Source organism: Treponema primitia, assembly GCF_046533075.1.
GTDB classification, from domain to species: domain Bacteria; phylum Spirochaetota; class Spirochaetia; order Treponematales; family Breznakiellaceae; genus Termitinema; species Termitinema primitia_B.
The window spans coordinates 1-48,708 of sequence record NZ_JAJQRB010000066.1 but is presented as its reverse complement, the minus strand read 5'-3'; the positions used below and the strand labels follow the sequence as shown (position 1 = coordinate 48,708).

Annotated in this window: 40 protein-coding genes and 1 CRISPR repeat array; of the genes, 22 read left to right on the top strand and 18 right to left on the bottom strand. The window is 50.6% G+C overall.

The features are described 5' to 3' along the window. Window positions 1-49: 49 nt before the first annotated feature. Window positions 50-334 carry an addiction module antidote protein gene (locus tag LQZ19_RS13735; RefSeq protein WP_411048246.1) on the top strand — a complete coding sequence of 95 codons (285 nt, stop codon included), beginning with the start codon at window positions 50-52 and terminating at the stop codon, window positions 332-334. Between the two features lie 128 nt (window positions 335-462). Further along, window positions 463-2,503: direct repeats of the CRISPR family, unit length 28 nt; unit sequence GAAACACCCCCACGTGTGTGGGGAAAAC. 14 nt (window positions 2,504-2,517) lie between these two features. Here LQZ19_RS13735 and cas2e read toward each other — a convergent pair. From cas2e to cas3, 8 genes are read right to left on the bottom strand one after another with little or no spacing between them, the layout of a single operon-like run. Beyond that, complete coding sequence (cas2e, locus tag LQZ19_RS13730) at window positions 2,518-2,844, bottom strand: type I-E CRISPR-associated endoribonuclease Cas2e (protein WP_411048245.1); 327 nt, start codon at window positions 2,842-2,844, stop codon at window positions 2,518-2,520. After that, window positions 2,822-3,748: a type I-E CRISPR-associated endonuclease Cas1e gene (gene cas1e / locus LQZ19_RS13725; protein WP_411048244.1), complete on the bottom strand. Its 927-nt coding sequence runs from the start codon at window positions 3,746-3,748 to the stop codon at window positions 2,822-2,824. The genes cas2e and cas1e overlap by 23 nt, the downstream gene beginning before the upstream one ends. Then, entirely contained in the window at window positions 3,741-4,490 is a 750-nt protein-coding gene (cas5e, locus tag LQZ19_RS13720) for a type I-E CRISPR-associated protein Cas5/CasD (protein ID WP_411048243.1), read from the bottom strand. Before cas5e ends, cas1e begins: the two co-directional genes overlap by 8 nt. Beyond that, a complete protein-coding gene (cas7e, locus tag LQZ19_RS13715; RefSeq protein ID WP_411048242.1) occupies window positions 4,487-5,647 on the bottom strand; it encodes a type I-E CRISPR-associated protein Cas7/Cse4/CasC in 1,161 nt (386 codons plus the stop codon). The genes cas5e and cas7e overlap by 4 nt, the downstream gene beginning before the upstream one ends. 32 nt (window positions 5,648-5,679) lie before the next feature. Continuing rightward, complete coding sequence (gene cas6e / locus LQZ19_RS13710) at window positions 5,680-6,267, bottom strand: type I-E CRISPR-associated protein Cas6/Cse3/CasE (RefSeq protein WP_411048241.1); 588 nt, start codon at window positions 6,265-6,267, stop codon at window positions 5,680-5,682. Next, window positions 6,264-6,818: a type I-E CRISPR-associated protein Cse2/CasB gene (casB, locus tag LQZ19_RS13705; RefSeq protein WP_411048240.1), complete on the bottom strand. Its 555-nt coding sequence runs from the start codon at window positions 6,816-6,818 to the stop codon at window positions 6,264-6,266. Before casB ends, cas6e begins: the two co-directional genes overlap by 4 nt. Before the next feature lie 28 nt (window positions 6,819-6,846). After that, window positions 6,847-8,433: a type I-E CRISPR-associated protein Cse1/CasA gene (casA, locus tag LQZ19_RS13700; RefSeq protein ID WP_411048239.1), complete on the bottom strand. Its 1,587-nt coding sequence runs from the start codon at window positions 8,431-8,433 to the stop codon at window positions 6,847-6,849. Window positions 8,434-8,438: 5 nt separating this feature from the next. Then, on the bottom strand, window positions 8,439-11,108 hold the full coding sequence (cas3, locus tag LQZ19_RS13695) for a CRISPR-associated helicase Cas3' (RefSeq protein WP_411048238.1): 2,670 nt from the start codon (window positions 11,106-11,108) through the stop codon (window positions 8,439-8,441). 183 nt (window positions 11,109-11,291) lie between these two features. Here cas3 and LQZ19_RS13690 point away from each other — a divergent pair, with 183 nt between their 5' ends. Continuing rightward, window positions 11,292-11,909, top strand: a complete 618-nt coding sequence (locus LQZ19_RS13690; protein WP_411048237.1) for a CdiA C-terminal domain-containing protein — start codon at window positions 11,292-11,294, stop codon at window positions 11,907-11,909. 162 nt (window positions 11,910-12,071) lie between these two features. Here LQZ19_RS13690 and LQZ19_RS13685 read toward each other — a convergent pair whose 3' ends face one another. From LQZ19_RS13685 to LQZ19_RS13670, 4 genes are read right to left on the bottom strand one after another with little or no spacing between them, the layout of a single operon-like run. Then, entirely contained in the window at window positions 12,072-13,055 is a 984-nt protein-coding gene (locus LQZ19_RS13685) for an oligopeptide/dipeptide ABC transporter ATP-binding protein (protein ID WP_411048236.1), read from the bottom strand. Continuing rightward, complete coding sequence (locus tag LQZ19_RS13680) at window positions 13,056-15,242, bottom strand: dipeptide/oligopeptide/nickel ABC transporter permease/ATP-binding protein (protein WP_411048235.1); 2,187 nt, start codon at window positions 15,240-15,242, stop codon at window positions 13,056-13,058. It lies immediately after the preceding gene. Window positions 15,243-15,249: 7 nt separating this feature from the next. Then, window positions 15,250-16,350 carry an ABC transporter permease gene (locus tag LQZ19_RS13675; RefSeq protein ID WP_411048247.1) on the bottom strand — a complete coding sequence of 367 codons (1,101 nt, stop codon included), beginning with the start codon at window positions 16,348-16,350 and terminating at the stop codon, window positions 15,250-15,252. Between the two features lie 5 nt (window positions 16,351-16,355). Next, window positions 16,356-18,179 carry an ABC transporter substrate-binding protein gene (locus tag LQZ19_RS13670; protein WP_411048234.1) on the bottom strand — a complete coding sequence of 608 codons (1,824 nt, stop codon included), beginning with the start codon at window positions 18,177-18,179 and terminating at the stop codon, window positions 16,356-16,358. Between the two features lie 147 nt (window positions 18,180-18,326). Between LQZ19_RS13670 and hisD the strand changes: the two genes are divergently transcribed. Next, on the top strand, window positions 18,327-19,610 hold the full coding sequence (gene hisD / locus LQZ19_RS13665) for a histidinol dehydrogenase (protein ID WP_411048233.1): 1,284 nt from the start codon (window positions 18,327-18,329) through the stop codon (window positions 19,608-19,610). Window positions 19,611-19,752: 142 nt separating this feature from the next. Continuing rightward, window positions 19,753-22,995: an ATP-binding protein gene (locus tag LQZ19_RS13660; protein WP_411048232.1), complete on the top strand. Its 3,243-nt coding sequence runs from the start codon at window positions 19,753-19,755 to the stop codon at window positions 22,993-22,995. A 15-nt stretch (window positions 22,996-23,010) separates the two neighbouring features. On the opposite strand, the gene LQZ19_RS13655 is transcribed toward LQZ19_RS13660, so the two are convergent. From LQZ19_RS13655 to LQZ19_RS13645, 3 genes are read right to left on the bottom strand one after another with little or no spacing between them, the layout of a single operon-like run. Continuing rightward, a complete protein-coding gene (locus tag LQZ19_RS13655) occupies window positions 23,011-23,898 on the bottom strand; it encodes a polymerase (protein WP_411048231.1) in 888 nt (295 codons plus the stop codon). 10 nt (window positions 23,899-23,908) lie between these two features. Then, window positions 23,909-25,264: a lytic transglycosylase domain-containing protein gene (locus LQZ19_RS13650; protein ID WP_411048230.1), complete on the bottom strand. Its 1,356-nt coding sequence runs from the start codon at window positions 25,262-25,264 to the stop codon at window positions 23,909-23,911. Next, window positions 25,225-26,244 carry a tetratricopeptide repeat protein gene (locus LQZ19_RS13645; protein ID WP_411048229.1) on the bottom strand — a complete coding sequence of 340 codons (1,020 nt, stop codon included), beginning with the start codon at window positions 26,242-26,244 and terminating at the stop codon, window positions 25,225-25,227. Before LQZ19_RS13645 ends, LQZ19_RS13650 begins: the two co-directional genes overlap by 40 nt. Before the next feature lie 146 nt (window positions 26,245-26,390). Between LQZ19_RS13645 and LQZ19_RS13640 the strand changes: the two genes are divergently transcribed. From LQZ19_RS13640 to LQZ19_RS13605, 8 genes are all read left to right on the top strand, one after another. Then, complete coding sequence (locus LQZ19_RS13640; protein WP_411048228.1) at window positions 26,391-26,960, top strand: LiaI-LiaF-like domain-containing protein; 570 nt, start codon at window positions 26,391-26,393, stop codon at window positions 26,958-26,960. A 10-nt stretch (window positions 26,961-26,970) separates the two neighbouring features. Further along, window positions 26,971-28,701, top strand: a complete 1,731-nt coding sequence (locus LQZ19_RS13635) for a tetratricopeptide repeat protein (protein WP_411048227.1) — start codon at window positions 26,971-26,973, stop codon at window positions 28,699-28,701. A gap of 86 nt (window positions 28,702-28,787) precedes the next feature. Further along, window positions 28,788-29,363 carry a rubrerythrin gene (gene rbr / locus LQZ19_RS13630; RefSeq protein ID WP_411048226.1) on the top strand — a complete coding sequence of 192 codons (576 nt, stop codon included), beginning with the start codon at window positions 28,788-28,790 and terminating at the stop codon, window positions 29,361-29,363. An 11-nt stretch (window positions 29,364-29,374) separates the two neighbouring features. Then, window positions 29,375-29,536, top strand: a complete 162-nt coding sequence (gene rd / locus LQZ19_RS13625) for a rubredoxin (RefSeq protein ID WP_411048225.1) — start codon at window positions 29,375-29,377, stop codon at window positions 29,534-29,536. A gap of 12 nt (window positions 29,537-29,548) precedes the next feature. Beyond that, entirely contained in the window at window positions 29,549-29,839 is a 291-nt protein-coding gene (locus LQZ19_RS13620; RefSeq protein WP_411048224.1) for a hypothetical protein, read from the top strand. A 77-nt stretch (window positions 29,840-29,916) separates the two neighbouring features. Then, window positions 29,917-30,975 carry an ABC transporter substrate-binding protein gene (locus LQZ19_RS13615; RefSeq protein WP_411048223.1) on the top strand — a complete coding sequence of 353 codons (1,059 nt, stop codon included), beginning with the start codon at window positions 29,917-29,919 and terminating at the stop codon, window positions 30,973-30,975. A gap of 86 nt (window positions 30,976-31,061) precedes the next feature. After that, window positions 31,062-32,768, top strand: a complete 1,707-nt coding sequence (locus LQZ19_RS13610; RefSeq protein ID WP_411048222.1) for an ABC transporter permease — start codon at window positions 31,062-31,064, stop codon at window positions 32,766-32,768. A 2-nt stretch (window positions 32,769-32,770) separates the two neighbouring features. Continuing rightward, a complete protein-coding gene (locus LQZ19_RS13605) occupies window positions 32,771-33,856 on the top strand; it encodes an ABC transporter ATP-binding protein (protein ID WP_411048221.1) in 1,086 nt (361 codons plus the stop codon). A gap of 27 nt (window positions 33,857-33,883) precedes the next feature. On the opposite strand, the gene LQZ19_RS13600 is transcribed toward LQZ19_RS13605, so the two are convergent. Further along, a complete protein-coding gene (locus LQZ19_RS13600; protein ID WP_411048220.1) occupies window positions 33,884-34,726 on the bottom strand; it encodes a sugar phosphate isomerase/epimerase family protein in 843 nt (280 codons plus the stop codon). Between the two features lie 132 nt (window positions 34,727-34,858). Here LQZ19_RS13600 and LQZ19_RS13595 point away from each other — a divergent pair, with 132 nt between their 5' ends. Continuing rightward, complete coding sequence (locus LQZ19_RS13595; protein WP_411048219.1) at window positions 34,859-35,557, top strand: MgtC/SapB family protein; 699 nt, start codon at window positions 34,859-34,861, stop codon at window positions 35,555-35,557. Window positions 35,558-35,675: 118 nt separating this feature from the next. Here the strand turns inward: LQZ19_RS13595 and LQZ19_RS13590 are convergent, their stop codons facing one another. Both LQZ19_RS13590 and LQZ19_RS13585 read right to left on the bottom strand, forming a co-directional pair. Beyond that, complete coding sequence (locus tag LQZ19_RS13590) at window positions 35,676-37,583, bottom strand: TRAP transporter permease (protein WP_411048218.1); 1,908 nt, start codon at window positions 37,581-37,583, stop codon at window positions 35,676-35,678. 74 nt (window positions 37,584-37,657) lie between these two features. Next, entirely contained in the window at window positions 37,658-38,716 is a 1,059-nt protein-coding gene (locus LQZ19_RS13585) for a TAXI family TRAP transporter solute-binding subunit (RefSeq protein WP_411048217.1), read from the bottom strand. Between the two features lie 387 nt (window positions 38,717-39,103). Here LQZ19_RS13585 and LQZ19_RS13580 point away from each other — a divergent pair, with 387 nt between their 5' ends. The 9 genes from LQZ19_RS13580 to LQZ19_RS13540 all read left to right on the top strand — a co-directional run bounded on the left by LQZ19_RS13580 (window position 39,104) and on the right by LQZ19_RS13540 (window position 48,642). After that, window positions 39,104-39,835, top strand: coding sequence for a FadR/GntR family transcriptional regulator (locus LQZ19_RS13580; protein WP_411048216.1), 732 nt, complete (start codon window positions 39,104-39,106; stop codon window positions 39,833-39,835). A gap of 76 nt (window positions 39,836-39,911) precedes the next feature. Continuing rightward, window positions 39,912-40,757 carry a Cof-type HAD-IIB family hydrolase gene (locus LQZ19_RS13575; protein ID WP_411048215.1) on the top strand — a complete coding sequence of 282 codons (846 nt, stop codon included), beginning with the start codon at window positions 39,912-39,914 and terminating at the stop codon, window positions 40,755-40,757. 193 nt (window positions 40,758-40,950) lie between these two features. Continuing rightward, entirely contained in the window at window positions 40,951-41,334 is a 384-nt protein-coding gene (yajC, locus tag LQZ19_RS13570; RefSeq protein ID WP_010255719.1) for a preprotein translocase subunit YajC, read from the top strand. An 18-nt stretch (window positions 41,335-41,352) separates the two neighbouring features. Further along, the gene (secD, locus tag LQZ19_RS13565; RefSeq protein WP_411048214.1) at window positions 41,353-43,092 is read left to right on the top strand and encodes a protein translocase subunit SecD; all 1,740 of its coding nucleotides are present in this window, start codon (window positions 41,353-41,355) and stop codon (window positions 43,090-43,092) included. Continuing rightward, on the top strand, window positions 43,092-44,306 hold the full coding sequence (gene secF / locus LQZ19_RS13560) for a protein translocase subunit SecF (RefSeq protein ID WP_411048213.1): 1,215 nt from the start codon (window positions 43,092-43,094) through the stop codon (window positions 44,304-44,306). Before secD ends, secF begins: the two co-directional genes overlap by 1 nt. Next, window positions 44,243-45,247, top strand: coding sequence for a 4-hydroxy-3-methylbut-2-enyl diphosphate reductase (gene ispH, locus LQZ19_RS13555; RefSeq protein WP_411048212.1), 1,005 nt, complete (start codon window positions 44,243-44,245; stop codon window positions 45,245-45,247). Before secF ends, ispH begins: the two co-directional genes overlap by 64 nt. A 5-nt stretch (window positions 45,248-45,252) precedes the next feature. After that, window positions 45,253-45,861 carry a glycerol-3-phosphate responsive antiterminator gene (locus LQZ19_RS13550; protein ID WP_411048211.1) on the top strand — a complete coding sequence of 203 codons (609 nt, stop codon included), beginning with the start codon at window positions 45,253-45,255 and terminating at the stop codon, window positions 45,859-45,861. Between the two features lie 186 nt (window positions 45,862-46,047). Continuing rightward, window positions 46,048-47,157: an Ldh family oxidoreductase gene (locus LQZ19_RS13545; protein WP_411048210.1), complete on the top strand. Its 1,110-nt coding sequence runs from the start codon at window positions 46,048-46,050 to the stop codon at window positions 47,155-47,157. 30 nt (window positions 47,158-47,187) lie between these two features. Next, a complete protein-coding gene (locus LQZ19_RS13540) occupies window positions 47,188-48,642 on the top strand; it encodes an NAD(P)-dependent malic enzyme (protein ID WP_411048209.1) in 1,455 nt (484 codons plus the stop codon). Window positions 48,643-48,708: the final 66 nt, after the last annotated feature.

Below are 48,708 nucleotides of genomic sequence, written 5' to 3'. Positions count from 1 at the left end.
TTAACGCCGGCGCCGAAGTTGTCGCTAGGGCGTAGGGAAGAGAAAGACGGTGGCAACAACTAAGTGGGATTTGACAGATTTCATAGATTCCAAGAAGGATGTGATCGCAAACATTGAGGCAGCACTTGAGGAAAACGATCCGGAATATCTGTTTGAAGTCATTGGTGCTCTTGCCAGATCAAAAGACATGACTGAAATAGCCAAGGAACTTAATGTCACCCGTGAAAGTCTTTACAGATCAATATCTCCGGATGGCAACCCGTCATTTGCAACGGTTATAAAATTATTGGATGTGCTTGGGTTACAATTATCCGTTAAACAGAAAATCGCCTAAAGATACCACATCCATATGTGTGTGAGGAAAATGAGTTGTACCGGCCCCACAGGGGCACGATGTAGGAAATGCTCCCGTGGTGGGGGTGGGGAAAACCAAGCAAGAACGCACGCACGTGGTTTAAACGTGGAAACACCCCACGAGTGTGGGGAAAACAGCAAGGATATTACACTTGCCCGGATTGCGGAAGAAACACCCCCACGTGTGTGGGGAAAACACACCGATGTTTTGAGCGATACGGTCTTCGATAGAAACACCCCCACGTGTGTGGGGAAAACTTTTCCTCGGAATGAAGCCTGGTAGCTTCCGTAGAAACACCCCCACGTGTGTGGGGAAAACGCAAGCCCCCGGGCTTCCTGAACAGCCCCGGTGGAAACACCCCCACGTGTGTGGGGAAAACCCTTGGAGCCCAGCGAAAAAGACAAAAAACTTAGAAACACCCCCACGTGTGTGGGGAAAACCTTACTGTCTATTTCCAGTATTAAACGGCTTAAGAAACACCCCCACGTGTGTGGGGAAAACCTTACCCTGGATGATATAGGTACTCACAATAAAGAAACACCCCCACGTGTGTGGGGAAAACCTCGACCCTTAACGCCTGCGCCTTGATGTCGTAGAAACACCCCCACGTGTGTGGGGAAAACCCAGCTGATTCTGATCATGGATGGAAGGGGGTAGAAACACCCCCACGTGTGTGGGGAAAACCTTTTTACATGGTAAAACTTGTCAGCTCCAGTGGAAACACCCCCACGTGTGTGGGGAAAACATCAGCTCCATACAGAGCCGGGGGACTTACTGGGAAACACCCCCACGTGTGTGGGGAAAACGCAATCATCATGGAAAGTTTCTTGAGAAGCGTAGAAACACCCCCACGTGTGTGGGGAAAACAAACGAAAGCCCCGTCGAAATTGCCGTAGGGCAGAAACACCCCCACGTGTGTGGGGAAAACAAACAAAGTCCCGTCTTCCGTCAACAACCCAAAGAAACACCCCCACGTGTGTGGGGAAAACTCATCTAGGGGATTCATCTCCTCCCGGTTTACAGAAACACCCCCACGTGTGTGGGGAAAACCCGGAATGGTAGTCCAGTATGTCTAGCGATATGGAAACACCCCCACGTGTGTGGGGAAAACTTACCATCTTCGATTTCCACAACTGTAGGGTTAGAAACACCCCCACGTGTGTGGGGAAAACAATTACCAAAAACCAGTACCCCACAAGGAGGGAGAAACACCCCCACGTGTGTGGGGAAAACCCCGGATGGGCGCCCATATCGGGCCGGCCATAAGAAACACCCCCACGTGTGTGGGGAAAACCCCTTTATAGCAGAAGCCAGCATTACCTGCGTAGAAACACCCCCACGTGTGTGGGGAAAACGGACACACCGCAGCGCCATGAGGGCTTTGCGGGGAAACACCCCCACGTGTGTGGGGAAAACGAAAACCAGTATTGCCTAAAATTATTTCGGCTAGAAACACCCCCACGTGTGTGGGGAAAACCCTCCTTAACTCGCTAAAAATGTGAGATAGCCGGAAACACCCCCACGTGTGTGGGGAAAACTCTTTCTGGCCGCATCGACTACCACCTCTGATAGAAACACCCCCACGTGTGTGGGGAAAACGCCATGACCCGATATGGAACAATGACAAGCTGAGAAACACCCCCACGTGTGTGGGGAAAACAATCTCCCGCTTTATCGCTCCCAGGGTCTGGTAGAAACACCCCCACGTGTGTGGGGAAAACCCCACTACGGGGGTCCCGGCATGAAGCCGCTCAGAAACACCCCCACGTGTGTGGGGAAAACGCAACGGAATTCAGCGTCCCTTTGGCTTTGGGGGAAACACCCCCACGTGTGTGGGGAAAACTTGCTGTATCAACCGATGGGAAGCGGCTGCATAGAAACACCCCCACGTGTGTGGGGAAAACCTGCTCATTCACTCGCCGGGATTCGTGGATATAGAAACACCCCCACGTGTGTGGGGAAAACTTTAGTCTTTTTAGGCCGTCCGCCCTTGGATACGAAACACCCCCACGTGTGTGGGGAAAACTAAAATGAACAATAAGAATAAATTTCTTGGATAGAAACACCCCCACGTGTGTGGGGAAAACGTACCTGAACCAACTTCACCAATCGATGAGTTGGAAACACCCCCACGTGTGTGGGGAAAACCCCAGCATCTGGGGCTATTGAAGAGTTTGTTCCGCTGTATATAGTGTTTTTTCTCTGGAGGATAAATTTTTTTCAATAATTAGTTGAAGTCCGTCAATGTCGGTGATTTGCTTTGTATGATCGCCAATTCCCCATATTTTATATCCGGGGGAACGGTTGATCCTTTGAAAGATTAGAAGTCCTGATTCGGGAGGGCAGGATTTATTGAGATAGGTAACCACTGTATCAGCAACGGAATCCTTTATACCGGAAACAAAAATATTGGGACGAGGTTCGATAAACCAAAGCTTCATACGTCCCCGGACTGCGGGTGGTAAATCATTGGCTATCACTACCAGCATTTTTCCCTCCCACTATAAAGTCAGGGATATCATTCCCTATCTGCTCTAATAATTTCATTTCAATTATCCGCTTTCTGAATTCATCGGAAACCTTATGCCTATTATACAATCCGCCCATTTTTATGGTCAAGGAGAAAGCAAGATCGATGCAGAGCTTTTCCTTATAAATGTCAGCCATATCATAAACAAAGGGTAGAGGGCTTCCTGTATGAATAAACCCAATATGGGGAGAATAACCCATACCATATATTGCCGATGTAAGTAGTCCATATAAAGCAGCATTCATGGCGGTAAGGATTTTATTAGTTAAATCTCCCAGCTCAAATTTTCCGGGAATATAACTGCGGCCTTTCCAGCCGCAACCATATTCTTTTGCTTTTTGCTCATAGAGTCCCCGAACCCTGTATCCTTCCATGCCCATCATTTCTTTAAGGGATTTTCCTGATAAATCAGCAGTGGGAAATCGGCGGAAAAACATACGACGGGCAACTTCAGTCTGGGCTTTCTTATCCGAAGCCGCGATCATCTGGGTTCTGAAGTTTCTGGTGTTAGCTGTTGGACTCTGACCAACTGCGTAGAATAACAAGCTGTCTTCACCTACCCAGCATACGGTACAGTTTGCCGCGGCCATAACCTTTACCGCTTCATGGGTGATGCTGGTTCCTGGGCCAAGTAAGATCGTATTGATGGTAGCGATGGGAAGCCTGATAACATTACCTTCACTATCTATCCATTTAACACTGCTGTCATCAATTTCAAGCCTGCCTCGTTCAAGATAGATAAAGGGATATTTATCTTTTATTTGAGGTAAGCTTTCCCGGGTGATCTTAATAAACAGCCGCTGCCCTTCCTTTTTTTGTTCTTCCAGATGAACAGCGGTGTTGTCAGAAGTAGTGTCACTCATGGGGCGGTATCGTTACCCGGCGATCCCGATATTGTTTAACCGGACCGAACTGAATGGGTACATCATTGAGGGTAAGGATTTCCCCTTCGGCTTCCCCGGAAACTACCCGGAAATCTTCAACCAAATCAAAATCCTGATTTAATTTCTTCTTTTCGTCCAATAGCTTCGCTATTGCGGCAATAGCTTCTTCTTCGGTATTGAAGATATTTCCATCCCGAAAGACAAAATCAGTAGGGACGCAGTTCTTTCTGCCCAAATAAATATCAAATTCCGGATTCAACAGGGCTTCTGCAAAAGTATCCACCCGCTTTTCGGGAACCTCCAGGATAACCGCGAACCGGGCATCCTGCAGATAATACCGGTAGGTCATCTTTGTCCCTGGCCCATTAGGTTTTTTCCCCGCCGCTGTTTTTGGGATCATCAGGGACTGCCAGGGATCTGAATCGTCATACCCGCTGCCGACCATATGGAAATCCATCAGGGTGGTTTCCCGTTCTCTTTTTACATTTTCCCCATTTTTTTTATCCGATCTAACATAGGAGATGACGGTCTGCCTTAGGGGCGCCATTTCTGCAAGCAGCTCCCGTTGTTCGCCCGAGGCTCCCAGGGCGGCGCAGAGTAAACCCAGGACCCCTGACTTAGTCGGAAAGTCCATGGTATCCCGGCGTCCGAATTTTGAATCAGCCCCCCAGGATTGCAAAGGGGCTTCAAACCATAAAAGCAGCCAGCGGGTACGCATCATTTAACCTTTGCGGCTTTTTGGATTTCCGCACTAAGATGATCGATGGAAAAATCCTCATTTTCGCCAAAGTCAAATTCTACAATCTTGCCAAAGAGTGATCCGGCAAGTTTCTCCTGTTTACCAACATAAGCCTTAAGGTATTCAATACTCGGTTCAAGGAATCCTCCGCCCTGGTTTTTGACAGGGGCTTCAAAGGGAACCTGTAAGCGCTGTCCCTTGCGGACAAATACCTTGGCGTATTCCCAGGGGGAGGCCCCTGATTGCGTGGTTTGGCGAGCGGAAGGAACTGCTGTATAGAGGGCCTTGGTAAAAGCATCAATGGCCTGGGGGATAAACTCGCCACTTCCCAGGGTGCTATACAACTGCCCCAGATCCAAGGATATATAGCGGTAATAGGTGGCGGAGTTGAATTCCAGGCTACCCATGTGGGCGGACCCCTGCTCGGTGGAATTATCATCCAGGGCGGTGAAAAATTCCACTTCGTTTGTCACCTTATGGGTGGAAATAGCATGGGAAAAGGATGCGGCGGCTTCCACATTCAGTTCCGCCGCCTGGGCTACCATGCGTCCGAAAAGGGCAATGTCAAGGCCGTCAAGATTTTTGGCATTTTCCAATTTTTGTTTTCCGATAATTTCGGCTAGCTCTTTTGCTTGTTTTTTGGAGTCTGATTGAGTGATAAGTTCCCTGGGTTTAAATTTTTTTTCCTTGAACTTTTTTGCAATAAGCGAAACCTCGGCAGGAGCAAAAAATAACAGGGTATCGCTCTTTCCGACATCTTCCACAGCAGCATCTTCTTGATCGGCTTCTTTTTTGTCGGAACTTTTTTTTGCGGAATCGGCCTTTTTTATAAAAATATTTTCAATTAAATCACCGCATTCTTTGGCCTGCGCTTCACTTGCTCCTTCCGCTTTACAGGCGTTCCCGATAAGTGTGGAAATCAATTTGGTTCTGCTTCCCAGGGTGATACCGCAGTCACGCAAGGCAAGTCGTACCTGCCGTTTCCAGCATTGGCTGCTAACCCGCGCCCGGGTAACTCCGCCAACTTGTGCGGTTTTTGGCGAATTTACATCGTCCCGGTTAAGGCATGATACGGGGAATGACTGGAGGATATGGTATTCCACCCGCACATTCTTGAAGGGATTTTCATTGGTATTCATATTCTTGCTCCTTCTAAAAAATTATATTCTGGTTAATCCTGTAAAGGAATTATCTCTAATAACCCAAAACCGAAACTTTTCCCACGGCCTATGCCCTGTTCAAAACTTTTGATAAAAAGGGACCGGTCGTTTACCCGCAATTTACCGATAAAATTGACCACGTTCTGAGTTACCTGGCCGTTCTGTTTATCGAAGGTCTGAACCCCCGTAAACTGTATCTGTAAACTTTCCCGTTCCGTTACGAAGCCCCATCTTTCCGATTTTGAACAGAACCATTCAGCTAAATTCTCCTTTCCCATTATGGGAACTATTTTACCTCCGTTCTTTTCCCGTTTGGTGGGGTTAAGGCGAATTTCAAAACCGTAATGATCCTGATTGAGAAAAGGTTCAGGGATATTTTTCGATTCAATCGTTCCATAATCCGGTTTTTCCGGTGATCGTTTTGATAAAATTAAAATCTGCCTTTCATTAAAATTGCCCCCCTTATCAACGAATATAAAATCCCGGCCATCACCTGTTTTTGGAAAAAGGGAATAGACTGCCCTGTGTATGCCGTAGGGATCATTTATCCTGAGTTTTTCAAAATCTGATCGGCTGAGCTTAAGGAGCGATGCGATCATTCTTCGGCCTCCTTTATACCTTGATAGAAATTCTTTGCCCAGCGTGGTTTAATTTGTTCGTTGAATTTTTCATCATCCACTAACAGATCCTTTAAAAGATGTATATAATTAATGGGAATTGTGCCGCCGTCGGAATTAATAAGATTAAGCATGGGGCGTAGTATGGTGCAAGCCTCCTCAGTGGTGTCACAGGCGATCAGGCGGATAAATCTTGCCTTCGCAGCCTTGTCAATGCCATATTCATCATTATTATTCCTGCCCTTTGCAGAATAATAGACATTTAAAGCAGCGCCTATTTCAAGATGACCGTTAGCCTTGGGAGGATTCCCCGATTTTGCAAGTGCGGAGCCTATCAAGGCAAAGGCTTTTAGTTCTTTTTCATTAGTAATATCGCAATATCTGGTAAAATGTTGCCAGCTCTTGGATATGCCTTTAGTATCAGTATTGGCCATACGCATGGCTGGGCGAAAAGCGGTATCCCTACTCTTTTTTGTTTCATCATCTTGTAATTTATGGATCACCATGTTTACAAAACCATCCGGATTTGCCATATCATTCCTCCTATGTTTTTCCTTTTGCTTATAGTACCGCAGCTTTGTTTTCTTTTTTCTCGTAAAAGTTCTTCACCCTGGCGTAATTATGCGCCCATGCTTGTGTCTGCCTCGCTGTTTTATGAGGACAGCTTTTATCATAGGCGGTATAAACGCAGTGGATAAAATATTTTCCAATGCTTTCAGCATCCCCATCTTTGTCATGTAGAGAAATATCAACTAGTTTTTGGTATTTCCGTTCACAAAGCTGCCAGAATAATTCCTTGGCGCTTTTTGCATACGAAGCGGCATTGAGATTTAACTCATTGCAATACCTTGAAACTATTTTATAGAGATAGTCGGAGAGTTTTTCAAGCCGGTTAATATTTTGCTCCAATGTAAGGAAACCACCTTCCAGGTAGGAAGAAACTATGCGTGTTTCGGATTGCACAAAATCATCATCCTGTTTTATTGATTGATCTCCGGAGTTTGCCCGTACCTTAACACCTCCTGACCAGATGCCGATATTCATTTTCTTGTTCTTTATTCTTTTTAAGGTATACGCAAGCTGTTCACAGGTAAACTTATCATCCTTGGCGCTTAAAAACGAAAGCAAGGAGCTAATTTCCCGCCAAGGTTTCTTGTGGGGATCTACCCAGAGGAGTTTCCCGGTATTTTCATTAACACACATACTGGGTTCCCGCCATCCGTTTTTATGACTGAGGTACTGTATACCCTCCGCATAGTATATCCCGTCCCCTTCAAGTAAAACGAAACGACTCATGGCGACAAGACGACCCATGTAGGAATCCCTTAATTTTCGAGCCTGTTCACAGTCTTCCCCTAAGGGCATTCTTTCCCAGGGCGGCAAGACCTTTTTTTTATATTTAAACATGGAAGAATCTTCAATGTATTCCTGGGTAAACATATTTAACCAAAGGGTGTTTATAATATCTGAACCGGTAATAAAGGAATGGAGGTATCCCCAGTGGTTGCCTATGCTGGGGCCTGATTTAGCAGAAACAGTTTTGCCCGAATAACCCTGAGTGAAAGGTTCCAGGTCCTTTTCCACTCGTTTTCCCCCAAAGGCAAAATTCATCAGGGTAACAATAAAAAGAGCTTTTTCTGCATCGGAAAGTTTATGGGATATTTGCCCTTCTGTCAAAATAGTGTTGTTATCTGAAGGTAGATCCGGGTAATATCCCGGTCCAATATCCTTGGGTTGTGCATTTGATTCCGCAACTGCTTCTTTTGTCCCACTGGTCAATTCGGCGTTTTTTCTTGCCAGTATCTTTTTCTTTATGGCGGGCATTTGCAGAAAGGGTTTGTCGCCGTAAAGCCAGAAACAATCCCGGAGTTCTTCCAGATATGGGGGTACTTTCTTTGCAAGTCCATCAGGTCCCATTGCATCCCAGTCCTCATCATCCTCTGGGGTATAGGCGGATTGGCAAATCGCAAGGAGCAGTTTTAACAGGGCAGTTTTCTGTACCGGGTTTCCCCCCAGGGCTTGCGGATAGGGCTTTTTAAATATACCCCGCAAACTTACATACCCCTTGTTTTCAATAGGTATCCATGGCTCATCCACCAAATTGAAGGTGTTTTCTATCTTTGATTTTCCCCCCATATTTTTAAGCATCCTCCTTATTTGACCAAATACCCAATTTCATTTGTATATGATAAGGCAGAATCGGATATTTTGGTACCATTAATTCCCGTAAGTTCTCCGGTTTTCTTAACAATCGCAATCCGAAGCGTTTCTTCCCCATGATCCGGCGATCCGGTATAGATATACTCTCTGAACCGGTCAAGGGTTTTTTGATTCGCTGGCAGCGGCGCCTTGTAAACCGGTACGGTAACAATATGTTTGTGTAATTTCGCAGATTGTCTCCTCCATTCTTTTTGTTCTTCCTTGGTTCCCTGTTTTAGCCCTCGTTTGAGATTAAGTTTTATAATCTTTGAATCGTTGGGATCATCGGGAGATAGAACCAACGATATATCACCGTTATCATGATAATAAGGTTCTGAATAAAATAAAAGTACCTCAATGGTTTCTATTTCCGAATAACGGGTCTTATGATTTTCATTTGACGTGTCAAAAAAACTATAAGAATGTCCGTTTCGAACTTCCATACCCGTATCGGGCAAAGTTTTTATGTGTAAATCCGTTGTACGTAAGGCAAAAATTTCAAGGATGGAGCGTTTTTTCTGTAAATTTCCTTTGAGCCAGTCAAGGGGAGCTTTCTCGTTCCGTTCGGCGTAGGTTGCTTCAACCAAAGGGCGTATATCTTCGGGGAGGGTCAAGCTGGTCAGGTCCCGCCATATTTCGATGGTTCTTAATAACACATAGGGATCATAAACATAGGATGTTTTACCTAATTCCTGGTTAAAGACGTTTTCTGTCTTTTTATTGTATCCCGCCAGAACCTTCTCGTATTCCGGCATGAGTATCCACGCTTCACAATGGGCCTCTGCCGGACGGACCGTATCATTGTGACGCCAGAGCCGTCCTATGCGCTGCAGGAGCATATCCGTAGGACAGATCCGGGTAACTAGAAAATCTGCGTCAATGTCCAGGGATTGTTCCAGTACCTGGGTTCCCACGAGAATACGTCCGCATTCCTGCCGCCGTTCCTTTCCCTTTTCTCCGAAAAGATCTACCCACTTATCTTCGTTTTCTTTTCGATCATGTTTTGTAAACCGGGAATGAAGCAATCCGAATTCAACCGTAATAGTTAAATTGCCTATCCGCCCAGTAAAATCAGAGTACCGTTTTTGGGCCTCATCAACGGTGTTTTCTATCCATAATATTTGTTGGCCCTGTTCCGCCCGTTTAAGAGCTTCCTCGAAAGCTGCATCATCGGAAACATTTTTTATAGACACATGAGGACTGCCGGTACTTTCCACCGTACTTTTTGCCGGGATTTCCTGCATACCCTTTTCCCGGTCAGTTAATACGCTAATGAGAGGGTAGGGAGAACTAGCGCCGAAATTTTGCTCATCTAAATTGAGGATCTTATTTTTTCTTTCCCCGGTTAAGGTGGCGCTTAAAATGATTACCGTACAGCCCATTTTTTCAAGCCATTTTACCAGGGTATCAAGCAGGGTTCCGGTATAGCTGTCGTAGGAATGGACTTCATCAAGGATCACTACTTTTCCCATAAGGCCAAAGGTTCGGATAAACCCATATTTGACATTCATCACCGCCATCAGGGCCTGATCGATGGTCCCCACCCCGAATGGGGCGAGGATACGCCGTTTCCCGCTGTGGAACCAGTCCTTGCCGGGGGCGCCAGCTTTTCCCATTTCGGTCTCAGTTATCCAGGCGGAACTATGAACCAGTACTGATTTCGGGAGAGACGAATTTTCTTCCAACACCTTATCCAGAAACTCTTCGAACCTGGTGTATATCTTGTCTGAAGTAAGCTGGGTAGGCAGGGCAAAATATATCCCCGATGCTTTACCGGAAGCGTAGAGCCTGTAGGCCGCATAGAGGGCTGCTTCGGTCTTGCCCATGCCCATGGGCGCTTCAAGCACATAAACACCGGGAGTGCTGACGGTGTCTATAAAGGCGGATTGGGCGGGCCGTGGAGATTTATTGTTAAAAATATACTCAAAGCTAAGATCCTTTTTCATCCTGGGAAGAACAAACCCAGCTTGATCAAGTGCTTCCTGAACCCGGGCAGGTAAACCGCTGATCTGCCTAACATCAGTAATAGTATCAAAATTAGATCCCGATCCGATCCAATCGCTGACACTGGTAAGCCCTGAAAGGAGGGCAGCATGAACTTTGTCTTTTACCGTGGGCCAGCCAACGCCAAAATGCTCCATAAGCTTTTGAAGCAGTTTTTCCCGCTGTTTTTGCCATTCCGGCCCGCCAAAATGTTCATAATTTGATTTGAAGTACTCTGGTGAAAGATACCCATGGTGACGTCCTGCAATCTGGGGTATAAATTTAGGGCTTCCATCCAAAGCTGCCAAGCTGACCCCTGCGTGGCCTTTCCAGGGTTTATCCCTTTCGGGATTGGATGGATGCCCGCTTATAGCGTCTTGAAGCCTCGTCTGGAAAAGCGGGTAGACCTTGCCAATGTCATGGCTAGCTGCGATAAGTTCACTGCCGGACGGGAAAAATTGTTCACGAATTTCCGGAATAAAACGTTGAATCAAAGCTTTGGAGATCTCGCCGACTATAATACAGTGGCCAAGAACATCTATTCCAGGCTTAATTTGTCCGTTTTCAGAAGCGATAGTCTTGGCTAGACAATCTAATAAAGAAGGTATATTATTTAATATATCAAATAAACCATTCTTCATAAAAATATGGTAACTCAATACAGATAGATTTGTCAAGAATAAAATATCTGCATTTATACATTTCCTCATGCATTATGGGGGTGTTTCTGGTTTCTTTGAAATAGACCTGTTTAAAGGTAGCTTTTCCCCACCTCTGTGGGGGTGTTTCCGTGTAATGTCAAGCTCAGGGAGTGTTGGACTAAAATGGGAAAATTATCAATCAAATTAGATAATGAGCTTTTAAAGCAGCAGAAAGCGGCGGCGGAACAAGCCCAGAGAGAGAGAAATGCCAAAGCAACCGCTGACAGGGCAAAAAAGGATTTTCCCAATGAAACATGGTTGGGTACCAATGATGTAAAACTCAATCACGTAAATCTGCCTAAGAATTTGGATGGGATCAGTATAGCCAAATCGAAATTCCCCATGAATAAGGACGATGAGAAAACTCTTTTGAAGGAAGTCAAACAGGCCAAGATTTTGGCTGATAAGGGAGGAATCATCAATCTCATTCAGAAAGTCAGGGATAGTCTGGGTAATTATGTCCATGGCCCGGATGCTATTGTTAATGGCTGGTATGCAGAATTTAAAACCGTAACCGGAAGTCTTGGTAAAGTCGAAAGACGGTTCCGTGAATCAAGAGTCCAGAGCGAAAATATATTCCTCAAAATCGACAATAAAAAGCTTTCAAAGCATGATGTGATAAACAAGATTCGACACGTTCTTAAAGATCCGGAATACACAGGCGGCACTAAGGGGAATTTGATTATCAACCTTTCCCAAACAAAAAAGACATATTTTATAAGGATTACGGATTTAAAGTAAAAAAATCGGGGAGTCTTTCGACCCCCCGCAAGCTCCCGAGGCTACAATGCCGCCTCGAGAAGTGGCATCTTAAATATACGCCTTTTTAGGCCGTCCTGTCAAGGCATCACGGGCGTGCGGCGATCAGGCTTGCAAAATAGCAGGTGTTCCCTACCTGGGTTTTTACGCCCTAAAACACCGCACCCTGTGTCCCGCCCCTCCGCTTTCCCGCATATCCGGGTGTTCCCGGCGGCAGTGTTCATCCGCCAGGGGACAGCGCTCGGCAAAGGCGCAGCCTGAAAGTTCGGTGACCGGGGTACGTACTTCACCCTTCAGCAGCGCTGAGGGCTGTGCAGGACCGCCGCTGGCAGCGGTGTCCGGCGTTCCGGCGACGGAGGAGAAGAGTAGCTTGGTGTAGGGGTGCAGACAGGTTTGGTAGAGATCCGCCGCTGCCGCTTCTTCCATGAGTTCACCCCGGTACATTACACCGATACGGTCGCAGAAATACGACGAGACTTTGAGATCGTGGGCAATGAACAGGAATGACAAATTACGCCGACGGCGTATATCCAGCAGGAGGTTGAGGATCTGGCCTTGGATGGATACGTCCAGGGCGGAAACTACTTCGTCGCAGATCAGCAGCTCCGGCTGCAGCAGGAGGCCGCGGGCTATGGAGATGCGCTGGCGCTGGCCGCCGGAAAATTCCGCTGGCCGCCGTTCCAGATCCGAGGCGGAAAGGCCTACCTCTTCCAATATGGCCGCCGCTTCTTCCCGGGCTTTCTTTTCCCCGGGCCAGTCGGAAGAGTAACGGTATCCGGCGATAAGCACTTCGTAGACGCTCATCCGGGGGTTAAGGGAACGGGCGGGGTCCTGGAAAACGTACTTAACCTTTTCCCGGTATTTTTTTAGTTCGCCTCCCTTAAGGCTCTTGACATCAACAGTATCCTTAAAGGTGATAGTTCCGCTGTCGCTTTCGTACATCCGCACCAGGAGCCGGGCGGTGGTGGTCTTGCCGCAGCCCGATTCCCCTACCAGGCCGTAGGATTCGTTTTGGCCTATGGAAAAGGAAACGTCATTTACCGCATAGACAAAGCGGCCGAAACGGGCGAAGAAACCCGCTTCCAGGTTAAAGCGTTTACGCAGATTTTCTACGGTGATCACAGGCATCTAAACATCCGCCTTTTGTAATACATTGTGTATGACACATCGTATTACACGGTCTTCGGTCTGAACCAGGGGCGGGATGCCTTGGGTACATTCCTGCCCGGCTTCGGCGCAGCGGGGGGCGAAGGGACAGCCTGGTTCCGGGTTTGCGGGGTCCGTTACCCTGCCGGGAATAGAAAGCAGCCTGGTCTGCACATAGTGGCTGCCGAAGCGCGGGGACGCGGCCAGCAATGCTTTGGTGTAGGGGTGGTAAACAGTGCCCGTTCCCTGCGTGACGCTCGCTCCTTGCGTGGCGCCGGCGCCGGTGAAGGCCGGTGCAGGGCCGCCTTCCATAATCAGCCCGCCGTACATTACCAGGATACGGTCTGAGATATCCGCCACTAAATCTATGTCGTGGCTGATAAATATAATCGATATTTGCCGGGTTTTCCGCAGGGTCTTCAGCAGATCTACTATCTGAGCCTGGATGGTTACGTCCAGGGCGGTGGTGGGCTCGTCGGCGATGAGGAGCTCGCAGGACTGGGCTAGGGCCAGGGCTATACCGATACGCTGGAGCTGGCCCCCGGAGAACTGGTGGGGAAAATTGGAGAGCCGCTCCCGGCCATTGGGAAGCCCGGTTTCGGCTAACAGGGCCGTTGCCTTTTCCATGGCCTCTTCTTTGGTAATAGCAGGATTGCTGTTGCGGAAGGTTTCGTAAAAAACGCTTCCTATATTTTGCAGGGGATCGTAGGACCGGCCCGGCTCCTGGAATATCATGCCTATCTTTTTCCCCCGGTATGTCCGCAGGGCTTCTACATCAAGTCCCTTCAGTTCCCGACCTTCGTACAAAATGGAACCCGATACTTTGGCGCTCTTGGGGTGCAGCCCCGGTATCGCCTGGGTGGTAACGCTCTTCCCGGACCCGCTTTCCCCAACAATGCCCAGTATTTCCCCCCGCTTGAGCGTAAAGGAAACTCCCCGTACCGCCTGTACCAAAATTGTTTCCTGCCCACGGAGCACAGAAAAACTAACCGATAGATCTTTCACGGAAAGTAAGGGGGACGATGAGGAATCATCCGGGAGGATTTTATCATTTCTCAATCCCTCTTGTGCGGCTTCGAACGGAAGCTTCGACTTTTTCTTATCCCTGTGCCGCCGGAAAACTGTGTGATAGGGGTCGTAGAAATCCCGCAGTACGTCCCCCAGGAAGTTAAAGGCCAGGGTAACCGTCAGGAGGAACCAGACCGGGGAGAGCAGCCAGGGAAAGTTGCGGAGATTGCTCAGGGTGGAAATGTCGCGGCGGATGAGGGAACCCCAGCTTACGGCGGGGTCCACGATACCCAGTCCCAGGTAGGAAAGGGTGGTCTCGGTCATGATAAAGCCCGGTACCGAGAGGGCTATGCTTACAATAAGGAGGCTGGCGATCTGGGGGATGATGTGCCCCAGGATTATTACCGGAGAAGGGATCATTTCAAGCTGGGCGTTCATTACGAATTCTTCACGCTTAATGGCATGGACCATACCGCGTATGGTACGGGCGGAACCGGGCCAGCCTACCAGGGAAAGTATCACGGTGATCATCATATAGGATTGGCCTGAATCCATGTTGCTTGATAAGAGGGATCGCAGGAAAAGTATCAGATAGAGCCCGGGGATGAGCATGAAAAATTCGGAGAAACGCATCACCGTCCAGTCGGTAAGGCCGCCAAAGAAGCCGGAGACGCCGCCCAGGATCATAGCCAGGAACAGGGATATGGCGGTGGCGATGAAGCCGATGGTGAGGGATATCCTCGAACCGTAGACGATGCGGGAGAAAATATCCCGGCCCAGGTGGTCCGCCCCCATAAGGAAGATGGGGTAGACGCCGCCTGACCCCACGGGACCGGTGGTGAAGAGGTGCCGTTCCGCGGGGATGAGGCCAAAGAGCTTGTAGGGCTCGCCCTTACCGAAGACGTGTACCTTTTCGTAGGCGGCCTTGACCCGGGCGTATTTCCAGTTTACCGAGTTGATCACCCGGGCTTCCTGGGCCATGGGACCGGCGCTTGAGAAACGCAGGTTCGGCGGATGGTAGATCCTATTTTCCATTACGGTGGTCGGTTTATAGGGAGCGATGAATTCAGCGAAAATCATTATCAGATAGAGGAGCAGTATTACTATCAGGGAGACCAAACCCAGGGGGCGGGCCTTCAGGTAGTTTAAGAAGCGTTTCATATTGCCCTTACTCCCTTCCGTACCGTATGCGGGGGTCCACCACCGCAAGAAGTATGTCCGCCAGAACCATCCCCAGGAGGACCAGGAAGGATACGAACATAATATTGGCAAGCACCAGATTAATATCTTCCTGGAGCACCGCTTCGTACATGAGCCGCCCGATGCCGGGGTAAGCGAAGATGATCTCCAATATCAGGGAACCGGAAAAGAGATCGGCCAGGAGATTGGCGCTCCCGGTGATGTAGGGGTTCAGGGTGTTCCGGAATGCGTGGTTAAAGTAGACCCGCCATTCTCCGATGCCCCGGGCCCGGAGGCTTGTGATGTATGGCTGCCCAAGCTGGTCCAGCATGGTGGCCCGGATCATCCGCAGGGTTCCTCCGATGCCGCCGAGGAAGGAGGCCAGGAGGGGGAGGAAGATATGGTGGGCATAGGAGAAGACAAAGCCGCCGGGGTTTGAGGCAAAGGGGAAGGGCGGATAGGCGGTGACCGGAAAGAGCCCGGTTACGGAGGCGAAGAGCTGCAGTAATATTAACATGAGCATCCCCGGGAATGAGTGAAGCATCAGGGCAAAGAAGCTTATGGCCAGATCCGCATGGGTACCCGCTTTGGTAGAAAAGTAGACACCCAGAAAAAATGAGAAGAAGGTGATTAATACCAGGGATATGAGGTTTAGTAAAATTGAGTTCGGCAGCCGGGAGGCGATGAGGAAGGATACCGGCGCGCGGCTGATAAGGCTCTGTCCAAGGTCGCCGTGGAAGATCACCCGTTCGATCCAGCGGAAATACTGGACGTAGAAGGGCTGGTCCAGACCGAGCGCCGTCCGCCGGGCTTCCAATTGTTCCATCGACATGGCCTGCTGGTTCTGTCCAATACTGCCCCCCCGGGACTTGGTCTCGGAGAAAAGCTGCTGCATCATAATCTGATCCACAATGTCCCCGGGCGCCAGCTCCATGAGGCCGAAGATGGCCAGGCCTAAGATAAAGAGCATCACCGCCATGGTAATAAATCTATTCAGAATATAGGAAACCAGGGGCGCCTTTTGTTTAAAAAGGTAGAAGGGTTTTACTATCCGTTCCCCAATCCGCCGAAAAAAGCCCAACAGGTTCATGGTGTTCACGGCCTTAGGAATATATGGTTTGTTTCAAAACCATTCAGACTATCAAAGTAGACATTCGATTGATCCCAGCGGTTCCGCAGGGCTGTAAAACTTCTGGGCCGTACCAGATAAATTAACGGGCATTGTTCCAGGAGTATGCCCTGGAACTCATCCCAATAGATCTTTGCCCGTACCGGATCCACCGTAAAGGCCCCTTCGTTGTAAAGGTAATCGATCCGGGCCTCCCAGTCCGTGGCGGGGCTTTCCTGCTGGGGATACCACATATGCAGATTTCCGTTGGAAGCCCAGACATTACTCCCCTGGCTGGGGAAAATTTGGGACCCGCTCAGTCCCATGATTAGAGATTCCCAGTCAAAGGTATTGAACATTTGTTCTACTATCTTCTGAAAATCCAGGACCCGGATATTTATTTTAATACCAACTTTGCTGAGCTCATCCGTAATTATTGATGCAATGTCGTTCATTATCGTACTTTCCGAGCGGATGGTCAGATTAAATTCAATTGCCCGGTTTTTTTCATCCCGCATTATCCCTGCGCTATCCCGCTTGATGCCGATAGAGGCAAGCAGTTTTTCTGCACCCTCCGGGCTATAGGTATACTGAAGGATAATCGCCGGGTCATAATAGCGGTTTGGTTCAGGGAAGAGGCCGAGTTTCGGCAGGGCAAGCCCCCGGTACACTTGGGAAATAATCCGGTCCCGGTTTAAAAGGCGGCTCATGGCCTGGCGGAATTCTTTTTTGGTAAACCATTCATACTGGGGGCTGTCCTTATTTTTAGGATTTTGGTTAAAGGTCCAGAAACTCGCCCCCAGGGCGCCTTCGTCGTGGTACATCGTATAATCGGCGTTTGCCTTGTTTACCAGTTCATCCAGATCCTCCGGGCGGGGGGAATAGGTTTCGGTTTCGCCCTCCTTAAAGAGCAGGAACTGGGTATTTTCATCCGGGATGATACGGACAATTTCTTCTTCGTAATAGGGTATGGCGTTTCCGTTAGTATCCCTGTCCCAATAATCGGGGTTGCGCTTATACACCAGCCGTTGTCCCGCGGTATATTCGGTCAGAAACCACTTTCCCATGGAGGGTATATTTTTAGGATCAGTGTTTACGCCGAAAAGGTCCATCACCCCCTGGACGCCCCGTTCCCGTTTGGCCTCCTGGTAAGCGGCGCGGGGGGCAATCTCCCCGTTGGTTGCCAGCAGCGGTTCCGCCACTATCCGGGGAAAATGAAACGCAAAGCGCCGGTCATCAATTTTTTCGATATCGATATGGGCTTCACTGCCGTCCGTCATGGTGAGAAACTGCTGGTAATAGCCGGAACTCTGGAAGGCGGGATCACCGTCTATCTCGTTGTACCAGAAGATCACATCATCACTGGTAACCTTAATTTTTCTGTCCGAGCCATAGTAGCTCCAGTACAAATCATCCCGGAGGGTATAGATCACATCCAGTGTATCCGCCGCCTCATCGGTGATTATCTCAAAGGACACGCAGCGGGGCTTCCATTCCCGAGTAAGGGGATCGTAATCCAGGAGATAATCCTGCATGGCCGTTACCACCCCTGCGGTTACCGAATCCTGCTGGGCAATGAGGATATTAAAACTTTTCGGGTCCTGATTCATATCGCTGTTCCAGGTTCCTGCGACCCTGCCGGGAACAAAATCCTCCCCCCGCCATGGCTTGGAAACGGTTTTTTCCAGGATCTCCTTAACCCCCGCCGGGGTAAGGGCATTAATATCCTCCAGGGAAAGCTCGTCATTCCGGGAGCAGGAAGGAATCGCCAGTAAGGCGAGTAAACCGATAAGGGGGATGTATTTCTTCATGGGTTAATAATAGCCGGGAGGGGAGGGGGGTGTCAACGGACCACACGGACTAATACGGCCTTTGTGTGGTTATTCATAATTTGGAATAGCCGGCTACCTTGACAACATGCTTTTAGTAGTTTAGTTTTGTACAGCATTGGGGGAAAAATGGGTATACGAACGATCAAAGAGGCGGAGAAAAAAACCTACCGGCGGGATCAGGAATTAACCAGAACCGTGATGAACATCATTGATGATGTGCGGACCCACGGAGAAGCGGCCCTTATTTCTTATGCGGAAAAATTTGATCATATTAAAATCCCCGGCGTCAAGGTTGACAGCAGCGCTATTACGAATGCCTACAAACAGATTCCCGAAGAAACGGTAAAGCACATTAGTTTTGCCGCAGGCCGTATCCGCGACTTTGCAAAAAAACAACTCGATTGCATCAAGCCCCTCCATTATACAAGTGATATTCCCGGGGTCGAACTGGGGCACCGGCTGGTTCCGGTGGAGAGATGCGGCTGCTATATTCCCAGCGGACGCTACCCCCTGCCGAGTACCGCACTCATGAGCGTGGCGGTGGCGAAGGTCGCCGGGGTTAAGTACGTAGCCGCCTGTTCCCCCCCGGTGGCGGGACACGGCGCCATACATCCGGCGGTGCTGGTTGCCATGGATATCGCCGGGGCGGATGAGATTTTCTGTATGGGCGGAGCCCAGGCCATTGCCGCCTATGCCTACGGCGCGGGGGCGGTGTCAAAGATGGACCTTATCGTGGGGCCGGGTAACCGTTTTGTAACCGAGGCGAAACGGCAGGTGCTTGGAGACGTGGGGATAGACAGCCTTGCCGGGCCGAGCGAAGTCCTGATCATCGCCGATGGAAGCGCCAACCCCGTGCATATCGCCATCGACCTCCTGGCCCAGGCGGAGCATGACCCTAACGCAAAACCCATTCTGATCAGTATCGATCAGGGGATCATCGACAGGTCCCTGAAGGAATTGGAACGTCTCCTCAAGGACCTTCCAACCAGGGAGGTGGCCATTCAGTCCTGGACCGATAACGGGGCTGTCTTTTTTGCCGACAGTATTGATGACGCTATCGCTTTTTCCAATGAGATCGCTCCGGAACATCTTGAGGTGCAGGTCGAGCCGGGGATTGAACGGGATGTGGCGGATAAGCTGCTGCATTACGGTTCCCTGTTTGTGGGCCACTATGCGCCGGTGGCCTTCGGCGATTTTGTATCCGGTACGAACCATACGCTCCCCACCATGTCCACCGCCCGGTATTCCAACGGCGTTTGGGTGGGGACCTTTATCAAAGTACCCTTCCATCAGTTTGTTTCCCGGGAGGGATGTAAAAGACTTTCGATCCCCGCCATGCATTTCGCCGAAACGGAAGGACTGTACGCGCACAGGGATTCTGTCCGCCTCCGGGTGGAGGAAACAGAGTAATGGGCGATACGGAACATCACCAAGCTCTACGACGGGGTTAATTGCCCCCTGCCCCGGAAGGCCCGTAGTCATATAATGTAAACAAATGATATAAGTAAATATGCAATATGCGCGCCGGGTGTTTTTATGCGGTTTAATGCTCATGGCATCGGTTTTAAACGCCGAGCCACAAAACTCCTCCCTGTATGTTGACCTGAGAACCTGCCCCCTCTATGTAAAATCCGGTTTTTCCCCCGCCGACATTTTGAGCAGGCCCGATAATTCTTCCGGAGCATGGCGGGTAATAGAAGATCCCGCCGCTTCCATGCTGGTACGGGATCTCGGGCTTCCGGATGTCCCCCACCGCAGGTTCCTTTCCCCTTTCGGAAGGCCGGTGCAGGAATTTACCTTTCTTATCCCCTTTAGCCTCCCAAGCGGAACCGCCCTTGGGACGGATACCATGCCGATACCGGGTTTGTATTTGGCAAGCATAGGGGATAACTGGGAGATATACCTTAACGGCCATATAGTAAAATCGGAGATGCACCTGGATCCGGATGGCAGCATTATTTCCTACCGGAGCATGAGGAAGATTTTTTTCCCCCTGGATAGGAGCCTTTTTATTCCGGGGGAAAATATTCTGGGTTTTAGAATTGTAGGGGATCCGACCTCGGGTTCTGCAGGGCTCTTCTATATTTCCCCGTATTACATTGATGAGTATGCTAAAATCGCCATGCGGTACAATGAGTTCCTGACCGCCGCCTTTATTGGGGTGTATGTTTTGGTGGGGATTTATCATTTATTGATGTTTTTTACCCGCAAAGAAGATCGCTATAACATGTACTATAGCCTGCTTTCGGGGATCACCGGCCTTTATTTCTTTATGCGCACCTATTTTGTGTACCAGCTTATCCCTGATACCGTTCTTATATGGCATTTGGAATATTTCTCTGCATTTATGATATTGCCCCTGGGGACTTTTTTCCTGGAAAGTTTTTTCCGGAAAAAAATCCGCAGGGTAACCTGGATTTACTGCGCCGTATGTGTCCTGCTTGCGCTCATTCAAATAACGTTTTCCCGTGTTTTTATGGACGATGTTCTCAGGCTCTGGCAGATGGTATTCATGCCCGCAGGGTTACTTCTCATAATCTATGATATTGGCCGCCTCGTTGTACTGGCGTACCAGGAAGCTAAAAAGCATACCCCCGGAGGGATGTCTTTTCTGTCCCGGTTTGCGGCTAATATTTTTCAAGAGTCCGCTGTGGGCAGCTTGATCATAGGGATTGTAATAGCCTTGGGCTTTGCTGTTTTTGATGTACTCGACTCCCTCTTCCTGCATTATAGTCTTACCCTCTCCCGTTACAGCTTTTTTGTGTTTGTTGCCGGGGCAACCATGATTATGATCCGCAGAATCGGCTTTTTATATAATCAGCTGGACGATACCAATACGGTTTTGGAAGACACCAACCAGACTTTGGAACAGCAGCTAAAAGCCCTGATGGAAGCCGAACGGGTGTCCCAGGCAAAAAGCAGCTTCCTTGCCAATACCAGCCACGAGATACGCACCCCCATGAACGCCATCCTGGGGATGACGGAGCTGATACTCCGGAAGGATATAAGCCCGGATGTATACGAAGACGCCCTGAGCATCAAACAGGCGGGATCAAACCTGCTTTCCGTGATCAACGATATTCTGGACTTCTCCAAGATTGAATCGGGCAAGCTGGACCTGGTGGAGTCCGACTACCAGCTGGGCTCGGTGATTAACGATGTGATCAGTATTGTCCGCACCAGGCTGAGTGAAAAACCCATATTGTTCACCGTGGATATCGACGGAAAACTCCCCGACCATTTGATCGGCGACGAAGTACGCTTCCGGCAGATCCTTATGAACCTCCTCTCCAATGCGGTTAAATATACCCGGGAGGGGCGTATCATCCTTGTCGTCAACGGGGAAGTTCAGGATGACCGGATCATTCTCGCGGTTTCGGTCACCGATACGGGCATTGGCATTAAGCCGGAGGATATGGACAAATTGTTCAGTGAATTCCAGCAGCTTGATACCCACAAAAACAAGAGCATTGATGGAACCGGCCTGGGGCTTGCCATAAGCCGCAACCTTTGCCGCCTCATGGGCGGGGATATTACCGTAAGCAGCGTATACGGTAAGGGCAGTGTCTTTGCCGCCACCATTCCCCAGGGGATACTGGATCCGGAACCATTGGCGGCGATAGAAGACCCTGAAACAAAGATGGTGCTGCTCTATGAAAGCCGGAGGGAATACGCCGAATCCCTGGTCCGTTCTTTTGTGAACCTGGGAGTGCCGGTAACAGCCGCCGTTGATGCGGAAGGGCTTGTTCGGGAACTTCTGGGAAACCCCTATTCTTTTGCCTTTGTATGCGCCCCGGCGGTTGAAGAGGCCCAGTCCATTATCCAGGATCTATCCCTGCCCACAAAGCTGGTCTTCCTGGCGAGCCAGGGGGAGATTTCTTCCTTCAAAAATATCCCTATTATCAGCATGCCCGCCCATACCCTGTCCCTGGCCAATATGATTAACGAAAAAACCTATGCCTCTTATCACAACAAATCCGGCGTGCGGTTTACCGCCCCTGATGTCCGCCTTCTCATCGTTGATGATATTGTCACCAACCTGGTTGTAGCCAAGGGGCTCCTGAGCGTATATCAAGTGGATATCGACATCGCTACAAGCGGAAGGAAAGCCATAGAGCTGATACAGAAGAACCGTTATGATTTAGTATTTATAGATCATATGATGCCGGAAATGGACGGTATTGAAACAACTGCGGCGATCCGGGCCCTGGAAGCTTCGCCTCCGATGGAGGCGTCCTATTTTCAAACCCTTCCCATCATTGCCCTTACCGCAAACGCGATGACGGGGATGAAGGAAATGTTTTTATCAAAGGGCTTTAATGATTACCTCTCCAAACCTATTGAAATCTCCAAACTTGACGGGATGATGCACAAATGGATCCCCCCTGAAAAACGGGTAAAACCGGCGCCGGAAACCGATGAGGAAGGGATAACCGAAACCACGGATATCTATATTGACGGGGTAGATACCGCTAAAGGGATAGACCTTACCGGAGGAACGGAAGAGGGGTATCGGAACATCCTGCAAATCTTTTGCCTGGACGCCGCCTCGCAGACGGAGTACCTTAAGTCTGTACCGGCTGTAGAGCAGATGCCCCTCTTTATTAATGCGGTTCACAGCATCAAGGGCATTGCCGCCAGCATAGGCGCCGATACCCTTTCAAGTGAAGCCCTGACCCTGGAAATGGCCGGAAAAAACCTGGACATGGAAACCATAACCCGGCATTTGGCCGACTTTACGGAAAACCTTCTGGTAATGACCGAACGGATACAGGCGTTTCTTAAAGGTCCTTAATTACCGGATTCCTGCCTATTCCTGCGCCAGGGGATTCTTCAGGACATCTTGGTTTAGCATAAGGGCGACCCGGCCTTCACGCAGGAGCCGGAGGTTTTCCTCCGAGGAAAGGATGATAAGCGCATCCTCCCGGTCGATAATGGGATCAGTTGGGCGTATACCGTATACGCCCCGGGCTATGATCCGCAGGGGGTTGTTCCCCACCAGGGCGGCGAGTTCCGGGCTGAGTCCCGAGGGGGTGGGGCGGAAGACCCCGGATTCCGTTACATAGCGGACCATACTGGTGGTCCGCGCAGTATCGGTGTTCATCATATTCCGTTCGTATATCAGGTTCATGTCCGTATCCCAGATCTTAGGAAACAGGCAGGGGAGTACCAGGCTCCCGGCATTCCGGCCCCGTATCGGCAGGGTTTCCCCTGCCAGGATGATGATCCCCGTGTAGGATGCGGCGGGTATGGGCCGCAGGGGACGGGTGATATCCATAGGGCGGCTGTGCCGGATAAGCGCCGCCCCGATGCGCCTTAGGTCTATGGTATAGGAAGCGGTAAGGGAAGTCATGTCTGTGGAAAGCGCCGGGGGAATCCTGCGGGCGCCGAGGGCGATGTTCCCTACGTTCTGGAGGGTAAATTCTCCCCGATCAATCAGATCCCCCACGGTACTGGAGGAATCCACCGGGATAGACAAAATGGAGGGCCTTACCAGCCGGGGATATTCGGTGGAGAGCATCTCCTCCGCCTGGGCTCTTCCGGTGGGCAGCCGTATCCCTGCGGAACTTAAATTCAGGGCTACGGAAGCGGTAATCTCCATGGTCTCCCATTCCACCGCCCCCACAATACCCAGGTCCTGCCCGTAAACCCCCAGTGAGACGTATATCAGTATTGAAAAGAAAATGCCCTTCTTCAACCCAAAGCTCCTATCTAATTATCGGCGTTTTCAGGATTCTTCCCTCACGCAGTACATCATTTAAGCCCATGTTGTTGGCATCCGCCAGGGATTGGGGGTCTACTTCATAGGCCAGGGCGATGGACCAGAGGGTTTCTCCCCGCTTAACCAGGTGGGTCCCCTCAAAAACGAGGTTCCCGCTTCCCCCTGCGGGTTGCCGCTGATAGGGGCCGGCGTTGGTGATGGCGGGAATGCGGAGTTTTTTACCGATTTGGAGAAACCGCGCTTCGGCGCCGGGATTGGCGGCCAGTATCTGGTCCACACTCAGGCGGTAATGCTGGGCCAGGGCGGAGATGGTATCCCCGTAGCCTATGGTATGGAAGTGGTAGCGGATCAGGGATAGATCCTCCCGTTCCAGCGCCGCAAGTACCGCCGGGACGTCCGCCTGGGGTACCTTGAGCTGGTAGCCCTTTACCGGCGGGGTTATGGTATACCGGAGTTCCGGGTTTCCTTTTTTAAGCATATCCCGGTCTATCCCGGCGTATTCCGCCAACAGTTCCAGGTCTATCGAGCGGTCCAGACTAATCCTGGTCCACTGGGGATCCTCCGGCCAGGGAGGCGAAAAGCCGAATTGCCGGGGGTTGGATAAAATATAGGAGACCGCCAATAGTTTGGGAACATAGTGGATGGTTTCGGTTTTCAGGAGCCGCCGTTCCGACAGGGTCCAATAGTCCCTGACGCCGGTTTGCTGTACCAGACGGTTGACCCCGCCCATTCCCGCGTTGTATGCCGCCAAAGCCAGGGGCCAGTCTCCCAGCTGTTTGTAATTGTCCTCCAGCTTTTTCAGAGCTCCCTGGGTAGATTTCCAGAAGTCCATCCGCTCATCCGCGTAGTCGGTGATCCCCATGCCATAGCCGCCTATGCTGTTCCGCATAAACTGCCAGAGCCCGGCAGCCCCGGATCTGCTTACCGCCGTGGTCAGGAAGCCCGATTCGATTACCGGCAGGTAGACCAGTTCCGGGGGCAGGTTCCGCTCCCGTACTTCCCGAAGTATGAAACCCAGGTAGGGACCGCCCCGATCCATCACCGCCCTTAACCAGGCCAGGCCGCCGCTTGCGGAGTATTGCCGTATATACCGCTGGGTCAGGGGATTATCCAGCCCCGGTATGGAGGAGGGGAGCTTCTCATTTGACTGGCCGCCCTGGGTTTGGCGGATAAACCGCTCCGGCTTGGCGCTGGGGACCTGCCGCTGGGATCGGGATGGGGATTCAAACTCCGGGGTTTCAGCCCCAAGCTGTACCGCAGCCATCAGGATCAGCGCTATGGTTAAATTGGGGAAGAGGCGGGTCAGAATTTTTCCCCGTAGTAGATCCCCGCCCATTCCCATCGGCCATGAATTTCCGGGTCCGAGGGAAAGTTGATCTTCCGGAAATAGAGGTACCAGGTGGAAATATACTGGGACCAGCCCCAGGTACGGAGGTAGGCTTCGCTGGCGTTAGAATTGGTATCCAGCTCCGCGGCGTAGCGGATCTGGTTACTCATCATAAAATCCGAAAGGTTGAATTCCGCCATCCCCGAATTATCCCGGTCTTCCTGTCCCCAGGACCGGGCAAAGAAATTGACCTTAGCCTGATAGCGCCGCAGCTGCCAACTGCTCCCGTTGTCCAGGGCGCTGCGGACCGCGCTTAGGAGGGAGTTGAGGTTTTCAAAGGTCCAGTCTTTGCGGGAATTGTTAAAGTCCACCAGATGTTTGGCATAATTGTCCGCCTCGGGGAAGCCTGGGATTACGGTTCCATAGTACGGAAGGAATTGGGTATAGGCCTGGATAGCCCTGTTCCACTCGCCGATCCGTTCATAGGCCTGGCCCAGCATAAAGTAGGTAAGCCCCGGATCGATCTTCTCGGGAAACCGGGAAATCAGCTCCTGGTAGTACCAGACCCGCTGTTCCGGATTATCCGTAAGGGTGATCAGCTGGTTAAGGCAGATTAGATGGATTGATTCGCCCCGGAGGGTTAGGTCGGGATAATTTTTTACGATCAAATCAAAGTACAATGCCGACATGGCGTAGGCTTCCTGCTGGGTATAGGCATAGGCGGTCATGAGCAGGTAATAGGCGGAGTAGGGATCTTCCGGGTGGGTATAGGTCCAGGAGGTAAGAAAGTTAATCAAACGGCCGTATTCCTTTAATTGGGCATACTCATTGGCAATTTCCCTGACCACCGAAAATTGTTCCTCCCCGCTCTGGGCTTCCCGGGCCAATAGGCTGAAGAGATCCAGAAACACATCCTGCTGATCCTTGGTCCCGGTGAGGTAATAGGGATCTACGCCCCCATTAATATTCCGGGAATCTCCGGTAGCGCATACCATCAGGGTGCCAAGCAAAAGAAATACAAGGAAAAACCGCCATAGGCGGGGCAGCACAGCTAAGTGCGAAAAACTAAATCGCACCGGCTGATCCTATCATAGTGTTTTCCCATTGGCAAGCAAAGCAAAGTATTGCTATACTTGATAGTATGGATCGCTTAACTGTCCGCAAAATTACCGCACGTATTGCATTTATCATCGGACTCCTCCTTATGTTCTTCGGGAGCGCCTTTTTATTGGGGACCCTGGAGGGGACTACCCGTTTTTCCGTACTAAGGGCTTTCTTCTTTGTCATTATCGGCGCTCTTTGCGCTTTTTTTGCGATAAAATTGAATAAACGATCCGTTTATTTGTTTTTTGCCACCTTTTTTCTGCTGGTAGGGTTTTTCCTCTTCCTTTCCGCCCTCCGCATTATTCCTTTTTCCTTTTCCCGGGGATGGCCTCTGTTGTCCGTATTTGCCGGGCTTGCCCTTTTACCCGCAGGCTGGCATCGTTTTGGGGCAATACGTATTCGCTATGTGGTTCCTGCGGTGGCATTTGTCTTACTGGGCTGTATCCTGATGATTTTTTCATTCCACCTGGCCCCCTTTTCTTTTAAGCACTTTGTAATTAACTGGTGGCCCCTCCTGGTAGTCCTCATTGGCCTAATCCTTGTTCTCATATCCCTGGGTACTAATAAAAATAATTCCGGAGCCCCTACGGACGCTTCAAAACCGTAATGATAAGGCTATGCTGAATAAGTTGATGTTTTACCGGTTCCTGGTATGGCTTCTTCTTTCCGTGGCGCTTATTTCCTGTGGCAGCTATGGGTCGGTAACGGAAACGCCCCTGCCCATCCCCATGGCTCCTGTTGAGGAGTCTCCCCTGGCGTCCGTTATCCCCCGGGGAGGGGTGGCGGATGAAATTCGCTCTCTGGTAGAAAGCGGTCTCCCTTCTTCCCTGCTCAAAGCCCTGGATCTTATCGGCAGCCGGAACCTGAGAGAGGGGGAGTACGGCAGGATGATGGCCGCCATATCGGTAACCCTGCTGCAAAGGCTCTACCCTGATGTGCAAGTCCTCCTGCCCCCTGCGGATCCGCCCCGTACCCACAACTATACCAGGATACTGCGGGAGGCGGATCGGGGAATTTATTCCGCTCCCCTGCAGAATAATTCCCAGGATTATCTTGAATTGGTCCTCCCTTTCCTTGCGCTTCTGGACGAAAAGCGGGAAGACCGGCTTCTGGACGCCCTGCCGGACCTGAAACGCGCCCGGGAGCTTAATTCCCGGGGGGTACTGGCTCCCTATTTTACCGGTCTTATCCGTGAGCGGACCGGGCAGTGGGAAAAGGCCGCAGAACAGTATACCTGGGCTTACGGTATATCCGAGGAATTCTACCCAGCCGCCCTTGGGCTTGCCCGGTATTTGAACTTCAAGGGGGCAGTCCAAGATGAAATAGGGCTGCTTTCCGGCATGGTCATCATGTATCCCGATAATATTTCTATTAAACGGCAGTTGGCCCTGGCCTACTACAACAACAGGGATTGGGTCAGGGCGGAACCGGCTATAGAGGAGGTTCTCCGGCGGGACAAGGAACCGGGGGTTCCACGGGACGGGCAGTTTATCCTGATGCAGGCCCATCTCCTGGTGGAGCAAGGCCGGTTCACCCAAGCCCAGACGCCTCTGGATCTCTATTCCGGTATTAATCCCAATAACCGGCTCTACCTTTTTCTTCGCGCCCGGGTTCAGGCCGAAGGGTACCGGAACCGAGATGGGGCCTTGAACTATCTGCGCGCCCTGCTCCGTATTTTTGCGGATGACGAGGAGGCGGCGGTGTATGCGGCTCAGCTCCTTATGGGGTCTACCCATTCTGAGGATCAGGCCGAAGGCCGGGAACTCTTAAAGCGTCTCCTCAATACCCGGGAACCATCCCTGATGATAAGTTCCCTGGCGCTTCAGGATGCGGTCCACCGGCAGGCTTGGAAAGACGCCGAGCCCTACCTGGACCGGCTTTTAGCGGAACGCCGGTCTCCCCAGGACATCCTCTTTGCCTATACCGTAGAGAGGGGTCTGGGGAACAAGAGAGCAGCCCTCTCCTATGCCCAGGAACTCTACGAAGCGGACCCATCCAATGAGGAGGGGGTCATTGCCTATATTTCCGCCCTGATCGACCTGGACCGGAAGCCCGAAGCAGGCGCCCTTCTGGAAACCCGCTTAGCCTCCCTGGTTGGGGGCGCCATGAAGAGCCGTTACTATTATCTCCGCAGCCGGCTGCGATCCAACGAAGAATTGGTGATGAACGACCTCCGTTCCAGTCTCTTTGAGGACCCCCGAAACCTCAATTCACTCACCGCAATGTTCGAAATCTATCACCGCCGCAAGGATGAACGCCGGGCCATTTACTACCTCAAACAAGCCCTGGCTTTGGCGCCGGATAATCTCCAGCTTAGGCGCTACGAAGTGGAACTCGAGGAACGCTAATATTATACTTTTTTCCGGATTTTACTTGAAAATCCTTTGAAAAGGGTGAATCATAGAGATATATTTTCAGATGAAGGAGTAATGTAATGCCAAATCTTAAGGGAACTAAAACCGAAAAGAATCTGCTTACCGCCTTTGCCGGGGAATCTCAGGCGAGAAACCGGTATACCTTCTGGGCCAGCGCTGCCAAGAAAGACGGGTTTGTGCAGATTTCTAATATTTTCACCGAGACCGCAGCACAGGAGAAGGAACATGCCGAGCGGCTCTTTAAGTTTCTCGAAGGGGGGGAGTTGACCATCGAAGCTGCCTTCCCCGCAGGGATAATCGGGAAGACAACCGATAACCTTGCCGCCGCCGCTGCCGGTGAGGATTATGAATGGAAGAAGATGTACCCCGACTTCGCTAAAATCGCCAAAACCGAAGGTTTCAACACCATTGCCGAAATTTTTACACATATCGCCGTGGCGGAAAAACAACACGCCAAGCGCTTCCATAAGCTTAAAGAAAACATTGATTCCGGTACGGTTTTCAAAAAAGAAAAGAGCATATCCTGGCGCTGTCTGAACTGCGGTTATATATATGAAGGAACCGAGGCTCCCAAGGCTTGTCCCGCCTGTGCCCATCCCCGGGATTATTTTGAAGTATTAGGAAAAAACTGGTAGGAGGTTTTAAAATGGCTCAGAAATTTGTATGTGATACCTGTGGATATGTCTACGATCCCGCCGAAGGTGATGATGCCAATGGCATTAAGCCCGGTACCGAATTTGCCGCTATTCCCGACGACTGGGTATGCCCTACCTGCGGAGTCGGAAAAGATGGTTTCTCCCCCCAGTAAAAAGGAGTTTTTATGCTTTCCAGGGAAGATTTTGTATTTACCATCGGCTATGACGGCCCCGCAGCAGTGGTGGATGGTCAAGCCAAGCGCCGCAATGGCTCCCTTTCGACCCGCGAACTGGCCGAAAGGGGTCTTTTCCGCGCCGCATATTCCTCTGCAATCTACTCCAAGGATACCGCAGACCTGGAAACCGTACTGGAATTCTACAACAAAGCGGCAGGTACCACCTATACCCCATCCTCCTCCCTGGACCGCCTCTTCGGTGTCTTCCCAATAGAGGTAAAGCGAGCCATCGTTCTTTGAAAAAGGTTTTGCTTGACCATTATCAAAAGTGACCGTAAACTTAAGGTGAGTTATTAAATTGGAGGATAGATGCCTGTATGAAAAAAACCACTGTGTTTCTAGTTATGATTATCAGTCTGTGTCTTTTGGGCCTGTTGGTATTTACCGGTTGCCGAAAGGAAACCAAAACCAGCGGGTCTGAAAAAAGCACCCCGCTAACCTTAACGGTTTATGCGGGAATGCTGGAAGAACATGCGGCCCTGGAATGTCAGGAATTTGAGAAAGCCACGGGGATCAAGACCAGCTTTGTCCGTATGTCCGGGGGTGAAATCCTGGCCCGGATCAGGGCTGAGGCGCAAAACCCCCAAGCCAGCGTATGGTACGGCGGCGGTTCCCTCACCTTTATTGAAGCGGATAACCTGGGCCTCCTGGAGTACTACATCAGCCCCACGGCGGCGACTATTCCCGCCCGGTTCAAGGACCCCAAGGGCGCCTGGACTGGCATTTATTCAGGTTACCTGGGCTTTTATGCCGACGGCGAATGGCTCAAGAAGAACAATGTAAAGATGCCCACCAGCTGGGATGAACTTCTAAGCCCCGTATTCAAGGGTGAAATCGTCATGGCCCATCCGGGTTCTTCTTCTACCGCCTACAACATGCTCACCACCATACTCCAGATCAAGGGCGAGCAGGCCGGATGGGATTATCTCCAGAAGATAAATGAAAACATTCGCCAGTATACCAAGTCCGGTTCCGCCGGGGGCCGCATGGTGCAGCTCCACGAAACGGGCCTTACCATCGGTTATCTCCACGATGCGGTGGCCTTCAAACGGGAAGGTTACGATCATATCGTCATTTCCGCCCCCGAAGAAGGAACGGGCTATGAAATCGGCGCCGTTGGCATTATCAAAGGAGCGCCCCAGCTTGAGGCGGCCAAGAAATTTATCGATTGGTGCCTGACTCCCAAGGCTCAGGAACTGGGACAAACCGTAAACGCCCTGCAATTTCTCACTAACCCGGCGGCTACACCGCCCAAGGAAGTGGAAGCTATCAAGGCGACTAAGCTCATTAATCAGGATGATATCTGGGCCGGAGCTCACCGTTCCGAATTCCTGGATCGATTCAACGAGATTTCCAAGTCAAAACCGATTAAATAGGGTTTGTTAACCAGGCCATCCGGTAGGTGTTTTGCTTTCCGGATGGCCTTTTCTATTTTTCATAATCCTTTCCCGGGAGGAACCCAATGGCCCCCACATCTCCCCCGCCAACGATGAGTAAATCGGACCGTCGGAATAACGATGTAAAACAGCTGCTGTTTACCCTGCGGGACCCGGTCCTGTTGGTTTCCGTTTTAAGTGTTTTGATTGTGGTAGTACTGTTTATCATCATCCCCATGGTGATGATTTTAAAAGAAAGTATCCTGGGAACCGGTCATTTTTCCCTCATTGCCTATCTTAAAATAGCCAAGAGCAGTTTTGACCGGGGAGTCATCTGGGATACCATCAAGTTAGGGATAACCGTGGCGGTTCTTGGGACTGCCGTAGCTTTCCTTTTTGCCTACGCTACTATTTACTTAAAGATAGCCCACAAGCCGCTGTTTAAGGTTCTCTCAATATTGCCCATGATTTCTCCTCCCTTTGTTATATCCTTGGCGACCATCCTTCTCTTCGGGCGGAGCGGTCTCATATCCTACAACATCTTTGGGGTGCGGAACGATATATACGGCTTTTGGGGCCTGGCCTTAACCCAGGTACTTTCTTTCTTTCCCGTGGGCTACCTGATGCTGACTAACCTGCTTCAGAATATCGATCCTTCTATTGAGGAAGCGGCCCAGGCCCTGGGGGCCTCCCAGCGCAAGGTTTTTTTAACCGTAACCCTGCCTCTAATGCTGCCGGGGATAGCCAATGCGGCATTGCTCATCTTTATCCAGTCCCTGGCGGATTTTGGGAACGCCATCGTTATCGGGGGGAATTTTACCACCCTGGCGGTACAGATCTACCAGCAGGGTATAGGCAGCTACGACATGGTTGGGGCCACAGCCCTGGCGGTGGTTCTCCTCATGATCTCCATGCTGGCCTTTTACCTGCAAAATAGCGTGGTCGGAAAGAAATCCTACATCACCGTTACCGGAAAGGCCGCAAAACAGCGGGTCCTCATTGCCAACAAGGGGGTTACCATTCCGGTCTATACGATCTGTATGATCATCTCGGTTTTCGTCATCGCCATGTATATCCTGGTGCCCTATGGCGCCTTTGTTACCCTCTGGGGGGTTAATTATTCCTTTACCCTCCGGTGGATCAAATATGTTCTTACCATTGGCCGGCGCTACATTATGGATTCCCTCACCCTGTCTCTCTTCGCCGCCCCCATTGCGGGGCTTTTGGGGATAGTTTCGGCCTTCCTCATTGTGCGAAAGAACTTCCTGGGTAAGCGTTTTATGGAAGCATCCATACTGATGGCCATAGCCCTGCCGGGAACGGTCCTGGGCTTGGGTTATATATATACCTACAATACGCCCCCCCTCATCCTGACCGGAACCTCCATCATCCTGGTGGTGGCCCTGGTAATACGAAGTATGCCCGTAGGAACCCGGTCGGGGATAGCCGCCCTAAAACAGATAGATCCTTCTATTGAAGAGGCCGCCAGCATTTGCGGGGCGGGCAGCCAGAAGGTCTTTACTTCCATTACGGTTCCGTTGATCCGGCCGGTTATCTTTTCCAGCTTGGTTTATGCCTTTATCCGGGGAATGACCCTGGTTAGTACGATTATTTTCCTGGTGTCCGCCCGGTGGCAGATGCTGACGGTGGCAATAATGAATCAGGTGGACCAGGGCCTGTATGGGGCGGCCAACGCCTACTGCCTGGTACTCATCATTCTGGTGGGCCTTGTCATGCTGGTCATGAGTACGCTGCTCAAGAAAATGGGCGTAAACATCAACGAGGGGTATTAACTATGGAAAAATCTTCGGCAAAAGAAGTTCGCCTGGTGAATCTTACCAAAACCTTTATCACCAGTACCCGGGGTGAAGTACACGCGGTACAAAATGTAAACCTGACCATCAACCCCGGGGAATTTGTCTGTCTCCTGGGGCCTTCGGGCTGCGGCAAGACTACCCTGCTCCGTATGGTGGCGGGGTTTGAGATGCCCAGTTCGGGGCAGATCCTCATCGATAAGGATGATGTGATAGCAAAAACCCCGGATAAGCGGGATCTGGGTATGGTTTTCCAGAACTACGCCCTTTTCCCCCATCTCAATGTGTTCCAGAACATAGCCTATGGCCTTAAAATCCAGAAACGTCCGGTGGCTGAAATAAAACAGCGGGTCCTTGATGGCCTTAAAACCGTCAAGATGGATGACTTTGCCGAACGGGTTCCTGCTCAGATGTCCGGCGGCCAGCAACAGCGGGTGGCTCTTATCCGGGCCCTGGTGATGCACCCCGGGGTACTCCTCTTTGACGAGCCCCTTTCCAACCTGGACGCCAAACTGCGGCTCTACATGCGGGAAGAGATACGCCGTATTCAGCTGGAGGTGGGGATTACCACGATTTATGTAACCCACGACCAGAGCGAAGCCATGGCCATGAGTGACAAGGTGGTTATCCTTAAAGACGGGCTCATTCAGCAGGTAGGAAGCCCCCAGGAGGTCTACCATCTGCCGCGGAACGAATTTGTGGCAAATTTCATCGGCAAGGCTAATGTGCTGGATGCCAAACTGGTTTCCAAGACCGCCGATTCCGCCACCATAGACCTGGAGGGCTGCCAATACACCATACCCCGGACCACCCCCTGGAATCCGGGCGATACGGTACGGGTGGTTATACGACCCGAGGCGGTACACATGGGTAAGGATGAAATAAAGTCGGAGGTGCTCAAGACTATCTACATGGGGGTAAGCCAGGACTACTGGTTATCCGTCCAGGGCAAGGAGTTTGAAGTTTCCGACTACAACCCTTCGGCCAAGCAAGTATACCGGACGGGGGATACGGTGGGTATAGGCCTGGACGGGAAATCCCTGCATATTCTGGATAGCGAAGATTAAGCAGCGTCGGTATGGTTGAACCATAATTCAGGAAAATAAAGAATCGATTTTATCCATTACCAGAAAGGGATCTGATCCGCCAAGAACTTCCAGTACGAACTGTCCGGCATATCCATTTTCGCGGATATATTTGTGAAGTCCGGGCCAGTCAATAATCCCATGGTCGGGAAGGTCATGGGAATCTTTGATGCCGTTGTTATTATGAATATGGAAAGTAACCAAATCTTTGCCGGCAGCGTCAACTTCTTCAAACAGGTCCGCTCCGTTCAGAACGGCATGGCCTATATCAAGACAATACTTTATCCCTAAACCGGAATAATTTTTTACATGGTCCTGAATCCGGCACCGTATTTCATTGGAGTCGTCTTTACTGTTTTCGGGGTTAACTTTGTTGGGTGTTCCGGGAAGATTCTCCAGGGCTATCATGACCCCGCGGTTCCGGCCATATTCACAAAGATCCCCCAGGCTTTCTGCTACCATCTGAATCTGATCGTTGGAATAATTGTATTCCTTCCGGTGTAAGCCGTGGACAACCATGATGGGAACAGCGAATTCGGAACAATCATCAATGGTGTCATGCCAGAGCTGCTGTCTGAATTTTCTAAATTCTTCGGCATCGGAAATGTTTCTAAAATTGCGGAAGGGACTATGGACAGAATGAACCGAAAGCCCCAGTTCCCGCAGCCATTGTTTAATCAATTTCCGGTCTATTCCGACCCGGGGGTCAAAATGAACCGTATCTCCCCAAAGCTCAACGGTGGTAAAACCATGCCGGGCAATTTCCTTTAAGGCTTCATGCAGTTCAATCTCCTCGTAAGTAAAGGTTGAAATTGCATATTCCGATTTGTCAGTATAAATAGATCCCATCATATCCCTCCAAAATTATCGCCTGGAAATTAACAGTAATCTGTGTTTCTTTTAATGTCAATCTGTCACTAATTGATCCATGGGGAATTGACAATACAAAAAAAAATAGATAGAATTAGTGATGAGATTAATTTAATGCACGGAGAACCTATCACAGAAATTGACATGCTTATCCGCCTTGGCTTGGGATTTATCGCCGGGATAATTGTCGGCTTTGAACGGGCCAGCCGGCGCCAGGTGGCGGGAATTCGGACTCACGCGCTTATCTCCACCGGAGCAACGCTGCTGATGCTTCTTTCGATCTGGCTGCCCCAGGAGTACATCGGTCTTAAAAACGGAGACCCCGGACGGATCGCCGCCCAGGTAGTTTCCGGGATAGGCTTTTTGGGCGCCGGAGCGATCATACGGTTGGGAAACAATATTCGGGGGCTCACCACCGCCGCCAGCCTCTGGGTTATCGCCGCAGTGGGTATGGCCATCGGCGCAGGAATGTTCATCGCCGCCGCCGCCGCCGAGCTACTCAGCCTTATCATCCTGATCATGCTCGACAAATTCGAAAAACAATTCTTTCCTTCGGCACGAAACAAAATGCTGGAACTAAATTACACAAACTCTAACCCTTCCACAGAGGAAGCCCTGGAGGTCCTCCGGGGCTTCGGTATCCGCGCTCAGTCTATTGATGTGGTACAAAGTACCCGCAAAGGGAAGGAAGGGAAAGGTTCAAAGCTGCGGCTCTTCGTCACCATACCCGATACCACGGATCTCTCCAAACTCGCCAAGGCGCTCAAAGCTGCGGGGGATGTGGTAAGGATCGAGATTAAAGAGAAGTATTAGTGCGCCGCATCTTCCGGTAAAGTACAATCCCGCAATACCGTGTCAAAAAAATGAAGCCCGCCTGTGTGCCCGAGGGGTCACACAAGGGGCTCCACTTTTACAAGGTTTCCCGTTCTCTTTACGCTGCTACCGCACTTGTTTTTTGCTTTCGGGAAATACCAAAATTAATAATACTCAGGACAACCCCTACAGCCAGTCCGGGAAGATCCGTTGCCCAGCCCGGGAGAATCATCAGCAAGGCGCAGATAAAATAAATCACCCGGAAAACCCATGCAACATGGGTAAACTGATACCCCATAAGACCGACGGACAGGAAATAGGTGCCTACAATGGATGTAGCACAGGCAAGGATAACTCCCGGCAGCGGTCCCATAAGGAGAAGCTCATTCCCGGAAACAAACATAAAGGGAACGATAAATCCGCAGAGGCCAAAACGCACTGCCTTCCAGCCGGTTGTCATTTGGTTTGCGCCGGCCAGACTGGCCCCCGCATAGGAAGCAAGAGCGACAGGAGGCGTGATGGCAGAAAGACAGCCGTAATAGAAGGCAAACATGTGGGCCGCTAGAGGGGCAACCCCTAACTTTATCATGGCCGGGGCTATCAATACCGCAACGATGATATAACATGCCGATGTAGGCAGGCCCATACCCAGGATTATGCTGGTAATCATGGTCAGGATCATCAGAACGATCAGCCTGCCGCCGGCGATTTGGATCAGAATGTTCGTAAGGCTCATTCCCAGGCCGCTTCTTAAGATGATGCCGATAACGATACCGGCGCATCCGCACACCACCCCGACTTCCAGCCCTCCCATGGCGCCATCGATGAGGGCTTTCACAAACTTTCTGGGTGTTACCCGGGTTTCTTTACGGAACATACTGATGACGATGATCACAAGGATGGTATAAAAAACAGATTTTTGCGCCGAGATCCGTACCACCCCCAGAAAATATACCAGGGATACTATGGGCAGCAAAAGGTAGCCATTGGTGAGAAAGAGTTTTCTTATGTCCGGCAGTTGATCCCGGGGAATACCCAACAGTTTTGATTTTGCCGCCTGAAAGTCAACCATAAAAAATAAAGCAACATAATATAAAAAGGCCGGGACAAAGGCGGCTTTAACCACATTCCAGTAGGGAATCCCCAGGGTATCCGCCATGATGAACGCCGCCGCTCCCATAACGGGCGGCATAATCTGTCCCCCCGTGGATGCCACCGCTTCCACCGCTCCGGCGGATGCGGGATCATAACCGCTCTTTTTCATCAATGGGATAGTAAAGGTACCGGTGGTAACCACATTGGCCACAGCGCTGCCGCTGACCATGCCCATTAAAGCGGATGATACCACCGCTGCCTTTGCGGGCCCTCCCCGCATACTGCCAAATCCGCTGATTGCAATATCGGTAAAAGCCTGGCCCGCGCCGGAAATGGAAAGGAATGCGCCAAAGAGAATAAAGGCCATAACAAAATTCGCCGCCGCCGTGGCGGGCTGGCCGAAAATGCCGTCCTCCGACATATAAAGGGCAGTGACAAAAGCTTTAAGAGACATACCCCGGTGTTGCAATAATCCGGGCAGGTATTTCCCAAAGATTCCGTACAACACAAAAACAATAACCATGATGGGCAGCGCCTTACCCACCTTTCTGCGGGTGGCCTCCACCACGCAGAAGAGGCACATAATCCCAAAGACATAGTCCGATTTAAAGGGCATCCCCGCATAAATATGCAGATGGTCTCTTGCTATAATAGTATATATAAACCCCGCCAGTGATGCGGCAACCAGAAGTAAATCAATAGCGAAGGTTAGTTTATTATCTTTTTCGAGGAATGGCTTGGATAAGAAAATAACTGTGGTACAGACAAGCAGCAACATACTTCTTTGGATAAAAGACGGAAAGGGGCCTTTATAGGCGGTATATAAAAAATAGGCAGAAGAAAACAGACAGATAATCAGGGTCAAAACTCCCCGGGGGCCGGAAAATTTATATTCATCCATTATGGATTTTATCTCGCTTTTAAGTTTCATGCTCCACTCCAAAAATGAAAATACTGACATCCAATCCGGTTTCGAATTATGAAACCGGACGGATATCGGGCTGACTATTTATCTACCTCGATCTTAAATCCGTGCTCTTGATAATACCGGAGAGCGCCGGGATGTATTTCACAGGTGGCGCCAACCGCAGCGGTATCCTTACCGAGAACTTTCAGGGCAGGGAAGGCCATACCAAGTTCATCAATATGCTCGAACACAGCCTTAGTCATCTGATAAACCACTTCCTCGGGAACATCCTTATCGATCAGAAAGATTCCGTGCACGCCAAGGGTCTCGTAGGGCTTGGTAATATTGGGGGTCCAACCGGGCTGAACGACAACTTTTCTGAAATAGGGATATTTTTTATTGATTTCATCGCGGATCTTTGGGGGAATCACATACCAGCTTATATCGGTGGTGGCAGTAAGTTCCTGATAAGCCGCATTGGGAGAACTCAATTGCCCGGCAAAGGTAGTGGCGATATCAATGTTACCGTCCTTAAGAGCCGTACAAGTTTGATCATGCCCCGCAGGATACTGGTCAATATTGGACATCTTGCCCCCCAGCGCTTCAACAACGTAGCCGACTAAAACGTTCGAACCCGAGCTAAGGGTATTTGCCCCTACCTTGAGGCCGGGTTTTATCAGGTCTTCAAAGGCCCTTACTTTGGTATTATTAGTCCGGGCAGCCATGAGATAGGGAGTGGGCTCAATAACCATCCAGGTGCGGACATTAGGACCGGCTACATAGGCCGGCTGGGCAGGATCGCCGCCGTGGGCGCCGATATAACCGAAGTCAGCATTGGTTATACAGACTTCATAATCCTTTTGCACAACCCCGACATAGGCTTCACCGGACCCTGAGGTGGTCTGGGTAACAAGCTGCACCCCCGGAACCTCACGGGTAACTACCGTACTGACCGCGGCGGCCATAATGTAAAAGGAACCGCCAACGGTGCCGGAACCACAGGATAACACCAGGGGTTTTTGTGCGGCATTTTGCCCACCAGTTTGCCCGCCATCCTTTGTGCCGTTCGCAAAAGCCGCCGGAACGATGTTACTGAACGCCATAAAAGCACTGATACACAGCGCCATCCCCAACAATCTACTCATCCTTCGTTTCATTTCATCTCCTCCATAAAATAAAAAATTCCGGGGACAACCAGGGCCCCCGGCTATTAACTGTTTTCACAGGCTATAGCCTAGTCATCCAATAACATCCTTCCTATTGGCATACTACGTCCTACATCTACTGCCTTGGTTTATGATATCATGGTTATTTCCAGCTGTCAATTTTTTTTTACTTTTTTTTACTTTATATATGCGCTATTAGTTCGAAGGCTAAAAAATATCTAATTTCATATTATATAAAGAATTAGATGTTTTTCCGGTAAATATCTCATTGGAAGAAGATGTGCTTTTCAGAATATTTTCATAAAATACTATTTATTTTTCATTGAATCTTCTATAAATTGATGGAACATTTAATGTATTCTGTTCGGGGAGGGTCTGATGTTTAAGGAACTTGGGAAGAAGAGCATTAATTTTCCTTTGCTTACCGAGCAAATAGCGGACCAAATCTTCCAGTTTATCCTTCAACGGCAGTTAACCGGGGGAGGAAAAATTCCCACTGAATTTGAACTTGCCCAATTGTTTCATGTAGGACGCGGGACTGTCCGGGAGGCGATAAAATCGCTTATTTCCAGGAACATCCTGGAGATACGCCGGGGGAAGGGGACCTTTGTATGCGAAAAACCCGGCATTGTCGATGACCCCTTTGGCTTTGCCTATACGGAAAATAAATTACAATTAGTAGCGGATTTAGTAACTATCCGTTACATTATGGAGCCTGAAATAGCGTTGCTTGCAGCGATATCCGCCTCGGAGGATGAAATAGCGGAGATGAAAAAAATCCAGTTGATCATCGGAGAACTCGCACAGGACGGCAAAGATTACAGTAATGAAGATATTACGTTTCATACGATGATAGCCAAGAGTTCGCGGAATATGGTTATGCCGAATCTAATTCCGGTGATACATTACGGGATTGACCTTTATAACCACTCGTTGAAAAAATATGAAACCCTCAAGGCCCTGAGTATTCACCTTGATATTATAAAAGCAATTGAGGCCCGCAACCCGGATGCGGCAAAACAGGCAATGCAAAACCATCTGGCATTTAATAAAACCAATGTTCAGACCCTTTTCGCATCCGGGATAAACAAACCGGCACGAAAGAGATGATTTGTTATGGATGGTAATGACTCTCCCGAGAATTGTCGGCTATACTAAGTTTCGGCTTTTCGCTATACTCCCCCCCATGAAGAAACAACTCAATTCTGCAGCCATAAAAGCGCTGGCTTTAGATCTGGATGGTACCGCCCTTGGGCTCAATGCCGAGTTCACCGGGCGTACCATTGGGGCGCTTAGGGCCTGTATTAGCAGGGGCATCCAGGTAATTCTCTGTACCGGCAGGGCCGTTGAAGGGGCGGAAAAGCACCGGGCGGCAATTGGCGCTGAAGGGCCTATGGTGTATTTTAACGGCGCCGAAGTCGTAGACATGCCCGAGGCCAGGGTTCTCAGCGCGGGACTTATGGATCTTGCGGTGGTTGATTTCTGTATCGACATTTCCCGAAGCATGGGCGTGCATTATCAGGTTTTTTTTCCTGCCGCCGCCGGTTCCCGGGAAATCCTGATGATTGAAAAATATTCGGCGGAAGCGGAGATGTACCAAAAACATACGAGTATAGTGCCGGTGATTGGGGATCTGAAAGAGGCTATTGCCAAGCCCGGGCTTTCGGGCTGTATCAAGGGTATGTTTATTGCGGAGAGCGCGGTGCAGGATCTAATCAGGCCCAAGCTGACGGCGCGTTTTGGCAATTCAATGTATATGGCCCAGACCTTTCCGACCTTCCTGGAAATTATGCGCGCCGGGGTGTCCAAGGGGGAGGGCCTCAGATTTGCCATGAAGCAGCGGGGATTGAAGGCGGAAGAAGTAATCGCCCTGGGAAATGAGGAAAATGATCTCCCCATGTTCAATGCGGTGGGCTTTTCCGTGGCGCCGGCCAATTCCCGGGAATCGGTCTGTGCTGCGGCAGACCTGGTTATTGGTTCCAATGAAGAAGAAGGGGTGGCCGCCTTTTTGGAAGAATTTCTCCTCAATTAACTAATAACAAAAATATGAAATTAGACATTTCGTAAGGAGCGGTTAAGTTAACTCACCGATGCCCTGAAGGAAATTAAGGGGCTGGAAAATTTGGAATTGAAAGGGAAATATTAGGGTATCGCGCCCCTTGACCCTTCCTTCCCTCACATGTTACCTTACCAAAAGCTCTATATCACGAAAGGATGTACACTATATGAATTCATTTGTTTTTCCCCTGCTCCTGGGAGCTCCCCAGGGAGGCGAGGGCGGCGGCCCCGGTTCCATGATCAGCACCTTCATTCCCTTTATCCTGATCATCGGAATTTTCTATTTCCTTATTATTCGTCCCCAGAACAAAAAGCAGAAAGAAACCCAAAAAATGCTGGGCGCCCTCAAAAAGGGTGATAAGATTGTGACTATCGGCGGAGTTCACGGGGTTATCCAGAGTGTTAAAGAAAGCTCGGTGGTACTTAAGGTAGACGAAAATACCAAGATCGAGTTTTCCCGCAGCGCTATTGCTACTGTGGTAGAGGCAAGCAAGGCGGTTGAAAAAATCGAGGATAAGCCGGCTGACGATACGGAAGAGACCAAGAACTAATTTTTTCGGAGCTGATGCATGAGTAAACGATACCGGTTCTTTATCGTCCTTTTGACGGTTGGGGTGTGTTTTATTTTTTTATTTCCCACCATTCGTTGGTATTTTATGGTACCCAAGGAAGATCAGGCTCTAGCCCTGGGTTCCCGGGAGCAGATTAAAATATATGCCTCAGAGACGGCCCAGGCGGACCTGCTAACATTGGTAGACGCCGCCCGTTCCGGGGGAGATGTGCCGGAACGGCTGTCTTTCCTCACTGCCCTGGCTAAAAAAAATAACCGGGATGCAAAAACCGCCGTATGGGATGCCCGGGCGGTGCTTTCCAGCTTTATCAGCCGTCAGGAAGCCCTGGATACCATAGAGACCCGGTACCGGGATAATATTTTTAAACTGAAGGACCTCCAGAAGAGTGCGGTTCAATTGGGACTGGATCTGTCCGGGGGCCTGAGTATCGTGCTACAGGCAGACATGGGCGCCCTGCGGGAAAGACTGGGGCGGGAATTGACCGATGCCGACCGGGAAGATGCGGTAAACCGGGCCTTGGAAGTGCTGAACAGCCGTATAGACCGTTTCGGCCTTACTGAGCCGGTGATACGGCGCCAGGGCGCGGATCAGATCTACGTGGAAATCCCCGGCGCCGCCGACCCGGAGCGGATCAACTCTATCATCATGGGCAGGGGGAGTCTTAACTTCCATATTGTGGACCGGGAAGCGGCATCCGCCTTTAATCTGTACTACGCGGCTAATCCTACCACTACCTTTGACAGTGCGGGAAACCTTATCGATCCTTCGGTGGTTTCTTCCGATGTGCTTATCCGGGGAGTCTATTCCAAGGACAAATATGGGCTGGACGAGCATGTCCGGAATGCCTACGGCAACCTGGATTATACGGCAATCAAGAAAGAAATAGGCCTGGACGGTAACCATATTAAAAGCGCCGTGGTAGAACGGAACAATCTGGACGGCAAGCCGGAGGTTACCTTCCTCCTGGACGCCGAAGGCGGGGAGCTATTCTATCAACTTACTTTAAAAAATGTAGGGCAGCCCCTGGCCATAGTGCTGGATGACCGGGTTAAATCCCAGGCCACCATTCAGACCGCCATTCGGGATCAGGTGCGCCTAACGGGTTTTGATCTGGACGAGGCGAATAATATAGCCATGACCCTCAGAACAGCGGCGCTGCCGGTGGAACTTGAGGTAATTACCCAGCAGGCCATAGGGGCCTCCATGGGAGAGGACACCATACGCCAAGGGCTCTACGCTCTTCTCGGCGGCTTGGTGGTGGTCATGGTCTTTATGTTGATATTCTATAAAGGTTCCGGGGTAAACGCAGTGATCGCCCAGATCCTGAACATCTACCTTATGGGAAGCATCCTTTCCGCCTTTAACTTCACCCTGACCCTGCCCAGTATCGCCGGGTTTATTCTGACCATCGGTATGGCGGTGGATGCCAATGTGATCATCTTTGAACGGATGAAGGAGGAGTTGAAGCTTGGCAAGCGCCGCAAGGCTGCGATTGACTCGGGTTTTGACAAGGCTTTCTGGGCCATTATGGACTCTAATATCACTACCTTTATAGCCGCCCTGTTCCTTTCCCAGCTTGGTTCCGGCCCCATACAGGGGTTCGCGGTCAGCTTGGCCATCGGGGTGTTCTCATCGGTCTTTACGGCCCTCTTCGTGTCCCGGCTTATCTTTGACTTCGGCACCGATGTGATAGGCAGCAAGACGCTTTCGGTAAGCTGGGCAAAGGGGGTCAAATAATGAAGATTATTCGTTTTTCCAAGTTGTTTATTCCCACGGCGATCCTCTCCGTGTTGTTGATCGTGGCGGGGGTTATCTCCTATGCCATCAGGGGGTTTAACCTGGGGGTCGATTTTCAGGCCGGCCTTATTCAGGAAGTACAGTTTGCCCCCACGGCTCTTAGCCTAACCTATAGCGGTAGGGGTAACGCCGCTGTTTCCATGGATCGGAATGGTCTCTACATTGTCATCTCCGGCGTGGGGGTCGAAGGGGTAACCCATAGTTTCCCCTTTGCCAGCTATCAGACTATCAGCGATTTAAGCGCCGCTTTAGCCCGGGTGGACGGCCTGGGGGTGAACAATTCCTCCAGCGGCGGCGCCACCCAACAGTTGGTCCAGAGCGCTCAGGGAAACCCCCTGCTTGGTTCGGACCCCTATGTATTGCACTATCTTCCCGATAACCTGCCGGAAATTGCTATAGAGGATGTCCGGAGCGCCCTATCCCCCCTTGGGACGGTTTCGGTCCAGGTCCTGGGCGCCGACAGCGAGCGGCGTTTCATGGTCCGCATGGAGGACAGCGAAATTGACGGCGGTAAGGGTATCCCTGCGGAGAAGATTATAAGTAACCTGGAGACGGTCTTTGGAAGCGGCGGTGTGGCGGTAACCCGGTCGGACTATGTGGGTTCCCGGTTCTCCAAGCAGCTCTCGGATCAGGCGGGGCTCCTTATGTGCCTTACGCTGCTGCTCATTCTGATTTACGCTTCCATACGGTTTAAGCCCCAGTTTGCCATCGGCGCGGTCCTTGCAATTGCCCACGACGCCCTTATCATTGTAGCCTTTGTTACCTGGACCCGGATGGAATTCAACACCACCACCATTGCTGCGATCCTGACCATCCTTGGGTATTCCATCAACGATACTATCGTTATCTTTGACCGGATCAGGGAAACCAGACGCATCTATCCGGATGATAAATTTGTTAATATCCTGGACCGGGCTTTAACAGAAACCCTGAGCCGTACTATTATTACCACCGTAACCACCATGTTGGCGGTTCTGTCCCTCTTTATATTCACCTCCGGGTCCATGAAGGATTTTGCCCTGGCGCTCCTGGTGGGTATGATTTCCGGTGTATATTCCACCATTTTTGTCGCCTCCGGGTTTGTCAATTTGTGGAACGTTCAGGTGACAAAGCGGTCCAAGAAAAAGTTTGTTTTAGCGCCCACTGCACCATAATGAAGGTAATCCGCGCCCGCGTACTTGGCTTTTGTATGGGGGTGCGCCGGGCCATGGATATGGCGGATACGGCGCTGTTACAAGCGGCGCAGCTTGCAACGAAGTTCCCCGTATACGCCATGGGCCCCCTGATTCACAATCCCCAGGCGATGGAAAAGCTTAAAAGCCGGGGCCTTAAAGTTCTGGAGGAGGATCAGCTTCCGGAAGATCTTGAGACTTCTTCGGTCATCATCCGCGCCCATGGCATTACACCCGATCTTGAGGCGGCGCTTACAAAGCGGCGGACAACACTCATCGACGCTACCTGCCCTAAGGTCAAAGCCAGCCAACTAAGGGCCCGCTCTCTGTGCGGGGAAGGGTACCGGGTTTTTCTGGCCGGTGAGCGGCAGCATGCGGAGATAATCGGTATCCAGGGTTATGCTCCGGACTGTATCATCCTGGGAACCCCCATGGAAGCCGTAGAGGCGGCGGGGAAACTTTTCTCGGAAAAGCCGAATGCCAGGACCGCTCTGATAGGCCAGACCACTATTTCCGAAGCTGAGTATGCCGCCATCGGGGCAGAGATAGGAAAACTATTCCCCGATCTTTGTATTATCAATACGATTTGCCGCGCCACCAGGGACCGTCAGGATAGCCTGCGGGAGCTCTGTGCCCAAGTCGATGCGGTCATTGTAGCCGGAGGCAGCGACTCGGCCAATACCAGAAGGCTCCTGGTCATAGCCCAGTCATTCGAGGATGCCCATGGCAGGGGTAAGCCCGCATGGTTGGTTGAAAAGGTCGAAGACATCCCCAGCGGGATAGGCGCCTATAATACCCTGGGGCTCTGCGCCGGGGCATCGACGCCGGATGGGTTAATTGACGCCATTGAAAAAGCACTTTTGGAACCCGGAAATATTTGTCCCAGCGCGTTGACAGGGGACATGTTAGGTGCGATTATTTGACAAATATGAAAACTATTCTGGTTAAAAAAAGGCGCGTCCTGGAGCCGGAAGAATTCCTTAGTTTGCTGCATAAAACTCCGGTGATATCCGCAGTGAAGTCCACGGAGGCGCTGGAACAACAGCTTGAAACCGCCAGTGGTATTGTTTTTATCCTCTTTGGGGATATTCTTAGTATTCCCGCTACGGTGGCCAGGATTAAAGATGCGGGGAAAATCGCCATGGTCCACCTTGATCTTATAGAAGGATTGTCTGCCCGGGAAATCGCCGTAGATTTCCTCTGGGAGAATACCCGGGCGGACGGTATTCTTTCCACCAAAGCCAATTTGATTAAACATGCGAAGCTTCTGGGCTTTGTGACTATTCAGCGCTTTTTTGTCCTTGATTCTATGGCCCTCCTTAATATCGAAAAACAGTTTCCCCTGGACTACGCCGATGCGGTGGAGATTCTCCCCGGGGTAATGCCAAAGATTATAAACAAGATCGCCCATATCACGAAAAAGCCCGTCATTGCCGGGGGGCTTATTTCGGATAGGGAGGATATACAGAACGCATTGAAGGCCGGGGCAATTGCGGTTTCCTCTTCGAATTTGGAAATTTTACGGATGGAGAATTAGGATTTTTTGGATAATTGGCTTGATTTTTTACTGTTCCGGGAGTATAATGTGAAAAGGTTCGTATAAAAACGGACCACCTATTCCTAATTCTTTAGGTATCTAATTTGCTGAAGAGATAAAGAGTGCAGCAAAATAGCCGGATGGTTATTTTGTTGCACTCTTTTTTTTCTTTACCCGGAGGTTTGTATGGATCAGAATGTGGTTTATGAGAGTTTTGACAAAATGGAGGCTTTTATGAAGGATGTTTTCATAAAAGTCGGCATTCCGGCTGCTGATGCGGCGGTCTGCGCGGAGGTCCTGATCGAGTCCGATAAGCGGGGCATTGATTCCCACGGGGTAGGGCGGTTTAAGCCGATCTATATAGACCGGATTAAGGAGGGTATCCAGTTTCCGGTTACCAATTTTGAGGTGGTAAAGGACGGCCTGGCCACGGCTGTGGTGGATGGTCATGATGGTATGGGCCAGGTGGTTGGGAAAAAAGCCATGCAGATGGCTATTGATAAGGCGAAAAAGTTCGGCATGGGCATGGTGGTGGCGAGAAATTCCACCCATTACGGTATTGCGGGTTACTACGCCACCATGGCGACCAAGGCGGGGATGATAGGCCTCACCGGTACCAACGCCCGGCCTTCCATAGCCCCTACCTTTGGGGTTGAAAATATGCTTGGAACCAATCCTCTAACTGTGGGAATCCCTTCGGATGAGGACTTTCCCTTTGTGCTTGACTGTGCTACCTCGGTTTCTCAGCGGGGGAAAATCGAGCATTACGATAGGATTGGTAAAAAAATGCCCCAGGGCTGGGTTATTGATAATCAGGGCAACAGCGAAACCGATCCTGCCAAGGCTCTGGACGGGCTGACCAAGGGGACCTACGCCCTGGCGCCCTTGGGCGGACTGGGGGATGATACCGCCGGATACAAGGGTTATGGCTACGCCACGGTGGTGGAGATTCTCTCCGCCGCCCTGCAGCAAGGGGCTTTCTTAAAAGCCCTGAATGGCTTAGACTTAAGTGGTAAGAAGGTGCCCTATCATCTTGGACACTTCTTTATCGCCATAGACATAAACGCCTTTACGGAGCTTGATGCCTTCAAAAAGACGGTTGGCGATATTTTGCGGGAATTGCGGGCCTCAAGGAAAATGCCCGGCCATGACCGGATCTACACTGCGGGGGAAAAGGAATATCTGGCCTGGTTGGACAGGAAGGATCGGGGGGTTCCCCTGAACGAGAGCCTTAAGAAAACGGTAAAACAATTGAAGGAAGAATATAAGCTTGATTCTTATACCTTCAATTTCTAAGATATCGGACCATGGTTTAGGAGGAATTATATGAAAATCGACCTCGCATTAAAGGATCTGGATGCCCTGTTTCCTGCGAATTTTACGGAGGATCAAAAAGCCCAGGCTAAGACCCTGTTTCTGAAAAACCTGTCATTAGAGGCTCATCAGTTCTACGGCGGGAAGATGCAGACCGTACCCAGGTGCGGCATCTACAGCCTTAACTGGTTTAACGTCTGGTATACCCCCGGGGTATCCAAGGTATCCACTACCATCCGGGAAAACAACGATACTTCCTTTTCTCTTTCCAACCGGGGAAATCTGGTGGCGGTGGTATCCGACTCCACCCGGGTCCTGGGGGATGGCGACTGTACCCCTCCGGGCGGTTTGGGAGTTATGGAAGGTAAAGCGATGCTCATGAAATACCTTGGCGGGGTGGACGCTACGGCAATTTGTATGGATTCACGCGGACCCGATGGCAAGCATGATCCCGACCGGATCATTGAATTTGTAAAAATGCTGCAACCTTCCTTCGGTGCGATAAACCTGGAAGATATCAGCCAGCCCAATTGTTTCAAGGTTCTGGACGAACTACGTGATGCCTGCGACATACCGGTATGGCACGATGACGCCCAGGGGACTGCCTGTATCACCCTGGCGGGGCTGCTCAACGCACTAAAACTGGCGGGGAAAAAATTATCCGATGCAAAGATAGTGCTTCTGGGAGCGGGGGCGGCGAACACCACCATAGCCCGGCTGATCCTGGCCGATGGCGGCGATCCCGCGAAGATGATTGTCTTTGATTCCAAGGGTTCCCTGCACGTTGGCCGTGAAGATATAAAAAACGATAAGCGGAATTACCGCAAATGGGAGATCTGCGAGAAGACCAATCCCGGTCGGGCGGCCAGTGAGGCGGATGCTTTGAAAGGCGCGGATGTACTCATCGCCCTGTCAAAACCCGGCCCGGATACGGTGAAGCGGGAATGGATAACTTCCATGGCTGCCAAGTCTATCGTGTTCACCTGCGCCAACCCGGTACCGGAGATCTGGCCCTATGCGGCCAAGGAAGCGGGGGCCTTTATTGTAGCCACCGGCAGAGGCGACTTTCCCAATCAGGTAAACAATTCGGTCTGTTTCCCCGGCATCCTCAAGGGCGCACTTTTAGTGCGGGCAAAGAAGATCACCGATGGTATGGCGATCTGCTGCGCCCACTCTATCGCAGACTTTTCCGAAAAGCGGGGCATAAAGCCGGATAACATTATTGCGACCATGGAAGAAACGGAAGTATTTGCCGTGGAGGCTGCGGACGTAGCCCAGCAGGCTATCAAAGAAGGTGTAGCCCGGTTATCCCTTTCCTGGGACGAGGTCTACAATCGTGCCAAGGCGGATATTGCCGCCGCCCATGCGCTGGTGGAGGACATGAAGAAGCTGGGGCATATTAAGGAGCCGCCGGCGGAGGTTCTGGAGGCGGCGCTTGCTAAGGCTATTGATGCGGTGAAGCTTTAGTCTTTTTCTCGGACTTGTTGGCAAAGACGGGCGTGGGGAGGGACACACCCGTCTTCATGTGCATGT

Bases quoted from the DNA above. Each gene is read 5' to 3' on its own strand.
- cas2e (WP_411048245.1), bottom strand. From the start codon at position 2,844: ATGCTGGTAGTGATAGCCAATGATTTACCACCCGCAGTCCGGGGACGT.
- cas1e (WP_411048244.1), bottom strand. From the start codon at position 3,748: ATGAGTGACACTACTTCTGACAACACCGCTGTTCATCTGGAAGAACAA.
- cas5e (WP_411048243.1), bottom strand. From the start codon at position 4,490: ATGATGCGTACCCGCTGGCTGCTTTTATGGTTTGAAGCCCCTTTGCAA.
- cas7e (WP_411048242.1), bottom strand. From the start codon at position 5,647: ATGAATACCAATGAAAATCCCTTCAAGAATGTGCGGGTGGAATACCAT.
- cas6e (WP_411048241.1), bottom strand. From the start codon at position 6,267: ATGATCGCATCGCTCCTTAAGCTCAGCCGATCAGATTTTGAAAAACTC.
- casB (WP_411048240.1), bottom strand. From the start codon at position 6,818: ATGGCAAATCCGGATGGTTTTGTAAACATGGTGATCCATAAATTACAA.
- casA (WP_411048239.1), bottom strand. From the start codon at position 8,433: ATGCTTAAAAATATGGGGGGAAAATCAAAGATAGAAAACACCTTCAAT.
- cas3 (WP_411048238.1), bottom strand. From the start codon at position 11,108: ATGAAGAATGGTTTATTTGATATATTAAATAATATACCTTCTTTATTA.
- LQZ19_RS13690 (WP_411048237.1), top strand. From the start codon at position 11,292: ATGGGAAAATTATCAATCAAATTAGATAATGAGCTTTTAAAGCAGCAG.
- LQZ19_RS13685 (WP_411048236.1), bottom strand. From the start codon at position 13,055: ATGCCTGTGATCACCGTAGAAAATCTGCGTAAACGCTTTAACCTGGAA.
- LQZ19_RS13680 (WP_411048235.1), bottom strand. From the start codon at position 15,242: ATGAAACGCTTCTTAAACTACCTGAAGGCCCGCCCCCTGGGTTTGGTC.
- LQZ19_RS13675 (WP_411048247.1), bottom strand. From the start codon at position 16,350: ATGAACCTGTTGGGCTTTTTTCGGCGGATTGGGGAACGGATAGTAAAA.
- LQZ19_RS13670 (WP_411048234.1), bottom strand. From the start codon at position 18,179: ATGAAGAAATACATCCCCCTTATCGGTTTACTCGCCTTACTGGCGATT.
- hisD (WP_411048233.1), top strand. From the start codon at position 18,327: ATGGGTATACGAACGATCAAAGAGGCGGAGAAAAAAACCTACCGGCGG.
- LQZ19_RS13660 (WP_411048232.1), top strand. From the start codon at position 19,753: ATGGCATCGGTTTTAAACGCCGAGCCACAAAACTCCTCCCTGTATGTT.
- LQZ19_RS13650 (WP_411048230.1), bottom strand. From the start codon at position 25,264: ATGGGAATGGGCGGGGATCTACTACGGGGAAAAATTCTGACCCGCCTC.
- LQZ19_RS13645 (WP_411048229.1), bottom strand. From the start codon at position 26,244: ATGGTATGCGCTACCGGAGATTCCCGGAATATTAATGGGGGCGTAGAT.
- LQZ19_RS13640 (WP_411048228.1), top strand. From the start codon at position 26,391: ATGGATCGCTTAACTGTCCGCAAAATTACCGCACGTATTGCATTTATC.
- LQZ19_RS13635 (WP_411048227.1), top strand. From the start codon at position 26,971: ATGCTGAATAAGTTGATGTTTTACCGGTTCCTGGTATGGCTTCTTCTT.
- rbr (WP_411048226.1), top strand. From the start codon at position 28,788: ATGCCAAATCTTAAGGGAACTAAAACCGAAAAGAATCTGCTTACCGCC.
- rd (WP_411048225.1), top strand. From the start codon at position 29,375: ATGGCTCAGAAATTTGTATGTGATACCTGTGGATATGTCTACGATCCC.
- LQZ19_RS13620 (WP_411048224.1), top strand. From the start codon at position 29,549: ATGCTTTCCAGGGAAGATTTTGTATTTACCATCGGCTATGACGGCCCC.
- LQZ19_RS13615 (WP_411048223.1), top strand. From the start codon at position 29,917: ATGAAAAAAACCACTGTGTTTCTAGTTATGATTATCAGTCTGTGTCTT.
- LQZ19_RS13610 (WP_411048222.1), top strand. From the start codon at position 31,062: ATGGCCCCCACATCTCCCCCGCCAACGATGAGTAAATCGGACCGTCGG.
- LQZ19_RS13605 (WP_411048221.1), top strand. From the start codon at position 32,771: ATGGAAAAATCTTCGGCAAAAGAAGTTCGCCTGGTGAATCTTACCAAA.
- LQZ19_RS13600 (WP_411048220.1), bottom strand. From the start codon at position 34,726: ATGATGGGATCTATTTATACTGACAAATCGGAATATGCAATTTCAACC.
- LQZ19_RS13595 (WP_411048219.1), top strand. From the start codon at position 34,859: ATGCACGGAGAACCTATCACAGAAATTGACATGCTTATCCGCCTTGGC.
- LQZ19_RS13590 (WP_411048218.1), bottom strand. From the start codon at position 37,583: ATGAAACTTAAAAGCGAGATAAAATCCATAATGGATGAATATAAATTT.
- LQZ19_RS13585 (WP_411048217.1), bottom strand. From the start codon at position 38,716: ATGAAACGAAGGATGAGTAGATTGTTGGGGATGGCGCTGTGTATCAGT.
- LQZ19_RS13580 (WP_411048216.1), top strand. From the start codon at position 39,104: ATGTTTAAGGAACTTGGGAAGAAGAGCATTAATTTTCCTTTGCTTACC.
- LQZ19_RS13575 (WP_411048215.1), top strand. From the start codon at position 39,912: ATGAAGAAACAACTCAATTCTGCAGCCATAAAAGCGCTGGCTTTAGAT.
- yajC (WP_010255719.1), top strand. From the start codon at position 40,951: ATGAATTCATTTGTTTTTCCCCTGCTCCTGGGAGCTCCCCAGGGAGGC.
- secD (WP_411048214.1), top strand. From the start codon at position 41,353: ATGAGTAAACGATACCGGTTCTTTATCGTCCTTTTGACGGTTGGGGTG.
- secF (WP_411048213.1), top strand. From the start codon at position 43,092: ATGAAGATTATTCGTTTTTCCAAGTTGTTTATTCCCACGGCGATCCTC.
- LQZ19_RS13550 (WP_411048211.1), top strand. From the start codon at position 45,253: ATGAAAACTATTCTGGTTAAAAAAAGGCGCGTCCTGGAGCCGGAAGAA.
- LQZ19_RS13545 (WP_411048210.1), top strand. From the start codon at position 46,048: ATGGATCAGAATGTGGTTTATGAGAGTTTTGACAAAATGGAGGCTTTT.
- LQZ19_RS13540 (WP_411048209.1), top strand. From the start codon at position 47,188: ATGAAAATCGACCTCGCATTAAAGGATCTGGATGCCCTGTTTCCTGCG.